Below are 45,486 nucleotides of genomic sequence, written 5' to 3' on the forward strand. Positions count from 1 at the left end.
AGGAACAGATACAAAAGTACCTTCTTTAAGATCGCTATTCCATGTAATCCATTCAAAAACATAACCTCATCAATAAAACCTTCTTCATTAATAACAAAAGTAGTTCTATGAATTCCATCGTATTCTTTACCCATAAACTTTTTTGGTCCCCAAACTCCAAAAGCTTGAATAACTGATTTATCTTCATCAGCAAGTAAAGGGAAAGGAAATTCGTATTTGTCTTTAAACTTGGCTTGAGCCTTTGCACTATCAGCACTCACTCCTAATAATGCGTAATTATTAGATTGAAAGCGTTCAAAATTATCTCTCAAATCACAAGCTTCAGCTGTACATCCAGGAGTATTTGCTTTTGGATAGAAAAAAACAACTAGCTTTTTACCCGCATAATCTGCTAATTGATGTTTTTTACCGTCTTGATCTAAACCTATAAAATCTGGAGCTTTATCCCCTTTAGTTAATGTTGTCATTGTAATAATATTTAATAGTGAAATGGTTTGTAAGTTGCATTTACAATTAGAAATGATTTTCTTTACAATTCAAATTTAGGAATAATGACCAAACAGGAACGCGTAACTTTTGTTATAAATACGTTAAAAGAATTGTACCCTACAATTCCCATACCACTAGATCATAAAGATCCTTATACCTTATTGATAGCTGTTTTATTATCTGCTCAATGTACTGATGTACGGGTAAATCAAATAACCCCAATACTTTTTGCAAAAGCAGATAATCCGTACGATATGGTAAAAATGAGTGTAGAAGAGATTAAAGAAATCATAAGACCCTGCGGCTTATCGCCAATGAAATCAAAAGGAATACACGGATTATCACAAATTCTAATAGAAAAACATAACGGCGAAGTCCCACAAAGTTTTGAATTTCTAGAAGAACTTCCTGCTGTGGGCCATAAAACGGCTAGTGTGGTCATGTCTCAAGCTTTTGGAGTACCTGCATTTCCTGTAGATACGCACATTCATAGGTTAATGTACCGCTGGAATTTAACCAATGGTAAAAATGTAGTGCAAACAGAAAAAGATGCGAAACGTATATTCCCAGAAGAAACATGGAACGACCTGCACCTACAAATTATTTGGTACGGAAGAGAATATTCGCCAGCAAGAGGTTGGGATTTAGAAAAAGACATTATCACCAAAACTATTGGTAGAAAAAAGATAATCAACGAATATCAAAAAAAAGTAAAACCACTATAAATTAGTGGTTTTACTTTTTAAAAGTTACATTAAATCTACAATTAATTAGATACAATTTCATAGCACCTATTGTCTATTTTAATGACTGTCAGTGCTTTTGAATAACTGAGCAAAAAAGAAATTATTTCTTTTTTAGGTTTCATTAAAGGTAAGGCATTTGCCTTTTTTGAGTATAATTTTGCCATAAATTCCACGCTTTTATTTTTAAATTATAACGTAAGAATTAGAGGTATAGTATTACGTAGTTAAAACAATTTGATGTTTGTCTATAATTTTTCTCAAATTAAGTAAAGCATAGCGCATTCTACCTAGCGCAGTATTGATGCTAACACCAGTTATCTCAGATATTTCCTTAAAGCTCATGTCTTGATACATACGCATGATTAAAACTTCTTTTTGATCAGCAGGTAGCTCTTCAATAATTTTTTTTATATCAATTTGTACTTGATCTGCGATTATTTTATTTTCAATAGATAGTGAATCATCAGACATGATTGAAAAAATAGAAAACTCCTCCGTTTCTCTATACAAAGGCATTTTTTTTGATTTTCGAAAATGATCTACAATCAAATTGTGAGCAATTCGCATTACCCAAGGCAAAAATTTACCTTCCTCATTATAAGAATTAGATTTTAAAGTATTGATTACTTTAATAAAAGTATCTTGAAAAATATCATTCGTGATATCTCTATCCGGTATTTTAGAGTAAATAAAACCGTAGATTTTAGACTCGTGCCTTTTAATTAGTTTTGCTAATGCATCCTCGTTTCCAGACACATATTCTTTTACTAAAAGCGCATCGTTGAGTTGTATATTAACCATAATAGTACTTTTTTAATTTAATTAATTGGGGTATGATTTCTCAAAAAAGTAATTTTATGTAATAGGCTTTTGGTTTTAGTGGCTAATTTTAATTCAAATTTAACAAAATATTGCATTTAAATGCAAAAAAAAGAATAAAAATTATATTAATAAATTTAGAATCTGGTGAAATTATCAATGAAATTATAAACTATCAACAAAAAACACTAAAAAGCCGAAAAAATCTGGCTTTTTTAGTGTTTAGTATTGAGATAAATCTTCACTTTATTGATACACTTTGATGTAATCAATATAAAATTTTTGAGGAAAAATTGCATCATCCACCTCAGGCCCTCCAAAATTACCTCCTATAGCCATGTTTATAATAAAATAAAAAGGCTGATTGTATGGCCAAACAGCTTGGGTTTTTGATTCGGGCTGAAAGGTATACACTAACTTTGCATCTACAAAAAAATCAATTTTATCCGGTGTCCACTCTATAGCATACAGGTGAAAACCCTCCTCAATAGACTCGATTTTTGTTTTTTTAGTGTTAATAGTATTTCCATGACTGTCCTGAGTATGTAACGATGTAAAAACCATATTGGGCTCCTTGCCCACATATTCAAGGATATCAATTTCTCCACACATGGGCCACCCAACTTGATCAATATTAGAGCCTAACATCCAAAAAGCAGGCCAAACCCCCTGCCCTACGGGAAGTTTAGCTCTTGCTTCAAATCTACCGTATTGAAATTCTTTTTTCCCTTTGGTAGTAATTCTAGTTGATGTGTATTTATTGTCTGCTTCTTTTTTTGCAGTAATTACCAAACAACTTTTTTCAATTTTATGATTATCAGCCGTATATAACTGTCTTTCATTATTACCCCAACCACAATTTGGACAACCGTCACCCAACTCGATGTTCCAAGTTTTTTCATTTAATGATTTTTCATCAAAATGTTCTTCCCAAACTAATTTGCGCGTACCCACTTGTGCGAATGAACAATTGAAAATTAGGAAACAAACCAATATATTTTTCATAAATGCTTAGTTTTTAAATTGAAAATCTTTTTCGAATTGCGTTACAGAACTGCCTCCAACAAAAATTTTAAAGTCTCCTCCTTCGGCTTCCCACTTTCTATTGGCGGTAAAAAATTCAATTGTTTTCTCATCAACTGTAAACACTACTTTTTTAGTTTCATTAGGTTGTAACTCTATTAATTCAAAACCTTTAAGTTCTTTTACAGGGCGCGTAACGCTGGCGATCAAATCTCTAATATACAACTGAACTACCTCTTTACCTATTACATTACTTGTGTTTTTAACATTGACCGATACTTGAATAGATCCACCTTTTGCGAAAGCATTAGAAGACAATTCAATACCTGAATATTCAAATTTAGAATAACTTAAACCATGTCCGAAAGGAAATTGAGGCGTGTTTTTCTCGTCAATATAATGAGACCAAAAAACACTTTCAGGTTCATTCATTATAGGTCTTCCCGTATTTTTATAATTGTAATACAAAGGTAGCTGCCCCACGTTGCGCGGGAAAGACATTGGTAGTTTTCCACTCGGATTGTAATCTCCATATAGTACTTGCGCTATAGCGTTACCACTTTGTGTGCCTAACTGCCATCCCACTAAAATTGCAGGAATTTTTTCTGCAGCCCACGGAATAGCAAGAGGCCTACCATTGTTTAAAACCAAAACAATATTAGGATTCACTTTATACACTGCCTCTAGTAATTCTTGCTGTACACCTGGTAAATCTATCTCGGTTCTGCTTCTACCTTCTCCAGATTGCAAACCGTGTTCTCCTAAAACCATTACCACAACATCTGCTTGTTTTGCATTTGCAATCGCTTCATCAAATCCCGTTTTATCTGTGGAGTTGATTTTAGTTTCCCAAATAAATTGAATACGTCCCACCGAAACATCAGCACCTTTTGAAAAAGTCAGTTGATTTCCAGAGTATTTTTGCAATCCTTCTAAAACAGAAACCGCCGTATTGTCTTCGGCTGCAATTCGCCAGCTTCCTAATGGACTGGTTTTATCATTTGCCAAAGCACCAATTAACGCTATTTTTTGACCTGATTTTTTTAATGGTAAAATATCATTGTCATTTTTTAAAAGCACAATTGATTTTTTTGCCATGTCTAAAACACCTTCATGAAACTCTGGTTTACCTACTGTGGATTGCTCTCTTTTTTCATCACAATATTTATAAGGATCATCAAAAAGTCCTAATTCAAATTTGACTCTTAAGATACGTCTTGCAGCATCATCAATAAGGTTTTCTTTTACTTCACCCTCTTTAACCAATGCCACTAAATGGTCTACATAAGCGCTTGATTCCATATCCATATCAGATCCTGCATTGATGGCAATCTCGGCTGCATGTTTGCTGTCTTTTGCATATCCGTGAGCTATCATTTCGTTTATAGAACCCCAATCTGAAACTACAAAACCATCAAAATTCCAATCATTTTTTAAAACATCTCTTTGTAGATATGCATTACCTGTTGCAGGTATGCCATTCAATTCATTGAAGGAATTCATAAAAGTACGCACGCCAGCATCAACAGCTGCTTTAAAAGGAGGAAAAATGGTGTTTTGTAACGTATTTTCGCTTACATCTACCATGTTATAATCTCTACCTGATTCAGCAAAACCATAACCAGCAAAATGTTTGGCACAAGCCAAGATTGTATTGGTCGCGGCCAAATCATTTCCTTGAAAACCTTGCACTCGAGCTACCGCAATTTTACTTCCAAGAAACGGATCTTCACCAGCTCCTTCCATAACACGACCCCAGCGTGCATCACGAGCCACATCAACCATGGGAGCAAAAGTCCAATTTAATCCCTCCGCCGAAGCCTCTTCGGCAGCAATAGCTGCTGATTTTTGAATGGCTTGTAAATCCCAACTTGCTGCTTCAGCAAGTGGAATAGGGCTAATTGTTTTGTACCCGTGAATTACATCAAAACCAAAGAGCAATGGAATTTTGAGTCGGGTTTGTTCTACAGCTATTTTCTGTAGAGCGTGCACATCTTTTACCCCTTTAACATTTAACATAGATCCAACTAAACCTTTTTTGAGATCTTCATATTTTTTTGCGGCTTGGCCTTCTTTTGGAGTGGGTCCAGTAATATCCCAAAACCCATTGTATTGATTGAGTTGTCCAACTTTTTCTTCTAAAGTCATCAATCGAAGAACCGAATCAACCTTTCTATCTAATAAATTATTTTGCACATAGGAAGTTGATGGTTGTGTGATTTTTTTGCTACAAGCAACTACAATAAATAGGCTGCATAGTATGTATAGAAATGAGTGCTTCATTTGTGGTATGTTTATTAATGCAAAAGGCAGGTAAAAAAAACCTACCTTTTACTGTTATTTCTATTTCAAATGTGTTTATTGATAGACTCTTACATAATCAATCTCCATAGAAGATTGGCTAAATGCTGGATCAATTGCTCCTCCAAAGGTTCCTCCAATTGCAACATTTAAAATCAAAAAGAAATCTTTGTTAAATGGCAACGCACTTGTATTTGCAACCGTGTGAAACAAAACATCATCAACATATATTTTTACTGACTCTGGACTCCAAATGGTTTTATAAATATGAAATTCAGAAGCAGCATTAGCTATTGTAGTTGAACTTCCATTACCATTACCTCCTGAATTTCCGGGATAATGTAAAGTTCCGTAAATAGTTGTAGGTTGACTTCCTTTAAATTCCATGATATCAATTTCCCCGCAGGCTGGCCAAGCATTGGTAGTATAATTTTCTCCCAACATCCAGATTGCTGGCCAAGTACCAGCACCAGTTGTTAATTTGGCCCTTACCTCAACCCTACCGTAAGTAAATTCAAATTTATTTTCAGACTTCAATCGAGCCGATGTGTATGCTGAACCTACTTTTTTAGCAGTGATTTTTAAGTTCCCACCGGCTACAACTACATTATCACTAGCACTTGTATAAGACTGAGATTCATTATTACCCCAACCTCCTGCACCTAAGTCATAACCCCATTTAGTAGGATCTGGCGCTCCGTCAGTATTAAATTCATCGCTAAATTTCAATACATTATAATTTGCAGATGGCGGTGTAACGGCTCCAGCTGGAGGTGTTGTGGTAAAGGTATGATACCATGCTAAAAATGGATTACCTGCTTGAATTACTCTTACTCGCATTCTGTTATCCGTTAAAGAAAGTATTTCATAAGAACTTGAACCTACAAAATACCCCATAAAACCTCCATCAGCAATATTTAAAACAGTTCCCCTAGTTTGAGTAGCAGCTCCTGGATTTTTAGAAACAAAAGAATCTGATTTACTTAGAGTTACTGCTTTTAATCCTGTAGTAACCAAGTCAAAACATGCATCTTCACTAACGCCCTTAAGAGCTGCATTATAATACGTTTGTCCTTTGTTATCCAATTCAAATTTCATTTGTTGTCCCACTTTAGAGAAAGTCATTACACTTTTGTACAAACAAGTTGCAGCTTTTTCATTGGCTGCAGCCCTATAAAAAGAGGGATAGTAATTTTGTGTTCCAAAAGTAGGATCAGACCAAGCTACATTAGGACCAACACCCAAATGTTCTGGTTCACTTTGTGCCCAATACCATTTTTTATTAGATCCGCCAGTTAACAATTGAACTGCTGCTTCATCTTTAAAGTTACTAAACACAGTAACCTCTATTGATGTGCTAGAAGTAACTCCTCCGGCACCCGATGCTATTATGGTTACAGTATATGTATTGGTACCAGGCGTAGCGAATGGATATTCAAGAATTCCGCTTGGTTGATTTTTGCTTGTGCCATCACTAAAAACGTATTTGTATGAAATTGCATTTTCGGCGGTACTTACAAATTTTACTTTTCCTGACCCATCACCATTTGGAAATGCGATTGATTTCCCAATAATTTCAGCAGTCACTTTTAGATTTGAGGGAGCTTCTATGGCTCCAAATCCTAGATTATCCTCCTGACAATTCACCATTAAAAGCAGGATAAAAACAGAAACTATTTTGATTAGTATTTTTTTCATTTTATTATTTTTTAAAATTCAAATTGTAATAATGCACACTAACTATTAATGCTAGTTTTAAAAGTTAAAACCCTAATTAGTTGTGAAAGTAAACATTATCAATATAAACCGTATTGTTACCCGATGGTGCTCCTACATAAATTAATTGTGCAATATGTGATCTTGTAGTTAAACCTGTAAATTGACTCAATGGAATGTCAAGACTAACCCACGATCCTTGGGCTGGAGAATTTACTGTTATTTCATGTTCAACATCATCGCCTCCACTAAAAGCTCCATCGGCACCAAAATCAACTAGTTTAATCTTGAATTGTGTAAAATCAGAAGACCAAACATCAGTATGAAAGTGAGTCATAGCAGTTGCATTTATAGGAGTTGAAGTAGCCTCAATACCTACAAAATTTAGGGCGCTATATTTTTTAGTTGCATTTCCGCTTATACTCAAATCAGTTAATGTTGCACTAGACCAAGAAGTTCTCCAAGTATCGACAGCTACATTTGTATATGCATCACTAAACATAGAAATCACACTTGATGCAGGACGTGTAGGTGTTGGCGCTGCAGTAACAGAGCCTGCAGTGTTGTAAAAAAACACATTGTCTACATAAACTGTATTACTTCCTGCTGGAGCTCCTACTAAAATTAATTGGGCAATGTGCGAACGTGTAGTTAATCCTGTAAAATTACTTAATGGAATGTCTAAACTTACCCATTCCTCTTTTTTAGGATTGGCAATGGTTATTTCGTGTTCTCTATCATCACCACCGTCAAAGGTTCCGTTTGCACCAAAATCAACTAGTTTTACTTTGAATTCTGTTACATCTGATGACCAAATATCAATATGAAAAAATGTCATAGCCGATGCGTTTATAGGAGAAGAAGTAGCCTCTATACCCACAAAATTTAATGCACTGTATTTTTTTGCTTTGTTTCCACTGATATTAATATCCTCTAAAGTTGCTTGTGACCAAGAAGTTCTCCAGGTATCAACTGCAACATTAGTGTAGCTATCACTAAACATAGAGATAACATTTGCAGCAGGAACAGTTGGAGCTGGAGCAGCAAATAAATTTGTAACCGTTACTGGAGTTATTTTTTGAGTAGTTGCTGCACCACCACTCAATGCTACAACACGTACATTGTAGGTTCCTGGAGTTTTGTAGGTGTGCGTTATTACTTCACCTTGCATAAAATCTACTGGAACTTCATTAGGAACATCACCAAAATAAACTTGAAAAAAAGTCTCTAATTCTGCCTCTGCTGAAACATTAACACTTAGATTACTACCAATAGCAACAGTCGTTACTAAGTTTTTAGGTGCTAAAAACGAAACTGTTACATCTTGAATGGTTTCGGTTTTTTTACCGTTGAGAGTTATTCCGATAATTTTTGCTTTAAAAACTCCTTCGCGATATTTATGCGTGAACGTTTCACCAGGATTCAAAAAAACGGACTTCGTTGTGGCATCTCCAAAGAAGATTTCAAATTGAGTTACTCCTTCTCCTTTTGGCAAAAAAGTAACATTACCTGAATTATCTTGTGTAATGGTTGTGAGTGCCGACACGTTTTTTGGCGTACCTATAGTTTCTAAATCTACATCATTATTTTCCTCCGTACACCCAAAAGAAAGGGTCAGAATGAAAATACTTAGAATTAATTGTAACTTTTTCATATCTAAATTATGTTAGTTTTTTAATACCCTTGATTTTGTTTCCAATTCCCATTAGAAAACTGAATTTCCTCGATAGGTATAGGAAATAATTCGTGTTTATTTGCCGTAAATCCTGGGATTTCTTGTGCAGCCTTGCCTGTACGAACTAAATCAAAGAAACGATGTCCTTCTCCTGCTAGTTCTACTCTTCTTTCAGCCAAAATAAAATCTGTTAATGCTGCACCTGAAGAAACGATGTCATGATTTAAATCTCCAAAAGCACGACGACGCACTTGATTCAAATAGCCTCTTGCTTTAGCATCATCAATATTTCCGCGATTTAAAGCTTCGGCTGCCATTAATAATACATCTGCATAACGTATTGCTCGGTAATTGTTTGGGCTCGTTAATTTCTTATCTCCCGCAGCCTCATCTCTTCGAGTTCTAGGAATATACTTTCGATTAAAGTAACCTGTATCTTGGTTTTGTTTGGTGTAACTGGTACCAGGATTTTGCGCAATCCAAGCTACCATATCTAAAATAGTAACTTGTTTTCTTGAATCTCCAGCTTCAAATGCACTTTCTATCTTTGGAGTAGGTAAATTAAAATTGTTTCCATCAGCAAATGTAGGCCCTACGTATCCAAAAGGCCCAGCGAAACCTACTGCTACATTACCTTTACTATATTGCAATTCTTCATATCTTGCACCTTGAACATCAGTATATTGTACTTCAAAAACAGATTCAGGACCGTTTTCTCCCGCCTCTTCAAAAATGCTTCCAAAAGGCGTTAGACCACTGCTAAGCTGTTGAGACGTCAAATCAGTTGTTTGAACTAAATGATATCTTCCGGTTCCGATAAGTTTTTCGAAAGTAGTTGCTGCTAAATCATACTTTTTATCATATAAATATGCTTTTCCTAATAAGGCTAAAGCTGCTCCACTAGTAGCTCTACCTTTTTGTGAAGGACTTGCCGCCAAGTTTTCAGATGCATAAATTAAATCATTTTGAATAGACGCATAAACATCCGCAATTGATGAACGAGGTATTATTTTCTCGTCACCAGGAGCAAACCTAGCATCTCCTTTCATTGGTATCCCGCCAAACCATTTTACCAATTCAAAATGATAGTAGGCTCTTAAGAATCTTGCTTCAGCAATAACTTGATTTTTTTCCTTGAATTCCGTTTTATCTTTAAATTCTAAAATGTAATTCGCTCTTTGAACACCTGCAAACATCCAATCCCAAAGTTGCTTTAAATTAGCATTAACTGGGCTATGATTCATTTGATCAATTTGCTGATAACCAGGAACATCCGTTGGACTATTTCCTCCAGCAAAGGTATTATCAGATGCTATTTCACCCATTAGTACATTAATAAAAGTACTGTTCAACAGGTCATAAGCAGCAATTAAAGCATTGTCATAATCAGTTTTAGAATTGAAATAATTCTCTGAATCAATTGAATATTCAATAGGACGATCAACAAAATCATCACTACAAGAGCTCAATACCGAACTGAAAACGACGATTGATATTAGGGTAATAAATAAATACTTTTTCATCTTGAATGCAATTAAAAATTAATATTAAGACCTAATAAATAGGTTCTTGGAGTAGGATAAAAACCGTAATCTATTCCACCTCCAATAGGTTCTCCATTAGAAGCCCCTGGATCAAAGCCTTTGTATTTTGTAAATGTGTAAAGATTATTTACACCTACATACATTCTAAACTTAGAAATACCTACTAATTCAGATATTTTAGAATTCAATGTATATCCTAACTGAATATTTTGGATTCTGATATAAGATGCGTCTTCTACGAAAAAATCTGAAAACAGTTTATTAGTGGTTGCAGCAGTTGTAACTCTTGGAACACTATTACTGGTGCCTTCACCCGTCCATCTATCCAAAACATAATTTAAACGATTTGCATCTGGAGCAACGCTTTCATAATTACGCACCATATTATTTCCTATTGATGCAAAAGTATACGCAGAAAAATCTAAAGACTTATAATTGAACTGCATATTAAAGCCCATTGTAGCTGTTGGAATTGGATCTCCAATATCTGTTCTATCATCAAAATTAATTTTTCCATCACCATTTACATCTACATATCTAATATCTCCTGGAGATGCTGCAACCCCAAGATCACTTTGCGATGGAGCTGCATCAACTTCAGCTTGATTTTGAAAAATACCGTTCGTTTTTAAACCATAAAAATAACCTAATGCATGACCTACCTCCATTCTAGATGGTGCTAGTTGACCTATACCAAATGATCCCGATTCTATAAATGGAGTACCCATGTAGGTTACCTTATTTCTCAGCAAAGTAGTATTGTAGCCCAAACTCATACTAAAATCATTTGAAAATTTAGTATTGTAATTGACTGCAAATTCAATCCCTTCATTTCTAACTGTTCCTGCATTTATAGTTGGATTAGATGCTCCTGGAGCCTGCCCCCCAGATATACCTGAAACAGGTATTCTCTTAATTAATAGGTCAGTCCTAGTATCAATAAAATAATCAGCAACTAGCGTTAACTTATTATTAAACAAATTCAAATCAATACCAACATCGAACTTTTTAGCCTCTTCCCATTTTAGATTAGGATTGGGAATTTGACCTGTTGCTCTTCCTGTCACAATTACGCCGTCAAAAACATAAGAACCACTACCAGTTAATTGGGAAACATAACCATTAGAGGGAATAGCATCGTTACCTACTATACCATAACTCGCTCTTAATTTAAGGAAATTAACAAGGGGTTTATCTCCAAAAAAGCCTTCATCAGATACAACCCATCCTGCAGTAACTGAAGGGAAATATCCAACTTTGTTTCCCGGTCCAAACCTGGTTGAAGCATCACGACGAATCATTCCTGATAAAAGGTATTTCCCTTTATAGTCATATTGAATTCTTCCAAAATAAGAAAGTCTTCTGTCATCGTAAACATAGGAATCTACAGGTTTTGTACCCACAGCAGGAGCGCCGTTTGCCAACTTTATATCTGCATATTCCCAAGAATTATTAGGAACATCAAACCCTGTAGCATACAAACCATTACCATATTCTTTGTAAATAGTATTTCCAACTACCCCTACTAATTTGTGATTTTCTGCAATAACCTTTGTATAAGTTGCAAATAAATCAAAAGAATAATTGTTATCGTTTATAGCATTTTGCGAAACAGAACTTCTTGTATTGTTGAATACTTTTCCACTGCCATAATCAAGGATTGGTGAAAAACTTCTAGATTCACTATTAGCCGTTTTAAATCCAATTGTACTGCTAATAACCAAGCCAGGTATTAATTTATAATCTAATCCGAAATTCCCACTTAACTGCTTAAAGTTATAATCATTGTATGTATTGGCTATTTGAGCCAAAGGATTAATCATTTCGTTACCTAAAGCACCACCAGGAATCAATGTAAAATTACCAGCTGCATCATATGGGTTTATATTTGATGGTGCATTTACAGCATTTAAGAGTACAGAGGCATTTCCATTTTCTGGCAATGTTCTGCGATTAAAATAGGTATAAATAACATTTGTTTTCAATTTCAATTTTTCACTCACATCAGCCCCTAGGGAAACTCTTGCTGTATTTCGTAAAAATCCAGATTTGTCTTCACCTACAATTCCCTCTTGATCTAAATGAGAACCACTTACAGAATACGTAATTTTATCAGATCCTCCAGAAAAAGTTAAATCGTGGCTAATAATTGGTACACCTGTACTTAAAATTTGGTTTTGCCATTTAGTTCCTTTACCAAGTCCACTTACATTTGGATAAGGAGCTGGGTTTCCACTATTAGCGTAACTTTCATTTAATAAGAGGGCATATTCAGTTGCATTCAATGTTGGCAAGATTCGTGTCGATTCTTGAAAACCAGTATAGGTATTGAAAGAAATTTTGCCTTTAGAATTTTTCTTACCCATTTTAGTGGTTATTAATATAACTCCATTTGCAGCGGCTGAACCATAAATTGCAACTTGTGCATCTTTCAGTACAGTAATAGTTTCAATATCATTCGGATTTAATAATCCTAGCTCTCCTATGTAACCGTCTATTATGGTAAGTGGTTTTGCGTCACCATTAGTTGCAATACCTCTAATTCGAATATCCAAAGCTGCTCCAGGAGATCCAGATTGACTTGTTACATTTACACCTGAAACGGTTCCTTGTAAAGCTTGTTCCACGCGTACTGGTTTTAAAGTTTCCAATGTCTTACTATCAACTACTGAAACCGCACCTGTTACTTCTCGCTTTTTTTGACTTCCGTAACCAATAACAACAACCTCATCTAATACTTTTGAGTCTTCTTGCAAAGAAATAGTAAGTGAAGAACTTGCGGCTGTTACTTTAAACTCTAAATTTTTATAACCAATATAAGAAAAGATTAATGTTGCGCCGGGCGCCACATTTTTTAAGGAAAAACGGCCATCAAAATCAGTAGATGTTCCGCCTTTTACATTTTTTAGTTGAACATTAACTCCTGGTATTGGAACACCAGAACTTGCTTCATTAACAACTCCTCCAACATCATATCCTTGGGCAAACCCAAAAGAGGACAGAAAAAGGAAAAGGATTAGTAGATAGTTTGACTTCATAATTTATGTTTTTTGTGAACTCTAAAATTAATCCGTAACAGTGCTAATTATTCAAAAAGAACCTCTACAAAAAACATACAACGCAAAAAATTTAGTATTTAATTCTCAATACTTAAAAAAAGTGTTGAATATTAAGAAGATTTTGTGAAACAATTCATCTTTCAAAAACCAAAAAACCACAACAATAACGTTAATGTTGTGGTAATGTATAGTTGTTTATGAAGAATTTACCTCGACCTATACAGTTAAAACATACTCCACAAGACCTTGTTCATGCGTCAATTCCATTTTTTTACGCAAACGATATCTTTTTATTTCAACGCTTCGAACAGAAATATTTAGGAGCGGAGCAACTTCTTTAGACGATAAATTTAACCTCAAGTAGGCACATAATCTTAAATCATTTGAAGTTAAAGAAGGATGTGCTGCTTTTATCTTTTTCAAAAAATCTTTATCGGCATTATCAAAGGCTTCTTTAAAAACACTCCAGCTATCCGCCTCTGTGATATTTTTATTAATGGTAGAAATTACTGATTTAATACTTCTGTTTCCATCATCCGTATTTTTCTTTAAATCCTCTTTAATGAAGGCCAATAATTCATTCTTACTGTTCAAACTCATTGTTGAAACTGCTAATTCTCTATTCTTTGTATCTACATCTTGTGAAAGTTGCTCGTTTCTAATTCGCATAACTTCTTGTTCATTCTCTAGCTCTTTAATTTCTAACAATAAATTGTTCTCCTCTATCAATTTATCTTCTTGTTCTTGATAATATTTCCGGTACGCTTTATGAATAAAACGAGCCGAAACCAGCACAATAACAAGGTAAATCAATAGAGCAACAGTCGTAAGATACCACGGCTTTTTAATTGTAAAACTATAAGCAACAGACTCTTCCACACTAGCATTTGCATATTTAGCTTGTACCTTAAATACATAATCTCCTGGCGCTAAATTTTTAAAAGTAGCGCTTGTTTTTGAATTCCATTCGCTCCAATCCTCCTGAAATCCCTCTAAAAGATATTGAAACTCAGCGTTGAGATATTTGTTATACTCGGGAACCGTATAATTGAGAGTGATGTTATTTTCATCGTATTTAAACACTCCCGCTTTAAGGATCGAACTATTTTCAATTGGTTCATTTTGCTTGTTTACCCCAACTGAGGTTATTGTAATCGCATAATTCTTGAAACTCAATTCATTTAGGTTCAAAATATAATATCCGTCGGTAGTTCCTATCAAATAATTAGAATTAGAAATTTGTGTAATATTTTCATATCCAAGCATGGAGTTTGTCAAAGAAGATGGAATTGGAATTACATTTTGTTTGAGCTGACTACTAAGTTTACTCAAAGAGAAATAATGAATGTAATTTTTAGAAAACAACCATATTTTATTAGAATTATCAACAATTAACTTTCCTGATGTATATTCTTCCTTAGCGAAAACAGAACTTAATACGGTATCTTTAGTAAACAATTTTGTTTGCTCATTCAACTTGAATATTCCTTCCTTATTTGCATAATAAATAGTTCCATTAAACTTAGTAAGACTCGCATTTTTGCCCTTTGCTGGTGTTTTATAAACTGCGATACGATTTACTTTTCCAAAATTCACATCGGTTTCTACTCGATAAACACCCTTGTATTCATGACTTATATAGACATTCAAGTTTTTTGTAATTTCAAAATATTTAGAAGAATAATTAAATCCAGCTATTTTATTCCTGAACTCCCATGATGAACCTTTTTTTGATAAAACAGATATTCCATAGTAATTTCCCTGTAACAAAATCCCCTTGTTATTAGGCACCTCGCTGAACTTCCAAGTCCCCGATGCCGAAAAAATATTGGTAGCATTGGCATTATTAACTATAAATGTTCCAGAGTCATGTCCGCAAAAAAGCGTACCATCATGAACAAATAAGGACCAAACTTGTCCTTTGGTTCCTTTTACGAATTTGAACGTATCCTTATTTTCGTAATTCTTGTAAAACAAACCTTGATTTGTCCCAACATACAAAAGGCCGTTATGTAATTTTGAAGTGTACACTGTTCCTAAAATCCCCGTATCATCAACATAATTTTGCACGGGCGATTGTAAGTTGATACAGTTAATTCCGTTATCAAGCCCCACCCAGAGATTTTTATCAACGTCCTCAAAAAGAGATAAAGCGGTATTATTGGTCAAACCTTTATTTTGAGTAATGTGATACTTTACTTTTCCACTCGATGAAATAATGTAAATCCCGTTTGAAATAGTACCTAACGCAAAACTTCCATCTGATAAAATTTGACTGCTATAAACGCTGCTAGATGCTAATTCTAAATCAACATCGGTGCTGAACTTAGTCAATTGTGTTCCTATCCGTTTATAGAAACCATTTGATTGTGTTAGAATCAAAATACCTTCCTCAATGGCCATCACATTTACGATCTTATTCTTTAGTAAAATAGGATTATTTGAAACTAAATGCGCCTTACCACTTTCAATTTCAAAAAGTCCTTCGTTGATCGTTTGAAAAAAAATTCCATTTTTAGTCTGAAAAGATTTAGAAATATTGTTTTTTGGAGCAATAATTTTAAACGAACCTGTTTTAGTATCATAAATATAAATGCGGCTTAACGACTGAAAAACCACCCATTGCTCATAATGCAGTATATTCCAAAATTGTTCGTCATCAAGTATTTTATTTTTTAGTGACCTACTCAACGAGGTATACTTCAATTTACCATTTTGCAGACGCGACCAAAAACCAAATTCCATATAACATCCTGTGAAAATTTTGTTTCCAATAACTTTTACAGACCGCACAATAGTCTCGTTTGGTGAAGGATACAATTCCCAACTTGCTCCATTATACTCTAATAATCCCTCGTTATTAGCAAAAAAAACATGATGCTTTTGATCTTGAGCAATCATCCAGTTTTGATTTCCTGCTCCGTAAGTAGAAGAGCTATATTTTACAATAGGCGGAAGCTCTTGTGAAAAGGCACAAAAACTGTATAAAAAAAAAATAAGGTATAACTTTGTTTTCAATGGTAGTGTTCGTTTATTTAACAAAAATAAATCTAAAATAGTATTTATTTATCGGATGAAAAACATAAAAACCAAACAAAGCTAAATTGATTTTTAAAACATAGTTTTAATCATTATTTGTGAGTTGTTCAGTCCTATATCTCTGTTCAAAATTGATTACTTTTGTAAAAATTATCATTTTTATGCAAGTTGACCTTTCTAAACTAGACCCAAAGAAAAATATCATTATAAAAGGAGCGCAAGTACACAATTTAAAAAACGTGGATGTTGCTATACCTAGAAATAAACTAGTGGTTATTACAGGTCTTTCAGGATCTGGAAAATCTAGCTTAGCATTTGATACTTTGTACGCCGAGGGACAGCGTAGGTATGTAGAAAGCTTATCCTCTTATGCCCGTCAATTTCTTGGCAGACTCGATAAACCAAAGGTAGAATATATTAAAGGTATTGCTCCGGCTATTGCAATTGAACAAAAGGTAAATACTACTAATGCACGTTCAACTGTAGGAACCTCTACTGAAATTTATGATTATATCAAATTACTTTTTGCTAGAGTAGGACGCACTTATTCCCCTGTTTCTGGTGTTGAAGTTAAAAAAAATACAGTAACTGATGTAGTAAATGCGGTAAAAAAGCTAGAACAAAACAGTAAATGGTTGTTATTAGCTCCCATTCATTTAGAACCTGGACGCAAACTACAAGATAAACTCAATATTCTCTTGCAACAGGGTTTTGCTAGAATATTGGTAAACAATGAAATGATTAGGTTAGATGCTGTTCCTGAAGATACTAACGACAAAGAAATTTATTTAATAGTGGATCGTATTGTGGTTAACCAAGATCCCGAAGTTGAAGAAGAATTTTACAACAGACTTGCAGATGCGGTTCAAACTGCTTTTTTTGAAGGGAAAGGCGTCTGCTATTTACAAGAATTAAACACCCATATTAAACATACTTTTTCAAATAATTTTGAACTAGATGATATAACTTTTTTAGAACCAAATGTACATTTGTTTAGTTTTAACAATCCTTATGGTGCCTGTCCAGTTTGCGAAGGCTACGGAAACGTTATTGGTATCGATGCTGAACTAGTTGTTCCCAATACTACTTTATCTGTTTTTGAAAATGCTATTTTTCCATGGCGTGGTGATAGTATGAGTTGGTATCGTGACGAGTTAGTTAACAAAGCTTATAAATTTGATTTTCCCATTCACAAACCTTTTTATCAACTTACTGAAGAACAAAAAGAAGTTATTTGGACAGGAAATGGATATTTTCAAGGTCTGAATGATTTTTTTAAAGAGCTTGAAGAAAAAAACTATAAAATCCAAAATAGAGTGATGCTTTCTCGCTATCGAGGCAAGACAAAGTGTACCTCATGTAAAGGAAAAAGACTGCGTGTAGAAGCTTCTTATGTTAAGATTAATCAAAAAACAGTTTCTGATTTGGTTGATTTGCCTATCAAGCATTTGGTTACTTTTTTCAAAAACTTAGAATTAAACGTTTATGAAAAACAAATAGCCAATAGATTGCTAATTGAAATCAACAACAGACTGTCTTTTTTAACTGAAGTAGGTCTTGATTACTTAACACTCAATAGAAATTCAGCGACATTGTCTGGTGGTGAATCACAACGTATTAACTTAGCTACTTCACTTGGCAGTAGCCTGGTAGGATCTATGTATATCTTGGATGAACCAAGCATAGGTTTACACCCAAAAGATACTGAAAGACTAATAAAAGTACTACTGTCTTTAAGAGATTTAGGAAATACTGTAATTGTTGTGGAGCATGACGAGGATATCATGAAAGCAGCAGATATGATCATTGACATTGGCCCCGAAGCTGGTAGTCTTGGTGGAAATTTAGTGGCTCAAGGAACATTTGACGAGATATTAAAATCAACTTCACTTACTGCAAAATATCTGAATGGTGATTTAGAAATCTCAGTGCCAAAAAAACGCCGACAGTTTAAGAATTTTATTGAAATAAAAGGAGCGCGTGAAAATAACTTACAAAATATTGATGTTACATTTCCGCTAGATGTATTAACGGTCATTACTGGTGTTTCAGGTAGTGGAAAAAGTACACTGGTAAAGAAAATTCTTTTTCCAGCTATGCAAAAAAAGCTAGAAAATATTGGTGAAAAAGCAGGTCAATTCTCAGAAATATCAGGTTCTTTTTCGCAAATAAAACATATCGAATATGTAGATCAAAATCCCATAGGTAGAAGTTCAAGATCAAATCCGGTAACGTATATCAAAGCATATGACGACATTCGGGAATTGTATGCCAAAGAAAAACTTTCAAAAGTTAGAGGATACCAAGCCAAACATTTTTCATTTAATGTTGATGGTGGGCGCTGCGAAACTTGCAAAGGAGAAGGATCTATCAACGTAGAGATGGTATTCATGGCTGATGTTCAATTGCCCTGTGAAACATGCCAAGGAAAACGCTTCAAAAAAGAAGTTTTAGAGGTAGCTTTTGAAGGGAAAAACATTCATGAAATTTTAACCTTGACCATAGATGATGCAATTGCTTTTTTTACAGCTCAAAAACAAACTAAAATAACTCAAAAATTGCAACCGCTGCAAGATGTAGGTTTGGGTTATGTACAACTAGGACAATCATCCTCTACCCTTTCTGGCGGAGAAGCACAGCGTATAAAACTGGCCTCTTTTTTAGTAAAAGGAGCCACAAAAGACAAAGCTTTATTTGTTTTTGATGAACCTACAACTGGTTTACATTTTCATGACATCAAGAAATTACTAGCTTCCTTTGATGCTTTAATAGAAAAAGGACACTCCATTATTGTAATTGAGCACAATCTTGATTTGATTAAATGTGCCGACTGGTTAATTGATCTTGGTCCCGAAGGTGGAGAAAATGGCGGAAAATTATTAGCGGTTGGTACTCCAGAGCAGGTGGTAAAAAATAAAGAATCTATTACTGGAACTTATTTAAAAGCAGTTCTAAAATAATAAAAAAAGCCGATACTCTTTTTCAAGTATATCGGCTTTTTTTATTTCTTAGATAAGATTTAGAATCGGTATCCTAAGCTAATTCCGCTTCTTACACCACCCCATGGACCACTTACATTGATCTTAGCACCACGAGCATTCACCTCTGTTTTTATATCAGATAATGGAAGTTCAATGTTATCCAGTTCTTTTTTCAACTCTTGTTGTTCAAATGTTGTTAAGTTTCTATCAGTTATTCCCAGAAAATCACCCTTAGAGGTACCATAATGAGGACCTACAATCCACCAATCAAGGATGATATGTTTGCCTAAATTAAACTGAGCACCTAATTGTAATCCAAAAGAATTAGCCGAAAGCTTACCACCCATAGCTAGATTTTGCTCTGTTACACCTGCAACGTCACTACTAAAAGTGAAATTTACATTGGTAATATCATACCGTACATTTCTGTAAAAAGGAGCTATATAAAAACCCTTCCCGTAACCTTTTCCTAAGTAAAATCTAATCTCTGGAGTAAAAGCTTTGTAACCCAGTTCTGCATTTTCAAAAATACCTTGAGTATCTGCATTATCAGCTGTTAAGTCATTTAATTGTGTTCTAAATGGAACTGCTCCTTTTGGAATAAAACTATACCCTACAACAAGTCCAATGCGCTTAGTAAGACTTCTTTCGTATTGCAACTGATAATTTCCAAAAATTAAACTGGTTAAACTGATTTTAAAGTTGTTTTTTTTTGGAGAAACTACGTCTTCACTGATAGTGATGCGCTCTTTATTATCAATTTCTCCTGGAGATTGTGCAACAGCAATACTAATGTTAAACAGCACGGCTGCAAGGATAAGTAATTTACATTTCATAATGGGTCAATTAAAATATTTGAATATTGATTCAAAAATAAGAAAAATTATCCCATGTAGCATTTTTCCTCAAATGGATTTCCGTCTTCATCTAAAGCTATTAAAATCTTTTTCGCTTTTGATGATACTTGAGTAATATAAATCCATGCAAAAGACCACAGTCCCAGAGTGGCACAAAATATGGCAAAATTATATATGTGGTTTACCTTTTTTTTCTTTTTTAGTAACACCGCATAAGGAAGTTTGTCATTGCGTTCTACAACTACAAACCCTTCTTTGGTTTTTCCTTTCAATAGGGTTGAAAATTTAACTAAATTAGCATCTGTTTGTTCTGCTTGTGAAGTTGTATCTACCATTTGAATTAATACTTTTGTACTATTATATTATTTTATAAAGCAGTACAAAATTACCATCTTAATCACTACCTAACAATACCCACTTTCAGTGATATTTCATTTATTTTTGATCAAAATTTAATCTAAAAACACTGAAAAAAATTAATAACAAGAAATAGACTAAAAACAACTTTAATTTAGCCAATTTAGATCTAAATCAATTTATTACAAAATCTTAATTTTTCTAAGAACAACATTTATTGCTTCATTGATTTCAATAGAGACAACAAATTTGTAATTAACATAAACATACAATATTGTAATCAAGATAGATTTCAATAAAATACTTAAAATAGGATTAAAAGGAAAATCCCAAAAATAAAACAAAAGGAATAATAAAAATGTAATTGCTAATGAATGTAATGTTTGTTTTGTAAAAGGATATAAATGCAAACGTTTGACAACAAAAAGCAACTTAGCAATGCTATATAATGTTATAGAAACCAATGTGGCAAATGCAGAACCCATAATACCGTAAAGCGGAATGAAAATAGCATTCAAACCTATTGCTACAACTACCAAAAAAACTCCTAAAAATAAAACGGCACGATAGTATTTTGTATTGAAAATGATTGCATTATTATTCCCTAGAATTAAATCAAAATACTTTGAAATCCCAATCATAAAAACTACTAATATTCCACCACTATACTCTTTTGGAACAATTTCATACAACTGATTGATATTAACAAAAATTCCTAGCATTACAAAACCACCCACCACTTGAAGATTTATAGATGTTTTTTTATACAATACATTCAGCTCCGTGAGTTTGTTATCATGCATTAATTTTGCAGTAATTGGATAAACAATTTGATGCATAGCTCGACTAGGAACGGATATTACTAAAGCTATAAAGGTAGCAATAGAATAATACGCAATATTATCGATAACCATATATTGATTAAGCATAATTTTATCTCCATCCAAAAGTAAATTGGCAACACTACCTGATAAAATGATGTAAAAAGTGTATTCTAGCAAATCTTTTACGTTTTTTGGAACAGAAATCTGAAAACTAGGCATTTTAATATAAAAAGCATAAGCCATAGTGATTACGAGTGCCAAAAAGTAAATCCCTGCTGTAATATAAATAAAATCAACTATGGTGATCCACTTATAATAAACTCCTACTAATGCTAATAAAGACAATAATCTAAGCCCAACCTCTTTAATAAAATTGCCAAAAACGGAATGCATATGAACTCGCGCCCAAGCATAAAATATTTCAAAATAAGCCATTGACAAACCTATAAACGGTATCAACCAAATAAAATCTTTTACAATTGGATTTTTTTTGGAAACAAAAAACAAAATGTCATCAAAAAACAAAAAACCAATAAAGATTAAGGGAATCGATAATAACAAGGGAAACAAAACGGTAAAAGATAAAAACTGAGCTTTCTCCTCATCAGTTTTGTATTGAGAATAAAACTTGACTAGTGTATTTTGCATTCCTATTGCAAATAAGGGCATAATCACATTTGCCACAGACACAATATAATTGGCAAGAGCGTAATACGTAGCTCCTAAAAAAATAGGATACAAATAAAGTGTATTTAATGCTCCTATCCCAAAACCAGCGTAGGTAATTATGGTATTCTTTAATGATTGATTTAATACTATTCCCATTATTTAATGATTGTAAAACACAAATAGGCTTTACTTTACTATATTTTGTTAAGCAATTGAACTAATTCTTTAGTAAGGTTTTTTCTAGAATAGTTTTGTAAACCAACACCATTGGATTGCAACCTTCCTTCTAAAAATTGATCATAAAAGTCCAAAATTACTCTTTTAAGTTTCATTTTCTCAGAATAGTCAAAAAATACGCCTGTGTTAGTATTGGTAATAATTTCAGCAAAATCAGAATCTTGAGGCCCAATTGCAATAATAGGCCTATTAGAAACCATGTATTCAAAAAGTTTTCCCGGGATAATGCTTTTAGTATCTTCAGAGTTGATTTCAATTAGCAACAAAACCTGTGACTTTCTTTGGTGCGCTATAGCTTCTGCATGTGAAACATAACCCAGATTATTCAAATAAGAATTTAACCCGAATTGAGAAATCGTTTCTAAAACCTCCTGACTAACCGCTCCTATAAGTTTTAGTTCAAAGTGTGATTTAAAACTAGGAATTTCCTCTAGCAGTTCCAGCAGCACTTCCCATAACATCTTTGGATTTCTCTCAGAAAGAAAAGAACCGATGTGCGCCATTGAGAATTTAGAATCCAATCCTTGTTTTTCTACTTGCTCTGTATCAAAACCATTGGTAATGACCGCAATCGGCTTGGTTGTAATTGCCTGAAATTCCGTTTTAGTAGTTTTACTCGTTACAATAACCGTATCAGCAGCATTCAAAACCTGATGCTCTAAAGCTTTATGTTTCTTGGCGGCAAAACTTGATAATCGCAAAGATTTATGATACCCTATTGTGGTCCAAGGATCTCTAAAATCAGCAAACCATTTTAGATTTAATTTTTGTTTTAATTCTAATCCAATAAGATGCAAACTGTGTGGCGGACCCGAAGTTATAATGGTATCAATATCATTTTCTAAAATATATTTTTCTAAAAATGAGACTGATGGTTTTACCCAAAAAATGCGTGCATCTGGTATAAAAAGATTCCCTCTAATCCAAAGAAAAGTTTTATCAAGAAAAGATTGCTTTTTTTGATTAGGAATTATCCCCGAATTCATTTTTTGTGTTTTATTCTTGGATAAAAAAGAGGCCAATTGATAAGGCTCAAAAATCCTATGCTTGATAATAATTGCTTGATCTGACACCTCACTTACAAGATTTTGATCCACAATCGGATAGGTAGGATTCTCCGGAATATAAACAATAGGCTGAACGCCAAAATCTGGCAAATACTTTACAAACTTAAGCCAACGCTGCACTCCTGGTCCTCCCGCTGGTGGCCAATAATAGGTAATTATTAAAATTTTCTTTAATTCCAAAATTATATTTTTGTCGAGATTGTTTTTAAATCCATAAAAAACAGAGTAGTATTTTTATATAATCCTTTGCTTATAAAATATAAGGCTGGAATCGACGGAATTATTAAATAAAATTTAAACTTATACGGATTAAATAAGTACAGCGCTATATACACACCTGTTATAAGCCCTAAAAAAAAAATTATAAATAATATTTGCTGAAACGATTTTAAACCGAATAATTCTCTCATAATTTTAAAAAATATTTTTATTATTTAGTCTCTCCAACTCTTCAATATCTAATTGATCCTTAAGTCTATTTGCTGCTTTTTTAGAAACAATCAAATTATCATAGTCAATGAAAAAAGCAGGAATCCCATCTATATCAATAATATTTGCTTTTTCTAAAAGTGTAGCAAATGGCTCATTTTCTAAACCTTTAATACAAGTCATAACATCCAATCTAAAATTAATATTTAGAGTAAAATCAGTCCAACCGGGAATAAATTGCATGGTATTAATACTTTCAAAATCACCTAAACCAATTTGTTTGATAGCATTTCTCAAATTTGCACGATTAACAATAGTGTCCTCAATGAAAATGTCAATATCTCCTGTGTTTCTTCCGTAGCCGTAAATATTTACTGCAAATCCGCCGACGGTTAAGTATTTGACATTGTTTTCTGACAAGTACTTCCAAACATCTATTATTTGTTTATGTATATTCATTTCAAATTATTTTGATTTTGAATATTTTTTTGCCGATTTCAGCATCTGAGCAAGTTCAATTATCGCTATCAATTTTTCAAAGCGTTGTTGATAGGTCAATTGTCTAGTTTCTTCAATATATCTTGCTTCCATTACTGTTGGATGCGCGTGATTTAATTTTACTTTATCCATAGCATAAAAAGATCTAGAATTTATTAGAAATTTACTAAATCAAATTTACAAATAAATATCAGACAGCTAACGCCTTTTTCTTCCTTTCAAAATAAACACCTCCTACTACAAGAAGAACGATTCCAACTGCACTTATCAGCGTAATCGTGCTGCCTGTTTTTACTACTTGAGGCTCAAACTTAAATTCGATTTTGTGTTTTCCTGCTGGTACTGGTAATCCTCTTAAAAGATAATCAACTCTTAAATGATCTACTTTTTTATCGTCAATATAAGCATTCCAACCATTACCATAATAAGCTTCAGAGAACACAGCAAATCCATCTTTACTATTTTTTGAAATATAGTTTATGTCATTTGGCTTGTATGTAACTACAGCTATTGTAGCCGCACTATCTTTGGCGAAAGCCGTATTTTTTACTTGAAACTCATTTGTATTAATGACAACCGTATTTTTTGAATCTAATTTATCCAAAGCTTTCATTTCGGCATCGGGAGAATTTACCTGTTTCACCTGACTAATAAACCATGCATTACCATTGGCATCAGGGTTAGCCACAGGAAACTCTTTACCTTCCTTATCCTTCTGTATCAAATACTTAACATTAAGCATGTTAAGTACTTCGATATTGTTTTTTACAATTTGGTAATCCAGTAACTGCTGCATCCTTCTTGGTCGCACAGCACTGTAACCACCAATAGATTTATGAAAATAAGAGGCTCTAGCACCCATAATATCTCCTACCTCAAATACTCTATAATTTGAAGTATCTTTTAAAATTTCCGCATCTGATGGAGTTTCTTGGAAAGGAGCTTCTACTTGGTACTTGCTCACAAAATCTTTCCCTGAAACATAATTTTTAGCAACAAAAAACAAGTCAGAAACCATCAATATACCCACAATTACGATCGCTGTATTTTGAGCAAATCTCTCTTTCAAAGAAAGCCATAAAACTCCAGCTACCAGAATGATAAAGAAAGAAGATCGAAGCAAATCAGCACTAAACAAACTCATTCTATCTTCCTTCAAAGCGTTGACAAAATCAGGACCGTAGCTTTCTTGAAAATACGCATCGGTACCACCAGAAAAACTAAACATGCTTTTACATAAAAACAAAATAAGAAGTATACCTAGCGAAAGAATTGTTGTTTCATACAACGATTTCCACTGCGCTTTTTTATCCGATTTGAAATATGATTGTAATCCCATTATTGCAAGTACTGGAAAGCACATTTCTAAAACTACCTGAATAGAGGACACTGCTCTAAACTTATCATACAACGGAATATACTCAATAAAAAAATCAGTTAATAAAGGGAAATTTTTTCCCCAAGAAAGCAGTAAAGAAACAAATGCGCCTGCTAAGAAAACATATTTAATTTTTCTTTGGTCTAAAAACAAAGCCATTACTGCCAAGAAGAAAACTACAATTCCTATGTAAGCCGGTGCAGCTACAATGGGTTGATCTCCCCAATAAGTAGGCATTCCTGATACAAAATCAGTTGCTTGATCCTCTTGAACTCCTTGTCCTATCATGAATTCAAACATGTGACTATCCTTGCCTACTTTTTCATTATTTGAACCTCCAAAAAGACGAGGAGCAATAAGGTTAAAGCTTTCCATTACACCATAACTATATTCGGTAATATAATCTTTAGACATGGATGAAGTAGTCTGGTTTTTAGTCCCATCAGGGTTAAAGGTAAGCTCACTTTTCCCTCTGATACTGAAATTAGTATACTCAGAAGTAGCCAACAAGTTCGTTGCATTTGCACCAAGCGCAAAAATACCAGCAACTGCTAGAGTTACAAAAGAATACAGCAACGCCTTATATTCCTTATCTTTTAGGTATTTGTATATAAAATACCCCGAAAGTATTAAAAGGAAAATCAAGAGATAATACGTCATTTGAAAGTGATTCGCATTGATCTCTAATGCTGTCGCAAAAAGTGTTATCAAACCACCCAACACGTATTTTTTTTGGAAAACCAAAATAAATCCCGCCACAACAAGTGGCATGTACCCAATTGCATGTGCTTTTGCATTATGACCTACACCCAAAATAACAATCAAATAAGTGGAAAATCCAAAAGCCAAGGCTCCGAAGAAGGCTTTTAAAGGATCTATTTTTAGCACTAATAATAACCCATAAAAACCTAAAAAGTAAAGAAATAAATAATCAGCAGGACGAGGTAAAAATCGCAATGCGTCATCCAAAGCTCCAATATAATCATGCGAATACTTAGCTCCTAATTGATACGTAGGCATACCTCCAAAGGCTGAATTAGTCCAATACGGTTCTACATCATTTGTGGCTCTAAAATCGTTTTGCTCCTTGGCCATGCCTGTATATTGAACAATATCCGATTGGAAAATTTGTTTGCCTTGCAAAACTGGGTAAAAGTAAATTAAGGAAACAAGAACAAAACCAAAAATGGCAAGAGCGTGTGGATAAAACTTATTAATTATTTTCAATTTATAATGTATTGGATTTAATAAATGTATTGATATGGTTCGAGCAAAACAGTTTAATCTATTTCTTCGTAGTCCACGTAATCCCCTACTTTTTTAGTTTCGCGAGGTTTTTTTACGTTTTCTGTATTATAAATTATTTCATCTTGCTGCTGCTGCTGCTGCGAATTGTTCCAAGATTTTTGCTGATACTGCTGTTGCATGTTTTGCCCTGCTTTTTCTACTACCTTTTTTATAATTAATGGCAAAAAAAGTTTTGCTAAAAATTTGAATATGTAGTAAAATGCAATGATAAATAAAATTGTATTTAAAACACTTTTAAAAGAAGCTGTTTGCATAAAGGTAATTTTTTCCAAAAATAATAAATTCAGAACTATATTTGGGGACAAAATTAAGATATCATTCTTAATTAAATGATAAATTATAGTACTTTTGAAAAGCTATGTTAGACAAAAACAAAAAAACAATCATGCGAAAATTCAAATCATTCCTTGTAGCGGCTCTTTTTGCAATTCCAAGTATTCAATATGCACAGTACACCGATGAAATAAACTCTAATAGACCCGGAGAAACCATGTCTGCATTTTCAGTGGGAAAATCAGTGATTCAGGTTGAAACAGGGGTTTACGGAATCAATCAAAAACACAATTTATTGGGGTATGAAGCAAATGGTTTTGGCCTTGACGCCACATTGCGCTGGGGTTTGTTTCTGGAACGTTTAGAGTTGATAGCTGATATTCAATATCAAAATGAAACGTATACTTCTTTGTTCAGCAAAACGGCCATTGCTGATTTTAAACAACTTGTATTAGGAGCTAAATATTTAATTTACGACCCTAATAAAAATTATAAGAAAAAAGTAAACCTATATAGCTGGAAAGCAAACAAGGCGTTTCACTGGCGTCAATTAATCCCTGCTGTTTCAGGTTTTGTAGGTGTAAATTATTCGGCAGAGAATAATCCGTATGCGTTTTCAAACAGAAACCCAACCGAAAGTAGATACCCTGCTCAATTCTCGCCAAAAGCAATGTTGATTACGCAAAACAATCTTGGTGACGGAAGATGGGTTTTAGTTTCAAACATCATTGCTGATTATATAGGTACTGAATTTCCTAGTTATAGCTATGCCGTTACCTTAACACGTGGTTTTAATAATAAATGGTCTGGTTTTGTAGAAAATCAAGGCATAAAAAGCGACTTATATGCAGATGCCATTGTGAGAGGTGGAGCAGCTTATTTACTCAACAAAAATATGCAAATAGACGCTTCAATAGGTACAAGTTTAAAAGAGACTCCATCCGCTTTATTTGGTGGAATCGGTTTTTCATGGCGATATGATGGCAAATACAAAGAAGTTCGCATTGATGTAGAACCTGATAAAAAAGAAGCTAAAGCAAAAAAAGTAGCTAAAAAAATTAAAAAAGGATAATAAAAACATTCTAAAACACAACATGATTACAATACACGAAGCCGTATCAAAAAAAGAATTAACAGCGTTCATTAAATTTCCTTTTTCCCTTTACAAAAATAATCCCTACTGGGTTCCGCCGCTTATTGCGGATGAACTCGAAACATTTGATAAAACAAAAAATCCAGCTTTTGAAAATGCAGAAGCCTATTTTTATGTAGCCAAAAAAAACAATGAAATCGTTGGCCGAATTACAGCAATCATAAATTGGAGCGAAGTAAAAAACCAACAGAAATTAAAAGTCCGTTTTGGCTGGTTTGATGTAATTGATGACATCGAAGTAACAAAAGCTCTATTAGAAAAAGTTTACGAACTTGGCAAAAAAAACAATTTAGATCATGTAGAGGGACCTATGGGATTTTCAAATCTTGATAAAGTTGGGGTAATGACCGAAGGTTTTAATGAAATTGGTACCATGATCACGTGGTACAACCATCCTTATTACGCAAACCATTTTAGAGAACTAGGATTTAAAGTTGAGAAAGAATATTTAGAGAGTAAATTTCCTTTTGAAAATGTAAAACTTGAGTTTTTTGAAAAGGCAAATGATTTGGTAAAAAAAAGATATCAATTGAGTCCATTGAACTTCAAAACCACAAAAGAAGTAATGCCGCACGTGGATAAAATGTTTGATTTATTCAATAAATCCTACGCTTCCTTATCCTCTTTTGTAGCTATTTCTGACACACAAAAAGAGTATTTTAAGAAAAAATACATCAGCTTTATTAATCCTGAATTTATAAAGTTTGTAGAAGATAAAGATCATAACATTGTCGCTTTTAGTATCGTAATGCCTGATTTTGCTGAGGCTTTACAAAAATCCAAAGGAAAGTTGTTTCCGTTTGGGTTCTTGCACATGCTCAAGGCTAGAAAACAAAGTAAAAATGTGATTTTTTACCTTATTGGTGTACTACCCGAATATCAAAATAAAGCTGTAACTGCCATTATATTCAAGGAATGTTATGAAACCTTTAAAGAAAAGGGGATTCTAAACTGTTTTAGGACTCCTGAACTTGCGGATAATGTTGCCATTCAAAATCTGTGGAAACATTTTGACCCTCAAGTACACAAAAAGCGTTGTACTTTTAGAGCTGAATTGTAAAAAGCCATCCATAAAAAAACCATCTGTTTAAAAGTAACAGATGGTTTTTATAATTTTAGAATAAGATTTTAAGCGTCTAAATCAACAGTAGTTCTACTTGCAATTTCTTTATAAGTACCATTTTCTAGTTTTTCACGAATAGCTTCAAATGCTGTCAATGTTTCATTAACATCATCAATAGTATGTGTAGTTGTAGGTATCATACGCAATAAAATAATTCCTTTTGGAATTACAGGATAGATTACAATACTCAAAAAGATACCATAATTTTCTCTTAAATCATTTACCATCACCATAGCTTCTGGTACACTTCCTTCAAGATAAACTGGAGTAACACAAGTATTAGTATCACCAATATTAAAGTTTCTCTCTTTTAATCCGTTTTGTAATGCGTTTACGTTTTCCCAAAGTTTATCTTTCAATCCTGGGTTGTTACGCAACAATTCCAATCTTTTTAAAGAACCAATAGTTTGAATCATTGGCAATGCTTTGGCAAACATTTGAGAACGTAAATTGTATTTTAAATAATCAATAATATCTTTATCAGCAGCTACAAAAGCACCAATATTAGCCATAGATTTTGCAAATGTAGAGAAGTATACATCAATACCATCTTGACAACCTTGCTCCTCACCTGCTCCTGCTCCTGTTTTACCTAAGGTTCCAAAACCGTGTGCATCATCAACTAGCAAACGGAAATTGTACTTTTCTTTTAAAGCTACAATTTCTTTCAATTTACCTTGTTGTCCTCGCATACCAAAAACACCTTCGGTAATAAACAAAATCCCACCACCTGTTTCGGTAGCCATTTTTGTAGCACGTTGCAGGTTTTTCTCCATACTTTCAAGATCATTGTGCTTGTAAGTATATCTTTTTCCACTGTGCAAACGTACTCCATCTATAATACATGCATGTGCATCTACGTCATATACAATAATGTCATTACGTGTCACTAAAGCATCAATAGTGGACATAATTCCTTGGTATCCAAAATTCAATAAGTAAGCTGATTCTTTCATAACAAAAGCGGCTAACTCATTTTCTAACTGCTCATGATATTTTGTATGACCACTCATCATTCTAGCTCCCATAGGATATGCTGCTCCATACTGTGCAGCAGCATCTGTATCAGCCTGACGAACTTCAGGATGATTGGCTAGACCTAAATAGTCATTCAAACTCCAATTCAAAATATTTTTACCTCCAAACTGCATTCTTGGTCCCAACTCACCTTCTAATTTTGGAAAAACAAAATACCCTTCAGCTTGTGAAGCCCATTTCCCTAAAGGACCTTTATTGTTTTGAATTCTTTCGAATAAATCTTTTACCATAATATGTAAAGTAATAATTTTAATTTTAAGAAGTTGCAAAAATAATTATTTAAATTTTATAAAGGACTTGAAAGTAAATTTATTTTTCAAGCATTCTATACCTGGGAAAATTCAGTCATTTCAAACCCTAAAATTTAAATATAAAAATACTAAAATTCGAAGAATCCCTTTTTACAGTGCATTTTTGAACAAATCAAATGCTAAACATTCCAAGCATAACACAATAAACTTTGTATATTTGACTTAGTAAAATAAATTTAAATTTATGTCTAACAATACAAAGGAATTAAAACTAGCAGTACTTATTGATGCAGACAACGTTCCCTACAGTAATGTAAAAGGAATGATGGAAGAGATTGCTAAGTTTGGTACGCCTACTACAAAACGTATCTATGCCGATTGGACGAAACCAAATGCTAGCGGTTGGAAAAGTGTATTATTAGAACATGCCATTACTCCTATACAACAATACAGTTATACGGTTGGCAAAAATTCCTCAGATTCAGCCATGATTATTGATGCCATGGATTTACTCTATTCTGACAAAGTAGATGGCTTTTGCATTGTATCCAGTGACTCTGATTTTACAAGACTTGCCATTCGATTGCGAGAATCTGGAATGAAGGTCATAGGAATTGGCGAACAAAAAACACCCAATTCATTCATTGTAGCTTGTGACCGATTTGTATACATTGAAGTCTTGGACGGAGCAATCAAAAAGAAAGAACCAAAAAGAACAGCAACTGATCCTAAAAAACCATCTCCTAAAAGCTTAAACAAAGTAGACCTGCAAACTATAGAATTAATTGAATCTACTATTGAAGATATTGGTGATGATAGCGGATGGGCGTTTCTAGGTGATGTTGGAAATTTAATTGTAAAAAAGAAACCCGAGTTTGATCCAAGGAATTATGGTTTTTCAAAACTAACTCCGATGTTGAAATCCTTAACAGATATTCTTGAAATAGATGAGCGCGACTCTGATAAAAAAGGAATCAAACACGTTTATGTACGTTTACGATTTAGTTAAAATCTCTTCTACTTTTGGTTTCCAAAATTAAAAACATTTTTAACAAGAACTTATCCATTTTGAATGCAATCCCTTTTCAAATTGAAATTTAATATATGAGAACAAAATTTTTCCTTTTTGGTTTCCTTTCTTTGTTAGTAAGCGTGATCATAAACATCTATTTTCAAAAAGCGTACTTCCTCAGTTTCATTTTATTCTTAATACTAATTGTTGGAGTTTACAACAGCGTACAAACAAAGCATACCATATTAAGAAACTTTCCTGTTTTAGGATACTTTAGATATTTATTTGAAAGTATAGCTCCAGAAATTCAACAATATTTCATAGAAAGAAATACAGATGGCAAGCCTTTTTCAAGAAATGAAAGGTCATTGGTGTACCAAAGAGCAAAAAACTTAAGCGCTACAACGGCTTTTGGAACACAATTACATCTTAATCAAACCGATTACGAAGGCATCAAGCACTCCATATTTCCTGTAAAAGTCAATGAAGAGCTACCCCGAGTAGTTGTAGGAGGTCCAGATTGCAAACAACCGTATTCAGCATCATTACTCAATATATCCGCGATGAGTTTTGGTTCTTTGAGCGAGAACGCAATCATTGCCCTTAATAATGGTGCAAAGAAAGGCGATTTTTATCATAACACAGGCGAAGGAGGTTTAACGGAATTCCATCTTCAAGGCGGAGCAATTGTTTGGCAAATAGGAACTGGATATTTTGGATGTAGAGATGATCATGGAGCATTTGATGTTCAAAAATTTTCAGAAAAAGCAAACCTCCCATCTGTAAAAATGATAGAAATCAAACTATCACAAGGTGCTAAGCCCGGTCATGGCGGAGTACTTCCTGCAAGTAAAAACACTCCATTAATAGCTAAGATACGAGGCGTAGAACCACATACTACTATTCTATCACCACCGAGCCACTCTGCTTTTCATGATGCTAGTGGTTTGATACAATTCATAAACACACTTAGAACGGCATCAAATGGAAAACCCATTGGCTTTAAACTTTGCATTGGAATAACCGAAGAATTTGAAGCTATTTGTCAAGAAATGATAGCACAAAATTGTTTTCCAGACTTTATAACGGTTGATGGTGCAGAAGGGGGAACCGGTGCTGCACCACTAGAATTTTCTGACGGAGTAGGAATGCCATTAGAACCAGCGCTTATTTTTGTAAACAAAACATTGACCCAGCTCCACATAAAAGATAAAATAAAAATTATCTCTAGCGGTAAAATCATTACCGGTCATGCCATTTTAAGGGCTATTGCCATGGGAGCAGACATTTGCAATACAGCTAGAGGATTTATGTTCTCGTTAGGATGTATTCAAGCATTAAAATGCAACAATAGTACTTGCCCAACAGGAGTAGCCACTCAGGATAAAATGCTCATGAAAGGATTAGTGGTAACCGACAAGTCTGAAAGGGTTTATCATTTTCACCACAATACGTTGCATGCTGCAAACGAACTTTTGGCAGCGTCAGGAAAATCTAGTTTTCAAGATGTTGACAGTAGCATTTTTATGCGTGGTGATGAGTTTACCAAATTATCTGATCTGTATTTCCCGGATAATTTGACTCGAGTTTTTAATTAAAAAAAGTACATTTAAAATTCTTAACTAAAATCATGAAAATAGTTTTCGCTTCTAACAACAAAAATAAAATCATAGAACTTCAAAGCATGCTTCCAGATAGCGTAACTATATTGAGTCTAGAAAGTATAGGGTGCCATGAAGAAATTCCAGAAACAGCATCAACAATTGAAGGGAATGCCGTTTTAAAAGCAAATTATGTAACTCAAAAATACGGCTACGACTGTTTTGCAGATGATACAGGTCTTGAGGTACTAGCACTAGATGGTGCTCCAGGAGTTTACAGCGCCAGATATGCCGGTGAGCAACGTAATCCTGAAAACAATATGAATCTCTTATTAAAAAATTTAACAGATAAAGAAACTAGAGCAGCACAATTTAAAACCGTAATCGCTTTAAATTTAAAAGGAGAACAACATTTATTTATTGGTATTGCCAAAGGAGAAATTACGTTAGAAAAAATTGGTAATCAAGGTTTTGGTTACGATCCCATATTCCAACCAGAGGGATATATCGAAACTTTTGCTCAACTACCATTAGAACTAAAAAATGAAATTAGCCATAGAGGTAAGGCAACAAAACAACTATTAGCGCATCTAAAAAACAAAAGTTAAGCAAAAACAATAAAAATTTACTTGAAAAACATAGTTGCAAAGCTATATTTTTTGTATCAAAAATAGTCCCAAATTGAACAACAAACCATAACTTTCTGATAATCAAATTATAATAAATCATTAAATCTTGAAATAGCATTAGTTTATATGAATAATTTAGAGTAATTTTGCACCCTATTTTAAAAATACATATGAACAAATTTGAACAATTAGGATTGAGTGAATCGTTACTGAAGGCGGTTTTAGATCTAGGATTTGAAAATCCGAGCGAAGTACAGGAGAAAGCGATTCCCCTATTATTGGAAAAAGATACAGATATGGTTGCGTTGGCTCAGACAGGGACAGGGAAAACGGCAGCTTTTGGTTTTCCAGTTATCCAAAAAATTGATGCTAACAACAGAAACACACAAGCATTAATTTTATCTCCAACACGCGAGTTGTGTTTGCAGATTACCAACGAACTTAAAAACTACTCTAAATACGAAAAAGGTATTAATGTAGTAGCCGTTTACGGAGGAGCTAGCATCACAGAACAAGCGAGAGACATTAAAAGAGGAGCACAAATTATTGTAGCAACTCCAGGAAGAATGCAAGATATGATTAATAGAGGTCTAGTAAACATTACTGGAATTAACTATTGTATTCTTGACGAAGCTGACGAAATGTTAAACATGGGTTTCTACGAAGATATCGTAAACATCCTTTCAACTACACCAGACGACAAAAACACATGGTTGTTTTCTGCAACAATGCCTGCTGAAGTAGCGCGTATTGGAAAACAATTCATGACTGATCCTATTGAAATTACAGTTGGAGCTAAAAACTCAGGTTCTGCTACCGTTTCTCACGAATTTTACCTTGTAAATGCACGTGACCGTTACGAAGCTTTGAAACGTTTGGCAGATTCAAACCCAGATATTTTCTCTGTAGTTTTTTGTCGTACCAAAAGAGATACACAAGCTGTAGCAGAAAAATTAATTGAAGACGGATACAGTGCTGCTGCATTACACGGTGATTTATCACAAGCACAACGTGACGGAGTTATGAAATCTTTCCGTGGTCGTCAAATTCAAATGCTTGTTGCTACTGATGTAGCTGCTCGTGGTATTGATGTGGATAACATTACTCACGTAGTAAACTACCAATTACCTGATGAAATTGAAACGTACAACCACCGTTCTGGTCGTACTGGTCGTGCAGGTCGTTTAGGAACATCGATTGTAATTGTTACCAAAAGTGAATTGCGTAAAATTTCATCTATTGAAAGAATCATCAAGCAAAAATTTGAAGAAAAATCAATTCCATCTGGAATCGAAATTTGCGAGATTCAATTACTTCACTTAGCTAACAAAATTAAAGATACAGAGGTTGATCACGAAATTGATACGTACCTTCCTGCAATTAATAGCGTACTTGAAGGCTTAACAAAAGAAGAATTAATCAAGAAAATGGTATCGGTAGAATTCAACCGTTTTATCAACTACTACAAGAAAAACAGAGACATTTCAACTCAATCAGGTGAAAGACGTGAAAGAAGTGATGATAGAGATGGTGCTCCAAGAGAAAACAATAATGGCGGAGCAACTCGTTATTTTGTAAACATTGGTTCTAGAGACAACTTTGATTGGATGTCATTAAAAGACTATTTGAAAGAAACATTAGACTTAGGTCGTGATGACGTTTTCAAAGTAGATGTAAAAGAAGGATTCTCTTTCTTTAATACTGATCCTGAGCATACTGATAAAGTAATGGAAATATTGAATAACGTTCAATTAGAAGGACGCAGAATCAATGTTGAGATTTCTAAAAATGACGGTGGCGGAAGACGTGACCACAACGGAAGAAGTTCTGGTGGAGGTTTTGGCGGCGGAAGAAGTTCAGCTCCTAGAAGAGAAGGAAGTTTTGCTCCAAGAAGAGAAGGTTCTGGGGGATTTAGAAGCGATAGAAGTTCAGCACCAAGAGAAGGTGGATTTAGAAGCGACAGAGGAGCAGCTCCAAGAAGAGAAGGTGGTTTTTCATCTGATCGACCTAGAACTGAAGGATCATCTGATAGAGCACCTAGACGTTCTGAAAGCTTTGGTGATGCACCAAGACCAAGAAGACCAAGAAGAGACTAAGTTTAGTTAATATTCTTATAATTATACTGGAACTACAAAATATTTAATCCTGATTTATTACTTTTAAAGTCTTAAATTAGAGTATGAAATATTTTGTAGTTTTTTTATTTACTGTATTCTCAATTACAGCACAATCTCAAGTCAAAGAACCTTCTCAAAAAGTAGATGGAATTATTCTTAGTAATACAACTAAACAACCTTTATCAAGTGTAAACATCATCAACATCAACAAAGTGCGAGGTGCCACAACTGATGAAAGCGGACATTTTGAGATTGACGTACAAGTCAATGATACCTTACACATTACAAGTCTAGGTTTTCAGTCTTTACGAGTACGCGTCACAAATGACTGGATCAAAAATAAAAGCACCAAAATTCAACTTACAGAGAAAGCCATTGCGCTTGAAGAGGTTATCATTAGACCCTTTAACCTAACAGGATATCTTGAAGTAGATACCAAAATAATTCCCGTAAAAGAAAATTACCGTTATAGCATTTCTGGTCTTACCCAAGGTTATGAAGCTGGTCAATACTCTCCAAATGCTTTTGGAAAAGTTCTGGGTTCCATATTCAATCCAGCTGATATGCTTTATAATTTTTTTGGTAAAAATCCAAAAGAGCTGAAGAAGTTAAAAGAAATGAAAAAGGATGACACGGTACGAAAATTATTAGAATCAAAATATGATAGAGAAACTATCGCTGTACTGTTAGGGATTGACAAAGACGAAATTCCTGAAATTTTACAACGTTGTAATTACTCTGAATCATTTATTAAATCGGCTAACGATTTACAAATAATGGATGCTATTAGTGGCTGTTATGAAGAATATAAGATCTTGAAGAAAAAATAAATTTCAACATTTCTTAAGTAAAACCAATCAATCCTCAATTCAAAAAAATTGGGGATTTTTTAATTAAATAGGTAATAAATCAAAATAATACATACATTTACTAAATTGAACATTAACCACTAAATATATTATCATGGCAAAAAGTCAGGATGCGAAAAAGACTGCGAAAAAAGAGCCTTTAAAAACCGCTAAAGAAAAGAAAGAAGAAAAAAGAGAAAAGAAAAATGCTCCTAAAAGAGATTAATACTCAGTTTACAGTCTCAGTTTGCAGTTCTTTAAAACTGAATACTGAGACTGTTCCTGAATACTAAGATTATTTAACTGGAATATTTGCTAAAATTTCTACAAAAAATTTCCAGAATTTTTGTGATGACGAAATACTAGCTCTCTCATCAGGTGAATGTGCACCATGAATAGTTGGGCCAAAAGAAATCATATCCATCACAGGATAATTTGTTCCTAAAATACCGCATTCAAGTCCTGCATGACAGGCAACTACTCTAGGTTTTTCACCGTTTTGCTTTTCATAAAGAGGAACTAAAACATCTAAAATTTCCGATTTAGAATTTGGAGTCCATCCAGGATAAGAACCTGAAAATTCAACTTCACAACCCATTAATTCAAAAGCTGATCGCAACCCATTTGCCAAATCAAATTTTGAAGTCTCTACAGAAGATCGCGTTAAACATTGTACCGAAAGTTGCCCATCTCCTAAAACTACTTTTGCAATATTATTTGAAGTTTCAACTAGATTTTCAAAATCAGCGCTCATGCTGTACACTCCATTATGAGCAGTATACATGGCTCTCACAAAATAAAACTGAGCAATTGACGGCATAACCTTAGCAGGAGTTGTTTCTAATTTTTCAAAAACAACTTCTAGATTAGGCTCCGTAGTTTTTAGTTCGGCTTTTATTTCGTTTACAATTTGATGCATGTCAAACACAAATGCTTCGTCATACACCTCTGCAATGATTACTTTCGCTACACTTTCTCTTGGAATAGCATTGCGCAAACTTCCTCCTTTAATTTCAGAGATTTGCAACCCAAAATTATCAAAACCATCAAACAATAAACGGTTCATTATTTTATTGGCATTGCCCAAACCTTTATGAATATCCATCCCAGAATGACCTCCTTGCAAGCCTTTCACGGTAATGGTATACCCCACAGAACCTTCAGGAGTTTCCTCTTCATCATATTCTGCTGTTGCTGTTACATCTATTCCACCAGCGCAACCGATATCAATTTCATCATCTTCTTCAGTATCTAAATTCAGTAAGATTTGACCCTGTAAAACACCACCTTTTAAGTTAAGAGCACCAGTCATTCCGGTTTCTTCATCTATAGTAAACAAGGCCTCAATAGCAGGATGAGGAATATCTTTACTTTCTAGAACAGCCATGATAGCAGCAACTCCTAAACCATTGTCAGCACCTAAAGTCGTACCTTGCGCACGAACCCAGTCACCATCAACATACATGTCAATTCCTTGTGTATCAAAATCAAAAACAGTTTCTCCGTTTTTTTGATGCACCATGTCTAAATGTCCTTGAAGCACAAGTGCTTTACGGTTTTCCATACCTGGAGAAGCCGGTTTTCTTATGATTACATTTCGAATTTCATCCTCAAAAGTTTCAAGTCCCAGGCTTTCGCCAAAATTTTTCATGAAAGCAATGACACGATCCTCTTTTTTAGAAGGCCTTGGCACCGCATTTAAATCTGCAAACTTATTCCAAAGTGCTTTTGGCTCTAGATTTCTTATTTCTTGACTCATATTGGTAATTGATATTTTATTTTATGAATACAAAGTTACAAAGTTTAAATTCCAATAGGCACTAATTAATATTGTAATTATATTTACAACTCAAATTTTTTATCTTGAAAACAAAATATTTTCTCCCGATTTTTTTCCTCATCCAAATTATATTGCTCCAAATTGCTCCTTTTTATTCGGAACAAATAGAGCGCTGGTACAGCAATGGCATGTATCCCGTATTATCTCAGTTCTTGCGCACAATCTTAGGAAGGGTTCCTTTTTCAATTGGTGATTGTCTTTATTTTATTTTGATTTTTTGCGTTTTGAGATGGTTTTGGAACAACCGAAAAGCTTATAGATCCCAGTGGAAAAATACACTTTTAAGTATACTAAGTTTTACATCTGTGCTCTACTTTTTGTTTCATGTACTCTGGGCACTCAACTACTACCGTGAACCGCTTTTTGAAAAAATGAAAATTAAAAACGAATACACGGATGCCGATTTACTTGTTTTTACAAAAATGATTATTGCAAAAACAAATGCCCTTCAATATAACATTACTACTAATAAAGGTTTAAAAGTTTCCATTCCGTACACACAAGAACAAATTTTTAAAAAGAGCTTGAACGGTTATCATGCCATTGCAAAAAAGCATTCTTTTTTTAAATTCAATACTCTTAGCACCAAAAAATCATTATTTAGTCTACCCTTGACCTACATGGGATTTGGAGGATATTTAAATCCTTTTACAAATGAAGCTCAAGTAAATGATCTCGTACCGCTGTATGGTTTTCCTATGACTGTAAATCACGAAATGGCACACCAAATGGGTTATGCTAGCGAAAGCGAATGTAATTTCATTGGGTTCCTAGCTTGTGTTGAAAATGAAGACACGTTCATTCAATATTCCGGCTACAGTATGGCTTTACGCTATTGTCTGGGAAATTGGCAAGTACGAGATGAAGGTATTTACAAACAACTACTAAAAACCATACATCCTGGTGTTTTAAAAAACTACAAAGAAAGTGAGCAATTCTGGAAGCAATACGACACCTTTATCGACAAAGGTTTTCATGCTTTTTACGATCAATTCTTAAAAATCAATCAACAAAAAGACGGCATGGAAGGCTACAGTAAATTCGTGAATTTGATGGTGAATTATTATAAAAAGGAATCACGGTCCTAAGGTTCGAAAGTAAAAAGTCATAAAGTAAAATGACTTTCCTGCTACAACTTATTGCTTGAGATAGATTAAAATATTCACAACAAGATGCCAAGAATTTAGAGTACTATTCAACTGAGTTTATTTCATTTTTTTTCACATTTATGCAAGTAAAAAACAAGCAACTCCAAAAGACTTTAAGCATTAGAATTTAAAACTTTCGAAAATTATAACTCGTCACTAGTAAAAGTAGTAAAGCTTTTCTTTTTATACGGTCTAATAATGAGCCTTCCCTCACGATCAAAACGAATGTAATTGTACACCCAATTCAGGAATACAACGGCTTTGTTCTTGAAACCAATGAGCGAAAACAAATGGACAAACATCCAAACAAACCAAGCAAAGACACCATTAAAATGATATTTAGGCAAATCGACCACAGCTTTATTCCTGCCAATGGTAGCCATAGAACCTTTGTCATTGTATTCAAATGCTTCCAAGGGTTCCTTTTTGAGTAATCGTATTATATTCGTGCCCAATACTTCGCCTTGTTGCAAAGCAGGTTGAGCCATCATGGGATGCCCTTCTGGATAGGCAGCTGATACCATAGACGCAATATCGCCAATAGCAAATATATTTTGATAGCCATGAACCTGACTGTATTCATTGACTTTGATTCGCGCTACTTTTTCAACCAATGATTTTCCATCTAAACCGGCAACTAATGCACCTTGAACACCAGCGGTCCATATTACGGTAGCGGTATCAAAAGTCAAATCAGAATTGGTTGTAATGGTACGTCCATCATAATTGGTAACACGAACGTTTTTCCAAATCTTAACTCCTAAACTTGTTAAGAATTTCTCAGCAGCTTGAGATGATGCTTCGCTCATGGTATTTAAAATTCGATCACCACTTTGAATTAAATTTATTTCCATTTTAGCAATATCCATATCCGGATAATCTTTTTGTAAAATGGCTTTTTTCATCTCGGCAAGAGCACCAGCAAGCTCTACTCCTGTTGGTCCACCTCCTACTAAAACAAAATTGATCAAACTATTTTGTTCCGAAACATCTTTGGTAAGCACTGCTTGTTCAAAATTCTCTAAAATGAGACTTCTTATATTGAGTGACTGCGGTATGGTTTTCATGGCCATACTGTTGCGTTCTATTTCTTTATTTCCAAAATAATTCGTTTTGGAACCCGTAGCAATAACCAGATAATCATAGTTTAATTCTCCAATTTCGGCAATTACTTTTTGATTTTTGGTGTCAATTTCCTGAACATTGGTCAATCTAAAATAAAAATCATCATATTCCTGAATCACTTTTCGAATAGGATATGCAATAGACCCTGCCTCTAATCCGCCAGTAGCCACTTGATACAACAAGGGCTGGAACGTATGGTAATTGTGTTTGTCCAGTAATACTACTTGCACTTTTTTATTCTTTAATTTTTTTGCCAAGGCTATTCCCGCAAATCCGCCACCGATGATGACCACTCTGGGTAAGGATGAATGAGGTATGTTCATTGTAATGTATTGACTGTTTGATTCCAAATATACAAAGATATTTTAGAGTACCTCAAACTCTGGTAAATTGTCAAGTACTATTGCTTGCAAAAATTTCTTTCCACAAAAAGAGTTTCTTTACCAAGGTCTTTTATCTCCATAACTATTTTAATTTTAGAATATAACTGTATGACCAGGCAATAATTGTGTTTAAATCAATTAGCATTCTCTTAAAACAATTCCTATTGAAAAAGCCACTTCCTAAACTTAGGAGACAACAATACTAATCTAATTAAAGAATATTACTTCATTAAGCCATAGGATTGCATTAAACAATTGGTAAATGGGCATTTAATAATGTACTTTTGCAAAAAAAATACACTTGTGAATTACCTTTCAGTAGAAAACATATCGAAATCATTTGGAGAAAGAACCTTGTTTAAAGACATTTCTTTCGGGATAAATAAAGACCAAAAAATTGCTTTTATTGCCAAAAACGGTTCTGGAAAAACCACGATCATGAGCATTATCAATGGTCTTGAAGAAGCAGATTCTGGCCAAGTTGTGCTTAGAAAAGGGATTAAAATGGCGTTTTTGTCCCAAAACAATAATTTGCAAGACGAATTGACTATTGAAGAAAGCATTTTTGCCTCTGATAATGAAACGCTAAAAGTCATTGAAGCCTACGAAAAAGCATTGGAAAACCCCGAAGACGAAGAGGCGTACCAAAAAGCTTTTGATGGTATGGATCAGCATAATGCGTGGGATTTTGAAACACAATACAAGCAAATTTTGTTTAAATTGAAATTAGAAAATTTCAAGCTTAAAGTAAAAAACCTTTCGGGTGGACAAAAAAAGCGTCTATCGCTAGCCATCATTTTGATCAATCGTCCCGATTTGTTAATTCTTGATGAACCTACGAATCACTTGGATTTAGAAATGATTGAATGGCTCGAAAGTTACTTTGCCAAAGAAAATATTACCCTATTCATGGTGACGCACGACCGTTTTTTCTTAGAGCGTGTGTGTAATGAAATTATAGAACTAGACAACGGAAAATTATACCAATACAAAGGAAATTACTCGTATTATTTAGAGAAAAAAGAGGAACGCATTGCCTCAGAAAATTCTAGTGTTGATAAAGCACAGAATCTTTTTGTTAAAGAATTAGAATGGATGCGCCGTCAGCCAAAAGCGAGAACGACCAAATCAAAATCGCGTCAGGATGATTTTTATGAAATCAAAGAAAAAGCACAAAGCAGACGCCGTGAGAACAAAGTAGAGCTTGAAATTAACATGGAACGCATGGGAAGCAAGATTATTGAGCTTCACAAAATTTCTAAAAAATTCAAGGACCATGTGATCATGGACAACTTTAGTTTTGATTTTCAACGTGGTGAACGTATTGGTATCATTGGTAAAAACGGAACAGGAAAATCGACTTTCTTAAATTTATTGACAGGAACTTTGCCACTTGATGGCGGGAAAGTGGTAGTAGGTGAAACCATTAAAGTTGGGTATTACACACAAAGCGGAATCAATCCTAAACCGGGTCAGCGCGTTATTGATGTGATCAAAGAATACGGCGAATTTATTCCGTTGATGAAAGGAAAGTTAATTTCGGCATCGCAATTATTAGAACGATTTTTATTTGATGCTAAAAAGCAATACGATTTTGTAGACCGATTGAGTGGTGGCGAATTGAAACGCTTGTATTTGTGTACTGTTTTGATTCAGAATCCAAACTTTTTGATTCTCGATGAACCAACCAATGATTTGGACATAGTAACACTTAATGTACTAGAGAGTTTTTTACTAGATTATCCAGGTTGTCTTTTAGTGGTTTCTCACGATAGATACTTTATGGATAAAATTGTGGATCACTTATTCATTTTTAGAGGTAACGGTGTTGTGGAAGATTTTCCAGGAAACTACTCTGATTTTAGAGCCTATGAAGACAGTGCTGATGTTGCTCAAAAAGAGGAAAACAAAGCCGAAAAGAAAGACTGGAAACAAAACAATCCAACTGGAAATTTGACTTTTAATGAGCAAAAAGAATTCCAGAAAATAGAACGAGAAATCAAAGATTTAGAGATTCAAAAAGTAGCTATTGAGCAACTTTTTTCGGATGGGAAAATTACGGATGCTGATATTGAGAAAAAAGGAAATGAATTGCAAAACCTCATCCAAAAGATGGAACTTAAAGAAGAACGTTGGTTTGAATTAAGCGCCAAAATGGAAGGTTAAAATTAGTATTCAGTTACAGTTTGCAGCTGGGAACATTATTACTATTTAGGATTAAATCCACAACAAAATTTTGATTTTGTTATGGATTTTTTTTGCATAAAAAAAAAAATGACTGGTAAGAAATATTACATTGAATTAAAAGCCCGATCGGTGTTTTGTAGTTTATTTTATATATTTTTGAGAAATTTAATTTTTGATTTTTGCCAGACTAACGCATCTCAATAAAGCAGATTGAATTGATCTCATGAAATAAATATACAAGTTGCATAAACAGTTTAAAAAAATGAACGAATAGACAAATTAAAGGAACAATATTTTAACCAAAACTATATGCAAGAAGAAGTAAAAAAACACACCAAAAAAATTTACAAAACCATGACAAATGAAGAACACACTTTGGGAGAGAAATCAAAAGAAATCATCATAGAAATTTTTATAATCGTTTTTGCTGTAACACTTTCAATATGGCTACACAGTTGGAGTGAACACAGACATCAACAAGAAGAAGTAGCCGTGTTTCTTGGGAATTTAAAGAATGACTTACTGAATGACATAGAAAATATCAACTTTGAAAAGAAAGGATATCAAAAGTCAAACAAAGGCTATAAAAAAATTTTAGCACTAACTACTCTGCAACTTGACAGTATTTATAAGTCTAAAAATGTGGTTGATTTTCCAATTTATTCACATGGACAAATAATGAGTATAGGTAATTATGAAGGTTTTAAGTCAAGTGGCAAAATAGGCTACATTGAAGACGAAAAATTAAAACAGAAAATCTTAAATTATTACCAAATATCTGTACCTGCAGTTAACGAAGTTAATAAAATTTATAATGATTTTCTGTTCAAGTGTTTTGACAAAATGATAGAAAATGCAGATAAGCCTGAAGAAAAAATGTATGCAGATCCAAAATTTAAAAAGACAATAGAATTTCTTATAAAAATAGGTAATAATAACATAAGGGTTTATGACCAAAACACAAAACCAGAGGCATATGAGCTTATTAAAGAAATTGACAAAGAACTTCAAAAATAAAAAACATACGGGTGCGCCGTATAGTAAGACTGTTAATTTTGTAGTAAATTAACCTTTATTTCTTTCAAGATATTTTTTTTTGATAGAAAATAATAAGTTACGAAGTTCGCAATCTTACAAAGCTTTGGAACACTGACTTCTAGTTATAAGGACTAAACTTATGCAAGTTAAATCCACAGCGGATTAGTGCCAATTGCTTAATAGTTCTAAACTTACTCATGCTGACTGAATTTGAAATCGATGAAATTTTAAAATCAATATTAAACCTAGCGTAAATCAAAACGTTAGCTTCAATAATGTGTGCTAGATTTCTAAAAAATTGGAAATTATAAAAACTAAAATGAAAAAAATGAAAAAATTATTTATTGCCAGCATTCTTTTGTGTTCAATGTGTGCGTCAGCTCAAGATGACTATGTCATAAAAAAAGACGGGACTAAAATTCTAATAAGAAATGAAGTCTACCATCATTCTACTTTTGGGAAACTACGTTGCTACTTTTCAGACATAAAGGGTATACAGTTTGAAAAAGGAATTGAATTAGATGAAATAGAAAAATTAGTTACAGGCGACATAACTTACATACCATTTAAAGAAAGTGAAAAAAGAAATAAAGACTTAATGCTATACAAAGTTGTTGCAGAATCTGACGATAAAATATTGTTATTAGCCTTTTATCCACCTGCTATTCAACCTTCGTACGCTCCAGAATACTATTTATGGTATC

General features: G+C 33.7%; 33 protein-coding genes. 13 read left to right on the forward strand and 20 right to left on the reverse strand.

Annotated features, from left to right (window positions below; translation table 11 throughout):
• Positions 1–467: thioredoxin-dependent thiol peroxidase (gene bcp, locus AC061E_RS15320; RefSeq protein ID WP_478287029.1), on the reverse strand; the 467-nt coding region annotated here is incomplete at its 3' end.
• Between the two features lie 84 nt (positions 468–551).
• Here bcp and AC061E_RS15325 point away from each other — a divergent pair.
• A complete protein-coding gene (locus AC061E_RS15325; protein WP_478287030.1) occupies positions 552–1,214 on the forward strand; it encodes an endonuclease III domain-containing protein in 663 nt (220 codons plus the stop codon).
• A 237-nt stretch (positions 1,215–1,451) separates the two neighbouring features.
• Here the strand turns inward: AC061E_RS15325 and AC061E_RS15330 are convergent, their stop codons facing one another.
• From AC061E_RS15330 to AC061E_RS15365, 8 genes are all read right to left on the reverse strand, one after another.
• A complete protein-coding gene (locus AC061E_RS15330) occupies positions 1,452–2,036 on the reverse strand; it encodes an RNA polymerase sigma factor (RefSeq protein WP_478287031.1) in 585 nt (194 codons plus the stop codon).
• Between the two features lie 264 nt (positions 2,037–2,300).
• Positions 2,301–3,059: a glycoside hydrolase family 16 protein gene (locus AC061E_RS15335; protein ID WP_478287032.1), complete on the reverse strand. Its 759-nt coding sequence runs from the start codon at positions 3,057–3,059 to the stop codon at positions 2,301–2,303.
• A gap of 6 nt (positions 3,060–3,065) precedes the next feature.
• Entirely contained in the window at positions 3,066–5,360 is a 2,295-nt protein-coding gene (gene bglX, locus AC061E_RS15340) for a beta-glucosidase BglX (protein ID WP_478287033.1), read from the reverse strand.
• A 75-nt stretch (positions 5,361–5,435) separates the two neighbouring features.
• A complete protein-coding gene (locus AC061E_RS15345) occupies positions 5,436–7,076 on the reverse strand; it encodes a family 16 glycosylhydrolase (protein ID WP_478287034.1) in 1,641 nt (546 codons plus the stop codon).
• A 76-nt stretch (positions 7,077–7,152) separates the two neighbouring features.
• Positions 7,153–8,748 (reverse strand): PKD domain-containing protein, encoded by a 1,596-nt coding sequence (locus tag AC061E_RS15350; RefSeq protein ID WP_478287035.1) that lies wholly within the window; start codon positions 8,746–8,748, stop codon positions 7,153–7,155.
• A 20-nt stretch (positions 8,749–8,768) separates the two neighbouring features.
• Positions 8,769–10,292 carry a RagB/SusD family nutrient uptake outer membrane protein gene (locus tag AC061E_RS15355; protein ID WP_478287036.1) on the reverse strand — a complete coding sequence of 508 codons (1,524 nt, stop codon included), beginning with the start codon at positions 10,290–10,292 and terminating at the stop codon, positions 8,769–8,771.
• An 11-nt stretch (positions 10,293–10,303) separates the two neighbouring features.
• Positions 10,304–13,351, reverse strand: coding sequence for a SusC/RagA family TonB-linked outer membrane protein (locus AC061E_RS15360; RefSeq protein ID WP_478287037.1), 3,048 nt, complete (start codon positions 13,349–13,351; stop codon positions 10,304–10,306).
• Positions 13,352–13,588: 237 nt separating this feature from the next.
• The gene (locus tag AC061E_RS15365) at positions 13,589–16,390 is read right to left on the reverse strand and encodes a helix-turn-helix and ligand-binding sensor domain-containing protein (RefSeq protein ID WP_478287038.1); all 2,802 of its coding nucleotides are present in this window, start codon (positions 16,388–16,390) and stop codon (positions 13,589–13,591) included.
• A 182-nt stretch (positions 16,391–16,572) separates the two neighbouring features.
• On the opposite strand from AC061E_RS15365, the gene uvrA reads away from it, so the two are divergent.
• Positions 16,573–19,371, forward strand: coding sequence for an excinuclease ABC subunit UvrA (uvrA, locus tag AC061E_RS15370; protein ID WP_478287039.1), 2,799 nt, complete (start codon positions 16,573–16,575; stop codon positions 19,369–19,371).
• 59 nt (positions 19,372–19,430) lie between these two features.
• On the opposite strand, the gene AC061E_RS15375 is transcribed toward uvrA, so the two are convergent.
• The 8 genes from AC061E_RS15375 to AC061E_RS15410 form a co-directional block, all read right to left on the reverse strand.
• Positions 19,431–20,228 carry a DUF3575 domain-containing protein gene (locus tag AC061E_RS15375; protein WP_478287040.1) on the reverse strand — a complete coding sequence of 266 codons (798 nt, stop codon included), beginning with the start codon at positions 20,226–20,228 and terminating at the stop codon, positions 19,431–19,433.
• Positions 20,229–20,275: 47 nt separating this feature from the next.
• Positions 20,276–20,584 carry a hypothetical protein gene (locus AC061E_RS15380; RefSeq protein WP_478287041.1) on the reverse strand — a complete coding sequence of 103 codons (309 nt, stop codon included), beginning with the start codon at positions 20,582–20,584 and terminating at the stop codon, positions 20,276–20,278.
• A gap of 204 nt (positions 20,585–20,788) precedes the next feature.
• The gene (locus tag AC061E_RS15385) at positions 20,789–22,255 is read right to left on the reverse strand and encodes a lipopolysaccharide biosynthesis protein (protein ID WP_478287042.1); all 1,467 of its coding nucleotides are present in this window, start codon (positions 22,253–22,255) and stop codon (positions 20,789–20,791) included.
• A 38-nt stretch (positions 22,256–22,293) separates the two neighbouring features.
• Positions 22,294–23,583, reverse strand: a complete 1,290-nt coding sequence (locus AC061E_RS15390) for a glycosyltransferase family 4 protein (RefSeq protein ID WP_478287043.1) — start codon at positions 23,581–23,583, stop codon at positions 22,294–22,296.
• Positions 23,584–23,817: 234 nt separating this feature from the next.
• Positions 23,818–24,291: a nucleotidyltransferase gene (locus AC061E_RS15395; RefSeq protein ID WP_478287044.1), complete on the reverse strand. Its 474-nt coding sequence runs from the start codon at positions 24,289–24,291 to the stop codon at positions 23,818–23,820.
• Between the two features lie 6 nt (positions 24,292–24,297).
• On the reverse strand, positions 24,298–24,462 hold the full coding sequence (locus tag AC061E_RS15400; RefSeq protein WP_478287045.1) for a hypothetical protein: 165 nt from the start codon (positions 24,460–24,462) through the stop codon (positions 24,298–24,300).
• Between the two features lie 58 nt (positions 24,463–24,520).
• The gene (locus AC061E_RS15405; RefSeq protein ID WP_478287046.1) at positions 24,521–26,935 is read right to left on the reverse strand and encodes a YfhO family protein; all 2,415 of its coding nucleotides are present in this window, start codon (positions 26,933–26,935) and stop codon (positions 24,521–24,523) included.
• 53 nt (positions 26,936–26,988) lie between these two features.
• Complete coding sequence (locus AC061E_RS15410) at positions 26,989–27,270, reverse strand: DUF4834 family protein (protein WP_478287047.1); 282 nt, start codon at positions 27,268–27,270, stop codon at positions 26,989–26,991.
• A 131-nt stretch (positions 27,271–27,401) separates the two neighbouring features.
• Here AC061E_RS15410 and AC061E_RS15415 point away from each other — a divergent pair, with 131 nt between their 5' ends.
• Both AC061E_RS15415 and AC061E_RS15420 read left to right on the forward strand, forming a co-directional pair.
• Positions 27,402–28,361, forward strand: a complete 960-nt coding sequence (locus AC061E_RS15415) for a transporter (protein ID WP_478287048.1) — start codon at positions 27,402–27,404, stop codon at positions 28,359–28,361.
• 22 nt (positions 28,362–28,383) lie between these two features.
• Entirely contained in the window at positions 28,384–29,502 is a 1,119-nt protein-coding gene (locus tag AC061E_RS15420; protein ID WP_478287049.1) for a GTP cyclohydrolase, read from the forward strand.
• A gap of 68 nt (positions 29,503–29,570) precedes the next feature.
• Here the strand turns inward: AC061E_RS15420 and capB are convergent, their stop codons facing one another.
• Positions 29,571–30,833, reverse strand: a complete 1,263-nt coding sequence (gene capB, locus AC061E_RS15425) for a cysteate-C-fatty acyltransferase (RefSeq protein ID WP_182650428.1) — start codon at positions 30,831–30,833, stop codon at positions 29,571–29,573.
• A gap of 265 nt (positions 30,834–31,098) precedes the next feature.
• On the opposite strand from capB, the gene AC061E_RS15430 reads away from it, so the two are divergent.
• The 5 genes from AC061E_RS15430 to AC061E_RS15450 all read left to right on the forward strand — a co-directional run bounded on the left by AC061E_RS15430 (position 31,099) and on the right by AC061E_RS15450 (position 37,043).
• Positions 31,099–31,863 carry an NYN domain-containing protein gene (locus AC061E_RS15430; RefSeq protein ID WP_086454205.1) on the forward strand — a complete coding sequence of 255 codons (765 nt, stop codon included), beginning with the start codon at positions 31,099–31,101 and terminating at the stop codon, positions 31,861–31,863.
• 95 nt (positions 31,864–31,958) lie between these two features.
• Positions 31,959–33,464 (forward strand): FMN-binding glutamate synthase family protein, encoded by a 1,506-nt coding sequence (locus AC061E_RS15435; protein ID WP_478287050.1) that lies wholly within the window; start codon positions 31,959–31,961, stop codon positions 33,462–33,464.
• Positions 33,465–33,496: 32 nt separating this feature from the next.
• A complete protein-coding gene (locus tag AC061E_RS15440) occupies positions 33,497–34,075 on the forward strand; it encodes a non-canonical purine NTP diphosphatase (protein WP_478287051.1) in 579 nt (192 codons plus the stop codon).
• A 191-nt stretch (positions 34,076–34,266) separates the two neighbouring features.
• Complete coding sequence (locus AC061E_RS15445) at positions 34,267–36,192, forward strand: DEAD/DEAH box helicase (RefSeq protein ID WP_221916629.1); 1,926 nt, start codon at positions 34,267–34,269, stop codon at positions 36,190–36,192.
• A gap of 83 nt (positions 36,193–36,275) precedes the next feature.
• Positions 36,276–37,043, forward strand: a complete 768-nt coding sequence (locus tag AC061E_RS15450) for a carboxypeptidase-like regulatory domain-containing protein (RefSeq protein ID WP_478287052.1) — start codon at positions 36,276–36,278, stop codon at positions 37,041–37,043.
• A 313-nt stretch (positions 37,044–37,356) separates the two neighbouring features.
• On the opposite strand, the gene AC061E_RS15455 is transcribed toward AC061E_RS15450, so the two are convergent.
• Positions 37,357–38,820, reverse strand: coding sequence for an aminoacyl-histidine dipeptidase (locus AC061E_RS15455; RefSeq protein WP_478287053.1), 1,464 nt, complete (start codon positions 38,818–38,820; stop codon positions 37,357–37,359).
• 209 nt (positions 38,821–39,029) lie between these two features.
• On the opposite strand from AC061E_RS15455, the gene AC061E_RS15460 reads away from it, so the two are divergent.
• Positions 39,030–39,989: a DUF3810 domain-containing protein gene (locus tag AC061E_RS15460; RefSeq protein ID WP_478287056.1), complete on the forward strand. Its 960-nt coding sequence runs from the start codon at positions 39,030–39,032 to the stop codon at positions 39,987–39,989.
• Positions 39,990–40,192: 203 nt separating this feature from the next.
• Here AC061E_RS15460 and AC061E_RS15465 read toward each other — a convergent pair whose 3' ends face one another.
• Complete coding sequence (locus tag AC061E_RS15465; RefSeq protein ID WP_478287057.1) at positions 40,193–41,497, reverse strand: NAD(P)/FAD-dependent oxidoreductase; 1,305 nt, start codon at positions 41,495–41,497, stop codon at positions 40,193–40,195.
• 363 nt (positions 41,498–41,860) lie between these two features.
• On the opposite strand from AC061E_RS15465, the gene AC061E_RS15470 reads away from it, so the two are divergent.
• From AC061E_RS15470 to AC061E_RS15480, 3 genes are all read left to right on the forward strand, one after another.
• Positions 41,861–43,723, forward strand: a complete 1,863-nt coding sequence (locus AC061E_RS15470) for an ABC-F family ATP-binding cassette domain-containing protein (RefSeq protein WP_086455173.1) — start codon at positions 41,861–41,863, stop codon at positions 43,721–43,723.
• Between the two features lie 330 nt (positions 43,724–44,053).
• Complete coding sequence (locus tag AC061E_RS15475) at positions 44,054–44,761, forward strand: DUF6090 family protein (RefSeq protein ID WP_478287054.1); 708 nt, start codon at positions 44,054–44,056, stop codon at positions 44,759–44,761.
• A 349-nt stretch (positions 44,762–45,110) separates the two neighbouring features.
• Positions 45,111–45,486 (forward strand): hypothetical protein (locus AC061E_RS15480; protein ID WP_478287055.1); only part of this gene is annotated, 376 nt, incomplete at its 3' end.

Source organism: Flavobacterium sp. GNP011 (assembly GCF_056428925.1).

Excerpts from the sequence above, each read along its gene's own strand:
- AC061E_RS15420 (WP_478287049.1), top strand. The coding sequence starts at position 28,384 with ATGATTACAATACACGAAGCCGTATCAAAAAAAGAATTAACAGCGTTC.
- AC061E_RS15445 (WP_221916629.1), top strand. The coding sequence starts at position 34,267 with ATGAACAAATTTGAACAATTAGGATTGAGTGAATCGTTACTGAAGGCG.
- AC061E_RS15360 (WP_478287037.1), bottom strand. The coding sequence starts at position 13,351 with ATGAAGTCAAACTATCTACTAATCCTTTTCCTTTTTCTGTCCTCTTTT.
- AC061E_RS15355 (WP_478287036.1), bottom strand. The coding sequence starts at position 10,292 with ATGAAAAAGTATTTATTTATTACCCTAATATCAATCGTCGTTTTCAGT.
- AC061E_RS15330 (WP_478287031.1), bottom strand. The coding sequence starts at position 2,036 with ATGGTTAATATACAACTCAACGATGCGCTTTTAGTAAAAGAATATGTG.
- capB (WP_182650428.1), bottom strand. The coding sequence starts at position 30,833 with ATGGTAAAAGATTTATTCGAAAGAATTCAAAACAATAAAGGTCCTTTA.
- AC061E_RS15380 (WP_478287041.1), bottom strand. The coding sequence starts at position 20,584 with ATGGTAGATACAACTTCACAAGCAGAACAAACAGATGCTAATTTAGTT.
- AC061E_RS15410 (WP_478287047.1), bottom strand. The coding sequence starts at position 27,270 with ATGCAAACAGCTTCTTTTAAAAGTGTTTTAAATACAATTTTATTTATC.
- AC061E_RS15335 (WP_478287032.1), bottom strand. The coding sequence starts at position 3,059 with ATGAAAAATATATTGGTTTGTTTCCTAATTTTCAATTGTTCATTCGCA.
- AC061E_RS15375 (WP_478287040.1), bottom strand. The coding sequence starts at position 20,228 with ATGAAATGTAAATTACTTATCCTTGCAGCCGTGCTGTTTAACATTAGT.
- AC061E_RS15400 (WP_478287045.1), bottom strand. The coding sequence starts at position 24,462 with ATGGATAAAGTAAAATTAAATCACGCGCATCCAACAGTAATGGAAGCA.
- AC061E_RS15475 (WP_478287054.1), top strand. The coding sequence starts at position 44,054 with ATGCAAGAAGAAGTAAAAAAACACACCAAAAAAATTTACAAAACCATG.
- AC061E_RS15350 (WP_478287035.1), bottom strand. The coding sequence starts at position 8,748 with ATGAAAAAGTTACAATTAATTCTAAGTATTTTCATTCTGACCCTTTCT.
- AC061E_RS15345 (WP_478287034.1), bottom strand. The coding sequence starts at position 7,076 with ATGAAAAAAATACTAATCAAAATAGTTTCTGTTTTTATCCTGCTTTTA.
- AC061E_RS15460 (WP_478287056.1), top strand. The coding sequence starts at position 39,030 with ATGTATCCCGTATTATCTCAGTTCTTGCGCACAATCTTAGGAAGGGTT.
- AC061E_RS15385 (WP_478287042.1), bottom strand. The coding sequence starts at position 22,255 with ATGGGAATAGTATTAAATCAATCATTAAAGAATACCATAATTACCTAC.
- AC061E_RS15455 (WP_478287053.1), bottom strand. The coding sequence starts at position 38,820 with ATGAGTCAAGAAATAAGAAATCTAGAGCCAAAAGCACTTTGGAATAAG.
- AC061E_RS15450 (WP_478287052.1), top strand. The coding sequence starts at position 36,276 with ATGAAATATTTTGTAGTTTTTTTATTTACTGTATTCTCAATTACAGCA.
- AC061E_RS15430 (WP_086454205.1), top strand. The coding sequence starts at position 31,099 with ATGTCTAACAATACAAAGGAATTAAAACTAGCAGTACTTATTGATGCA.
- AC061E_RS15435 (WP_478287050.1), top strand. The coding sequence starts at position 31,959 with ATGAGAACAAAATTTTTCCTTTTTGGTTTCCTTTCTTTGTTAGTAAGC.
- AC061E_RS15465 (WP_478287057.1), bottom strand. The coding sequence starts at position 41,497 with ATGAACATACCTCATTCATCCTTACCCAGAGTGGTCATCATCGGTGGC.
- AC061E_RS15415 (WP_478287048.1), top strand. The coding sequence starts at position 27,402 with ATGCGAAAATTCAAATCATTCCTTGTAGCGGCTCTTTTTGCAATTCCA.
- uvrA (WP_478287039.1), top strand. The coding sequence starts at position 16,573 with ATGCAAGTTGACCTTTCTAAACTAGACCCAAAGAAAAATATCATTATA.
- AC061E_RS15440 (WP_478287051.1), top strand. The coding sequence starts at position 33,497 with ATGAAAATAGTTTTCGCTTCTAACAACAAAAATAAAATCATAGAACTT.
- AC061E_RS15395 (WP_478287044.1), bottom strand. The coding sequence starts at position 24,291 with ATGAATATACATAAACAAATAATAGATGTTTGGAAGTACTTGTCAGAA.
- bglX (WP_478287033.1), bottom strand. The coding sequence starts at position 5,360 with ATGAAGCACTCATTTCTATACATACTATGCAGCCTATTTATTGTAGTT.
- AC061E_RS15325 (WP_478287030.1), top strand. The coding sequence starts at position 552 with ATGACCAAACAGGAACGCGTAACTTTTGTTATAAATACGTTAAAAGAA.